This is a genomic window from Bacillus sp. FSL K6-0073 (assembly GCF_038006085.1).
Taxonomy (GTDB): Bacteria; Bacillota; Bacilli; order Bacillales; family Bacillaceae_G; genus Bacillus_A; species Bacillus_A cereus.
Genome location: NZ_JBBOUN010000001.1, coordinates 5,328,117 through 5,385,787, shown reverse-complemented (window position 1 = coordinate 5,385,787; position 57,671 = coordinate 5,328,117). Strand labels below are relative to the sequence as shown.

Here is a 57,671-nt window from a genome sequence, read left to right as displayed (position 1 = left end):
ACACCATCAAGTCCTTTTAATCCCGGTACAACATTTTTTTCTACATTTTCAGTTAAAGTAGCTAAAGATTCATTCTTGCTTGCTACGCTTAACGAAATAACGGGAAAAGCATTGAAGTTTACTCGTGAAACTTTAGGATCTTTAACACCTTCTGGGAGTTTTACATTTGTGAGAGCTTCTTTAATTTCTGTTTCTGCTTTTTCCATATTTTTGTCAAAATCGTATTCTACTTGAATAGAAGATGCGTTTTGAAAAGATGATGAACTCACAACGTTAACACCGCTTAAATTTTGTAGTTGTTCTTCCATCGGCTTTGAAACTTTATCAGCTACTTCTTCTGGTGTAGCACCAGGATAGACCGTAGTTACTGTCACAATCGGTGTTGTAATATCAGGAATTGTTTCCAGCTTCATATTGAGTCCAGAGTAGATCCCCGCAATAGTAACAATAATGGTTAGTAGCCAAACTGCGAACTTATTTTTTAACGAGAAATTGATGGTTTTGTTCATGTTTGCGCTCCCTTTGTATTATATTGACCAACTGGTCAGTCTAATACATAATATAACTGACCGTTCGGTCAATCGTCAATAAAAAGGGATGGTATAATACATTTATAATAAGATGCGAGATTAAATTTAGGAGAGAAGATATGAAAGAAAAAGAGCGTTTAATTATAGAATCGGCTATGAAGTTATTTGCTACTAAGGGTGTAAATGCGACATCAGTGCAGGAAATTGTGACAGCTAGTGGTATATCTAAAGGAGCTTTTTACTTATATTTTAAATCGAAAGATGAGCTTTTATTAGCGACACTTCGATATTATTATGACAAAATCCAAAAGAAAATGCTGGATATTGAACAAGAGTCTTTATTACCACGTGAAAAATTTGCAAAACAATTACATTGTCAGTTTAATGATATACAAAAACATAAAGAATTTATTATTATGCATGCGAGAGAAAATGCAATTCCGTTTAATAAAGAAGTAGAAGAATTTATGATGCGGATGAAGTTAGAGTCTCATGCATTTTATCGGAATAGTTTATTGTCCATTTATGGTGAAAAGGTTATGCCATATTTATTGGATTTAGTAATTATAGTAGAAGGCATATGCCGTGGTTATTTAGAGTTAATTATTTTACAAGCACCAGAAATTGATTTATCGTATGTCGCTGCTTTTATTTTAAAAAGAGTAGATCATTTAGTAGATGGCTTAGTAGAATCTTCGGAAGAACCTATTTTACATGAAGAAAAGCTTGGAGAATTCCTTTGTAAATCAGAGCTTATTAAGGAACAAGTTAAAGAGCATTTTTTAAAAGAAATTATTGTATTTAAGCGTAGTTTAGCTGATCAATTAGAGGATGATGAGTTGTTAGTAACGTTAGATGTTTTAGAGGCGGAAATACGATTGCTTAATCCAAGAATTCCAGTAATTAGAGGTATGTTAGCAAATTTAGAGGCGTATCCGGAATTAAAAGAATTTCGATTACGACTTATAGGATACTACAATATAAAAAATTCTTAATAAAAATAAGTAAAAAACTCCTTGTCTACACAAGGAGTTTTTTCTTAAAGACTATTTACTATTTTGAGACCATTCTTCAACATCCCAAACTTTTGTAATCCAATCTTCATAGAAGTCCGGTTCGTGACATACAAGGAGGATTGTTCCTTTATATGCTTTCATAGCCTTCTTAAGTTCCGCTTTTGCTGTAACATCAAGATGGTTTGTCGGCTCATCAAATAGTAGCCAGTTACTTTCCTCACCCATTAGCTTACATAAACGAACTTTTGCTTGTTCTCCACCACTTAATTGACTTAATGGGCGAGAAATATGTTCATTTTTTAATCCGCATTTTGCTAACATCGCACGAATTTGATGCTGGTCTAAACCAGGGAATGTATTCCATACATCATCAATTGGTGTTATATTGTCAGCTTTAACTTCTTGCTCAAAGTATGCAGGCTCTAAGAAGTCACCAAGGCTTGTTTTACCGCTTAAAGGCTTAATTTTACCTAAGATTGTTTTTAGTAACGTTGATTTACCAACACCGTTACATCCAACAATAGCAATTTTTTCACCACGTTCGATCGTCATTGATAGCTTTGGTAGTAGCGGATGTGTATATCCGATTTCTACATTTTCACCTTCAAAGACGAAGCGACTACTTGCGCGACTTTCTTTAAATGAGAATTCAGGTTTAATTGCTGTTTCTGGGCGATCAATAAGTTCCATGCGATCAAGTTGCTTTTGACGACTCTTTGCACGACCTGTCGTTGAATAACGAGCCTTGTTTTTTGCAATGAAGTCTTCTTGCTTTTTGATAAACTCGCGCTGCTTTTCATAAGCGTTTATATGTTGGTTTTTATTGATTTCTGCTAGTTCTAGGAATTTTTCATATGTCGCTGTATAGCGTGTCATTTTTGTGAATTCTAGATGGAAAATAACATCAACACATTTGTTCATAAATTCTGTATCATGAGAAATTAATAAGAATGCATGTGGATATTCTTTCAAATAATTTGTTAACCAATGAATATGTTCAACGTCTAAATAGTTAGTAGGTTCATCAAGCAATAACACTTCTGGCTGTTCAAGTAATAGCTTTGCAAGCAATACCTTTGTACGTTGTCCACCACTTAGTGCTGAAACATCACGATCTAAACCAATAGCATCAATTCCAAGACCACGTGCAGCCTCTTCAATTTTCATATCTAGTAAATAGAAACCACCTGCTTCAAGTGCATCTTGTATTTCTGCCATTTGTTCAAGAAGTTCTTCTAGTTCTTCTGGTGTAGCAGTTCCCATTTTTTCTGTAACTTCATTTAAAGCTTTTTCCTTTTCGAATAACGGTAAAAATGCATCCGCTAGTACGTCACGGATTGTACGTCCAGGCGTTAAAACAGTATGCTGATCTAAGTAGCCGTAATGTGTGCCCGGTGTCCATTCTACACGACCTTGGTCATGAATAAGCTGACCAGTAATGATATTCATGAATGTTGATTTACCAACACCGTTTGCACCAACTAATCCAACGTGCTCACCTGCTAATAATCGCATAGATACATCTTTAAATAATGTACGATCACCAAATGTATGTCCTAATTTTTCAACTGTTAATAAGCTCATAGTATCCTCCGTCCAACTTGAAATAGTACCTTGAATCATGATACTAAATTCTTTCATATAATGCCATCATTTCAAAATGTATATTTTTTCAAAAGAAGTGTTTGTAAATGTTAGTATATAAAAAAGTTACTTCTACCTACAGAAGTAACTTTTTGGTTATGCCTTTTGTTTAACTTCACTAACTTTCTTTTCAGCTACAATAAAATGCGGTCTACGTTTTGTTTCATAATAAATACGACCGATATATTCACCAATAACACCTAGGAATATGAGTTGAATACCGCCAATAAATAGTATAGCGGAAATGAGAGTAAAGTAACCAGGAACTTCCACACCACCAAGGATGATTTGAACGAACGTAGTGATTACGTATAAAAGTCCTAAAATGGTTGTTAGTAATCCGAGATATATAGATAGACGTAACGGTTTATTATTAAATGAAATTACACCATCAATTCCGTAATTTAATAATTTCGAGAAGGTCCATTTACTTTCTCCATCAGAACGTAATACATTTTCATATTCAATGATTAATTCGTTATAACCGATCCAAGAAAATAAGCCTTTTGAAAATCGGTTGTATTCACTTAAAGATAATAAAGAATCTACTGCTCTTCGACTTAAAAGTCTAAAGTCACCAATACCGTCTACTAATTCAATATCTACAAATTTATTCATCACTTTATAGTAAAGACGAGAGACGAAAGAGCGAACGGGTGAATCACCAGTTCTTGTTCTTTTTGCAATGACTTGGTCGTAGCCGTCGTTATATCCTTCTAACAGTTCTTTTATTAACGTAGGAGGGTGTTGTAAGTCAGCATCCATAATAACAATTGCATCGCCTGTAGCATATTTTAAACCAGCTAACATTGCAGCTTCTTTTCCGAAGTTTCGACTAAATGATATGTAGTGTACTGACGAATCTGAACTAGCTAAATCACGTAAAATATTTAAAGTATCATCTTTACTACCATCATTAACAAAAACAAATTCATAATCGGTAGTTAATTTATGAATTTCAAGAGAAGTCTCTGAATAAAAGGCACGAAGCACCTTTTCTTCATTGTAGCATGGTACTACTATTGAAAGGGTCATTTTTGACACTCCTTGTTTGTAGTGGATTAAAATACTATTTATGTATTATTATAGGAAGCTATCTAAATAGATAGCTTCATGTTTCATTGAGTGCTCATTATTGATTTTTAAAAGAGAGTTTTCGTCGTGCATTTGGATTTGTGAAAATTAGTAAAGCTATACAAATAATTAGTGAGATGATTGATATAGTCATACCTAATTTGAAATAAGGTGTAACGTAAGTCATTTCGATTACATGTGAACCTTTTGTAATGGGAACACCGATAAAGGCAGAATTCGCTTTCGTAAATTCTGTTTCTTTTCCATCAATTTTTATAGTCCAGCCTTTACTATATGGGACAGATAAATATAAAAGCCCGTCTTTATTTGATTTGATATCCCCCTTTAAATAATTGTTCTTATAATAAATATTTTCAAGCCTATTTTCAGTTAGTTTTTTTGTTTCTTTTTGTACACTTTCATAGTTTACAATATTTGCTTGCAAGTCACCTAATTCATACTCACCTGCCATATCAATAGAGATAGTTAGATTTTCTGGACGCTCATTGCCCAAATTGTAAACAAACCTTTCTAACGGATAAGAGTATGCACCAGCATCGTCACCTTTTCCTATCGTTTTTCCATTAACAGTTGCATTGAATGTGCCTGCATTTTTTAATTTTAATTCTATCAGTAGATCACCAGGTGTATCAGGATAATTGATAGGTACAATCATATTTCCAAAGCCATGAACAATTAGTTTATTTTCTTGTTTTTCCATGTTTTCGAATTTTGCTTTTTCCGTTTTAATAGATACTGCCTTTGATTTAAGGTCTTGTTTATTAAAATGGTTTAATGAAAATTCTTTTGTATTATTAACGACAACAGCATGTAATAATAATTGATCACGCTGAGCGAAGTTTAATTTAGAAAATTCTTCCTCACTTATAGCCGAATCATATACATATCCTAACGGTAAAGCATAGTCATTTTTGTAAATATTATACGGTCCTACTTGCTGTAATAGTTTATATCCATAAGGCACATTCTTTGAATCTGTATCAGCACTTAATACGCGATATTTTACACCTAGCATATTTTCAAGTAGTAGTCGACTATCAGCTTGATAAAACATTGAAGGTGTATCGTACATTTGGAATACACCATATTTATTTTTCATAAAGTCATGGACATAATAATTAACTAAGCTTTGATACGTACTTAAGCCATGATAACCTTGTAGCATTGGTGTGTTATATTCGCTATATGGATTAAGAATACGATAAAAGTCTTTATCGTTTTCTTGTATGTAGCGAATTGCAGCAATTTCTTCTTTATTATCATAGCCTGGTTCGTGTAACTTTTCAGTTGAAATCTGGCTCTGTCCGTAAACGGTGCTAAGTATATTATTCGCATACATATAATTCATAGAAACGGTGCTAACAAGGACGTTCAATACAACTAAAAATTGTATGAATGATTTAGAAATATAGCGCCATAAACATACTGTAATAACAGAAAGAACGACAGTTCCGAGTAAAATGTTATCAACGTCTTGTAAAGGTTTATCAGTTACATTTATATTTGCCTTTCTATAAAATGCATAAATGAATAATCCAATAGACACTAATAAACTTATTAAATAAGGTAATTTGTAGTCTTTCTTATGAATAATCATCCAATCTAGAATGTATGCAATTGTTTGGGCAATTACAAATACAAATAAATAAAACCATCTAGATTGCATTGCTGAAAAACCATTAAACACAGAATATGTATATGGAAGCATAAACAGAATGAACATGAATAACGTAAAGAATACTTTACTTTTAACGAGTTTATCACGTATAAACATTCCAAATACGATTAAGAATAAAATTAAAGCTGGTAAAGCTAATTGATGATTTTCAGCATTATACATGAAGAAAATATTTTCCATTAAATCTTTATAAAATTTATCTTCAAATAATAATGGTATCTCAAACTTTTTTGATAGTCGATCAGCGCTAAATACGGCATTAACTGATGGGAGGAAGCAAACGGCAGCTAAACCGAGTGATAATCCGTACAATAAACCGATTCTAATATAATAATTTAGAAAAGAGACAATCGTTTTATTTTGTTGTGTCGCAAAGTATTGGAATAATGCATAAATAAATATGAAAATACTTGTGATAAAAGCAAAATAAAAGTTTGATGCTAACATTAAAGTAGCGGTGATTAGGAAAAGTCCGCGCTTCTTTTCAATAATATATTTATCAAGTCCCCATATTACTAATGGTAAAAATACAATGGCATCAGCCATGAAATCCCATAGTAAAGAGTGGCGGATGAAAGTAATACAGCCACCATATATAATAGCAGCAACAAAAGATGAAAATGCTGTTTTATTATGGTAACGTAAAGAACCATACATGAATAACATAGCTAAAAAGTTTTTTAAAATACTCATATATAATTTCACGTCATATACTTGCTCAAGACTTAGTTTAGGTAGTAACAGTGTAATCCAGAAAAACGGTGATGTGCTGTAATAATAACTAAACTCTCCAAATAAATCTCCACCTAATCCATAATCAAAAGACCAAAAAAGGTTGCCATCTTTAAAGGCATGTTGTAGAAGAAACGTAAAAAAGCCAAATTGACGTAACGCATCCCCTGTACCAGAAAAGGCTTGATTAGATGTTAAAAAGAAATAATGAAAAGCAAAAGCGCACAATAATAATATTGGCATAATTATTATTGTTTTCTTGGAAAAGAATTTATTATTCGGCTTTATGCTCATAAAAATTGATAATCCTCCTTTGAAAGTCGTTACATGTAGCAACTAGTTTTTAGGTAGCATATAAAAACACACCAATTTTTAAAGGTGTGTTCTTTAGTTTTAACATGAGAAAATATATATTTTTTTTGAAGCATATATATTTTTACAAGCGTTGAAGTTCATAGTTTACATATAATTTAGTATAAGGCATTTTCAGAAAGTAAGTCAATTTGAGCTGGAATATATAGCATTTTTTTACTGAAGAAAAATGCTATATATAAAAAAGCAAAAAGCTTTTCCATTTTTAAATAGGAAAAGCTTTTTGCTTTTAAGCATGTTTGCGAATGAGCTTTTGTTTTATAAACGCTAAAACGAATCCACGTATTTGAGGATCAATTACAATTCCAATCATACCGTATAGTATACCAGTAAGAGTTAAAGCAATTAGTGGCGGTAAGTTGATTAATGCAACTCGGTATATACCGTAACTAATAATAAAGGCCAAGGAATTAAATATAATTCCTTTAACTAATAATTGCATGCCTTTACGAATAAAGAGGGTAAATCCAATTAATAGTGTAATTTCGGTAAGTATGGCTGCGGCAGCTGCCCCCATCATTCCATATTTACTACCTAATACAATATAACCTATGATGGCAACAACTAATCCAATAGTCATTGTTGTTGCACGTTTCCATTGCTGGCCAATCGTTGTTAAATTATCGGCTAGTGGATAGTTAATTGATTGTAAAATAACCATAAACGCTAGAATAGCAAGAGCGTCACCAGCGGGAGCGTATTTTTCTCCTAATAAACTAACAATCCAGAAACTTGGATCAGCAATAAAGGGGATAGAAATTCCCATTCCTAAAAAAGACATAAGTTTTAATTCAAAACTTGATAATTTTCTATGTTCTTCAATGTTTTGCTCATTACCAAAAGCAAAAAGCCTTGGATAAAATGCAGCTGCAATTACTCCAGGTATTTGATATAGTACGGCAGGTATTTTATATGCAGCACCAAAGAATCCAACTTGCTTATATGTTGAAACTTTTTCTAATATAATAGGCCCTAATTGTGGTAAGAGCATAATGATGATTCCATTGATTGTGAAAATAAGTAGTTGATCTAAAATACCTTTATCCCAACCCTTATGTACTTTCGTGTAACGTATTGTCATTATAAAGGCGATAACACCTGTTACAAGACTAGATACCCCGTACATGGCAGCAACCATCATAAGTGACCATTGGAAAGACATCCCTAGTAATAGGGCAGCAGCAGCTGTTACACCTTGTAGTACAGAAATAATAGCTGTAAATTGCATGCGTTCTGTTACTTGGAAGTAAGCCATACCAACACCTTGTAAGGTTGCTCCGAACATTGTTGGTAGGACAACCCAATATACCATCGCACGTAAGTAAGCGTCGGGATAGAAGAACTGGGCAAAAATAGCGAAAAGTACAGAAATTACGATAGCTAATATTAAACGAATACGTAAATAACTACTTATTAGTACGCTAATATTAGCATCGCTTCTTGTTCCTTCACGCATAAATGTATGTGTTAAACCTGCATCTGTAAAGTAACAAATAACAGCTGAAACAGCTAATGCAGTTGTAAACATACCGTAATCCTCTGGAGAAACATATCGTGCAAAGAGAATTGTTGCAATAGCCAGTACAAAACGGACAGTAATGTTTCCTACAAAGAGGTAGGATGCGTTTTTTAGAATTTTATTTGTTTTCATGAGAAAAGACCTTTCTATTCTTTAGGACCTGGTTAGCTTGTCCTATTTGTAAATTTGATTTGTTCACAGAAAGAGAGAGTATCGTTATATTTTCAGTTTAAGAAAACAGAAATTTAATTCGTACAAACCAAAGCATTGCATATAGTTTTTTACTACGCTTTCCATTCTTTGAATAGATTTTACGGCAATATTTCTTAATATCTTTTTTGATTAATTGAACTTGTGATTTATCTAATTGAGAGTTTTCCTTAATATATATACAAGCGTTATTGATGACTGTATAAGGGAATAAATAAGTCTCAAGAATCTCAATAAGTGACTGAGGGTCTTTCGTAATGAAATCTTGAGATTTGTTATGTACCCAATCTTTCATACGATTGAATACTTCTAGCTCTTTTGTCGTTTTTAATTCATAATCTTTATACTTAGAAGAAAGATTTCCTTCTGATAAGATTCTATAATAAGTTAAGTATTCATCGACATAACATACATTTGTCACACTCATAAGTTTAAATAAAAACTCTAAATCTTCGCCCCAACTACATCCTGGTGTAAAACGAATGTTATGATCCATTACGATGGATCGTTTGAAAATCCAAGTACTTGTTTGAGCAACAACTTGATGTGTTAGGAATGCTTTTGCCATATCACCTTTAATAAAGTTTGTTGTATGTTCAACCTTCTCGCCTGTTTCTTCGTAGAAATTCATATAACCACAATAGCACGCGTCCATTTCGTTTTTATGCATACTTTCGACTTGCTTCTCAATTTTAGTTGGATGCCATAAGTCATCACTATCAAGAAAAGCGATATATTCTCCGCTAGCATTTTCGATACCTGTATTACGGGCTACCGAAACACCTTGGTTTTTTTGATGAACGTATTTTACTTGCCCTGGGTATTTTTCAGCAAGGTTTTTCACAATAGAAGGTGATTGATCTTTACTTCCATCATCTACAATTACAATTTCAATGTTTTTATATGTTTGATCTAGTATTGACTGCATCGTTTCTTCAATATATTTTTCCGTGTTATACAGAGGTATGACAACAGAAACAAGTTGCTTTTGTTCCATCATAGAATTTTTATCTCCTCAAGTTTTTTATGTCTTGCATCATATATACAAGCCTTTTGAAAGGAAGAAGATTACAAGAACATCTGTATAAGTTTAACGCATATAAACTTTGTAAATCAACTTTCTATTAAAAAGGTGTCGGGAAGTTAGATTCTTATGATTAATTGTCGTATTTCAAACAGCTTTATCATGTCTATTGTATATAACTTCTTATTCATGCCATTTTAACTTATTAGTAAGTAGGATGTATTTATCGTAACGATTATGAAGGCGAATAAATTAATATTGAGAATAAAAAAACCTCTTAATTTATCCGAAAATTAAGAGGTTTTTTATATTAGCTTTGAAATATTAGGTTAGTCTTTGTCTGGCTCAGTTGCATTTAATTTTTGCTTTAGTAACGCATAATCTTGCGTTAATGTTACAAGTTGATGATGTTGTTTAGAAATTTTTCTTGTTAGGTCAAAAATTAAGATGAAACAGAATAATAGTCCAAATAAGAATAAAATGGAAGGGGGATATTCTACTTTTAATAGTTTTCCAATCCAGTTTATAATTTTATCGGTAGAACTTAAAATAGCCATTGCAATACAAACGAAAATCCATAAAACAGCATATTTCGTTTCTAAAGTTCCACGGCGAATGGAATTAATAATTAATAATAATAATAATAAAATAAAGATGAATGAAAAGGTAATTATAGGCATTTATTATCAACCTTTCACGATTTTTTGCATCAATATAGCAAGACTTACTTTAATCATGTAATATGCAGATTTAAAAGGTGTGATAGAAGATTGTCCACCTTGTCGCTCTTGCATATTTACAGATATTTCATTAATGCGAAGTTTTTTCTTTTTTAAATGAATAAGAACTTCTGGTTCTGGATAGTCTTTTGGATAGTTGTGTGCAAAAATTTTAATTACTTCTCGATTGATAGCACGATATCCAGAAGTTGGATCCATAAATGTTTGTTTTGTTAGTACTTTCAATAGGGCAGTAAAATAAAAAATACCAATCCTTCTGGAAATACTACCTTTATATGCTGTTTTTTCTGTAAAACGTGACCCTAGCACCATATCGCATTCATCTTCAGCGATTGGCTTTATTATTTTATATAAATCATCTGGATTATGTTGTCCATCAGCATCGAACTGAATCGCAATATCATATCCGTTCTCATATGCGTATTTATATCCAGTTTGTACAGCTGAGCCAATACCTAGGTTATATGGTAAATTCACAAGGTGAACAGGAAAATCTTGTACGATTTGAGCTGTTTTATCGTGTGATCCATCATTAATAACACAAATGCTTAATCCTGTAAAATGCTGTTTTAGTTTTAATAATCTTGTTAATGTATCTGCAATTGCTTCTTCCTCGTTATACGCTGGAATAATAATTAACGTTTTTGGTATTGAAATTGGTACTTCAATAGTCATTACCGCACCATCCCTTATATACTTAATCATATTATGGTTATTTTTAAACGAACTTTATTTAATATACCATTAACAGTATAACAAAATAAAGGAAAAGCTGGTGCATGATTTAGGAGAACAGATTGAGAATAAAATGGTAAGAGGTGATATTTTGTATAAAAAAATACATGCAAGGAAGAAAAAATCTGTGCATGTATATGGAAGAGTATTGTATTAAATATTCCAAGGTTTATTTAAAGTTAAAACCTCAGCCATTTCTTTGCTTTTTAAACGTCCTTTTTTTCTATTTTCCGCACGTTCTGAACCGGTTGTGTATAACCAATGTTCTTCCTCAGTTTCAGGAAGTACTTGTGGTACGGACGAAGGTTTTCCATCTTTTATTGCCACAAATGTAATGAAGCAAGTAGCGGCAATTCTACGCTCGCCTGCTAATAAATTTTCTGCGATTACTTTTACGAAAACTTCCATTGAAGATTTCCCTGTATAACATACAAATGCTTCATAACAAACAGAATCAGCTTGGTGAATTGGAGTTAAAAAATCGACTGAATCAATAGATGCTGTTACGCAATGTTTACGACTATGTCTTGCAGCCGCAATTGAAGCAATACTATCAATTTCTGCTAATAATTTCCCTCCAAAAAGTGTTTGGTGATTATTTAAATCGTTAGGAAAAACACGTGTTGTCTTAATTGCTTTAGATTCTCGCATGAATTTCTTTTCCATATATTCAGCCCCTATAGTCTGTTTTCAATCAGAATAATATGTGTAAGCGGATTACTCATATTAGATATTTAATGAAGTAAAGTGTATTCCAAAAGAGGATTATTTAAACTTCTGTATTTGTATTCATGTAACTGAAAGAAAATTTATTTTATCTAAAATGTAGTGTAAAAGAGGATTCGCTTACATTGCAAGTAAAAAGTAATGACTATGTATTTGTCATAGAAATTCCCTATCAGCCGTGTACCCATTCATGGTAGAATCGTTTTGTTATGAATGGAAATAGAGGTGCAATGGACATATGAATCATATACAAACAAATTTTTCATCTTTCTTCAATAAAATTACAATCGGTGCGATGCTCGCATTTTTTGTTTATAGTTGTTGGGCAGCATTTGAGACAAGTAAGCAATTTTTTGGAGGAAGTACAACAAGTGTAACAATCATATTGGCGATTTTTGTCATACTCATTTTGTTAGTGGCATCAATTCTACAATATCGTTTTACAGATAAACAATTTCTTATTTTTCTTATAAGTATATCTATAGTTGTGAGGCTTAGTATGCTGTTATTTGTAGATGCTACAATAATTGGTGATATGAAAGTGATGTATGAGTCTGCAAAGCAGATTGCAATTGGTAATAATATAGGGACTGTAACTCATTTACCTTTTATTATATATGAATCGGTAATTATTCGTATATTTGGTGATTCATTATTCGCTTTACAACTATTTAATGTGCTATTTTGCACAGGAACAGCATTATTTATTTATCGTATTGCGGGAATGGTTTTTGGAGAAGAATGCGGTCGTATTGCTTCTATCTTTTATGCTCTGTATATTCCAAATATATTCATGAGTTCCCTATTAACTCCTGAGTCACTTGCAATATTTTTATTTTATTTTGCTTGTTACATACTTTTATATAAAGGATTAGATCATGCTTATATGTGGGTGTTTTCAGCGATTTTATTTGCATTTAGTAATATGATTTTCCCAATGGGATTATTTCTTCCTATTTTTATCACGGTATATGTATTATTAATCGAAGTATTTCAATCAGCAACGAAACAAAAGGTGTTACTAAAAATGATAGGGATACTTATTCTATTTTATAGTGCCCATTTTGGTGTGAATTATGGAATTAAGGCAATAGGATTGTCACAATATACAATTTCAAATGAGACGTATGTTCAATCTGTTTTAATTGGAAAAACGCAACATGAGGAAAAAATATCGAAAAATCAAAGTGTAACAGAGCATATTGATCAAAAGTTAAAAGAAATTGAGGGAGAAAGATTTAAACTTTTAGAGCCGATGATAAATCAGTTTTCAGATGAAGGAATAAATTCTATTCTTTTCAAATGTGAAAAACTGATATATATAGCCGTAACATTGTTTATGACTATAGCTCTATTACACTTTCTTATTAAGAAACAACAAAATGAGGGATATATGTTGTTTTTATTTTTAATTAGTGGCTACGTATTGTTAAAGCTCTTTCAAGTAGATATGGCATATTACAATGTAATTATGCCGGCATTGTTCATTTTGCAGAGCTTTGGTGTTTATATGAGTTATGTGTATTGTCAAAAAATATTTTTCAGAAAATAAAAAGAATCCATTCTGGATTCTTTTTTTGATGGAAGATGAAATTTAGTAGTCAGTGTAGATGAAAAATATGCCTGACTTGAATTTTATCCCGCTATTTTTCAGACAGCAAGACACCCACCTCAAAATCAGGGAAAGCAAAGAAGTTAGGTGAGGGCTGATAATCAACGGGGGATAAACAAAACCCCCGTTGATTAAAGTTTCACTTTATCTTATCGATTTAGTTCTAGTTGTAAATTATCGGCTGTTAGAGCCATTTGTGAGGAATCATCTTGAATTCCTTTCATTACTTGTGAAATAGCTTGTAGCTCGTGTTCAATTTTCTTATTCTGTTCTTTTGAGTTAGACATATCTTTTACAATTTCTTGGAAGTATCGATCTGTTGCTGACATACTATCCGTTCCTTCCGATACGAGAGAGCTAATTTGTTTCACGGAAGACGAGACACGGGTAATTTGTTCATTTGTTTTTTCAACGAGCTTTGTAACGTTAAATATAGATTCTTTCGTTTGCTCTGATAATTTTCGAATTTCACCAGCAACAACAGAAAACCCCTTCCCAAATTCTCCAGCACGTGCAGACTCGATAGCTGCATTTAGTGCGAGTAAATTGGTTTGCTCCGCAATCGATTTAACAATATCTATGATTTCATTAATTTTGTTAGAAATATTAAGGAGTTCATGAGTATCTGTAATAATCGTTTCCATATTCATTTGAATAGATCCCATTCGTTTGTTTTGCTGGTTTAATTGTTCTTTCCCTTTATTGGCTTTTTCTTCAGATGTTGTAGCTAATGATGTACCTGTTTTAGCAATCTCTACAATAGTTTCAGATTTGGCGGTTAGTTTTTGAATAGAAGAGCTTGTTTTTTCAGATACAGCAGCTAGTTCTGTTGCGATATGCGTAATTGTCATAGCAGTTAGTTCTTTTTCTTTCTCATGCTCTTTTTGTATTCTTTCATATTCAGATTCATAAGCTGCAAGAACAAGTTCTTGTTCAAGAGTAAATAATTTATTTATAACATTTATAGAATAGGAAAAATCATCGATTGTTGTTATTTTTGTTTGCAAAATCTTCATGATAGAGCGGAACAATTCTTGATAAGCAGCAGTATACCATTTTCGATGTAAACCAATTTGTACATGCCTTTTGGCAATCCTAACACGCTGTTCAATAAAATCTTCATGCATATTGCCGCTGAATAATTCTTTAATATGTGTTTTTAAAGTTTGTTTTAGTTTTGGAATAGAGCTGTAACGTTCAATAATAGTAATTAAATTAGGTTGTTTTGTAATGTTGGCATAGAATTTTTCAGTAATCCAATCAATTTCTGCATAAATAAAAGGCTGTAGTACTTTTACAACTTGTAAATCTTCTTTTGAAATATGTAGCATATCCATTTGAATTTTTAATTCAGAATTAGTAGGGACATTAAAAGTTATTTGTTGGTCCTTACTTAATTCGATTATACTGGCATTTGTTTTATTAATATTTTTTTTGAAAACCCCAAGCATCATTCTTCCCCCTGTATATAAAACGTTTTCAATTTTAAAACTAATATAGAGTAATTATATATGCTTATATATAATTACTCTATATTAGTTCGTTGAATAGTATATAAATTAAGAGAATTCTATCTAGAATTCTCTTAATGGCCTTTATTAATTTTAGCATGTGTTTTAAAGAAAACAGGGAAATGAACATTATATATTACAGTGACGACACGAATAATGAATGTTACTAATAAACAAACATAGAAAGCTAACACGTGCGCCCCCATAGCGTGTGTGATTAGGAAGCTAATTGCTCCTAAGATAGAAGCGATTGCGTAAATCTCTTTTCGGAATACGTAAGGGATATCTTGAGCACAAATGTCACGCAAAATACCGCCTCCAATACCTGTAATGACTCCCATTGAAACAACTAGAAATGAGGCGTCAACATGATGTGACATTGCCGCATTTGCACCAATAGCTGTAAAAACACCTAAGCCAACAGCATCAGAAAGCATAATAACGACTTGAAGTTTATTGATGCGCTCAAAAAACATACAAGTAAATAATGCTGATAATACACTTACGAAAAAGTAAATGGGTTTTACAAATGCGACAGGGGGCAGGTTACCAATCATGATATCACGAATAATACCGCCGCCGAGCGCAGTAGCTACAGCTAAACAAAGGACACCAAATAAATCTAAATCTTTTTTTAAACCAACTAATGTACCAGAAATGGCAGCGGCGATAATGCCAAGAAACGTAAATATATCGATTAATAACATGGCCTTAATCCCTTCCTCTTAAAGATGTTCCAGAGAAAAAATATACACTAAAGTATTGGAAATAACAATTACTTTTCGCTACATGTAGAAAAACGGATAAAATTCATAAAGAAAGCGTTTGAAAATGTTTGGAAAATAGCCATAAAGTAATTTGAAAAAGATATGAAAAGATTAATTTTACATTTTTTGATGTTGTTTATTTGGTAAAACATTACAATTATAGGTAGGTTATTTATATTTGTATAAAATGATAAAAAAATATTTATATACTGACAAAAATAAGGGGATGGTTGTTAGATAGATTTTATAAAAATAGGGGAGTATAGCTAAAGGACGATAATTTCTATTACTGATTAATACTTGTCCTGGCTAGTTTTAGCTGGAAAAATAGTTCTCGATTTGAATATGAGTTATGTTATAATTGCTAGGTGTGTTTGAATGATAAAAAATTATGATTAAAAGATAATGTTAAGATTTTGTATGGAGGTCTTGGAATGTTAGCAAATCAAGCTAGGGTTAGATTTGAGCATTTTTTGCTCTTTTTTATTATTTTACAGCCTGTTTTAGATTTATTAACGTCTCTTAGCATCACTTTATTAAAGTCAAATGCTACCGTTGGAATTTTAGTAAGATTCCTTATTATGGCTGTTGGTGGTATTTACATTTTAATTCAGGCAAAAGAGAAGGAAAATAGAAAGTTTTTAATTTATCTTATATTGTTAGCCGGAGTTTTAGGGATAGGATTTATTAATAACAAACTAGTTAAGGATCCTATTGTACTTAGTGAAGAGGTTAAATTCGTTGCGAAAGCATTATATATATATATCATGCTGGGATCATACATTTTAGCTTTAAAATCATTGAAAAAGACAGTTAATATTAGTGATAAGGTTCGAAATAGTATTGTATATTCTACATTAATCATTAACGCAATTATGGTTATTTCTATTTCAACATCTACTGACTTTGGTAGTTATGAATGGATGAAGGTTGGTTCTCGAGGTTGGTTCTATGCAGGGAATGAACTAGGTTCAATCTTAGCTATTATTTTCCCTATTGTGGTACTATATTCTATTCAAAAAACAAAGAGCTGGAAACACATTTTATATTGGATTCCATCACTTTTAATGATTTATTCGCTAATTCAAGTTGGTACAAAAGTAGGAATGGGCTCAATTGGTGCTACGTTAGCGGCAGCAATCGGAATCATTGTACTACAATTATTATTTAATAGAAAAAATCCGAACAAAAAATCCCTTGCGCTTAATGCAGTAATTGCTATTGTCCTATTAGCTGGTGTAGTTGGAACGTTTAAACAAACGCCATTAGCACAAAATATGGGTATTCACAATAATTACTTATCAGAGCAAAATGTGGCGCAGCAAGGTCAAAAAGAAAAAGAAATTAAAGAGAAGCTGAAAAAAGAGCAAGAACTTAAAGAAAAAGAAGAAAATCACCATAAAGTTGAAAAGCCAGAAGAAAAGGCGAAGATAGAAGAGGAAGTTAAGAAAGAGCTTGAGAAAGAGCAAAAGAAAGAAAATCAAGAAAATCTTATTTTCAGTGGACGTCAAGTATATGAAGAAAGACATAAGCAGTTCTTTAAAGAAGCGCCAATGTCACAAAAGTTATTAGGAATGGGTTATGCAGGTAACTTTAAATACAATGAACAAAAGCAGCCAGATCCAAAACTAATTGAAATGGACTTCCATGATTGGTTTTATGATTTCGGGATTATTGGCTTTGTATTACTAATGATTCCATTTATTTATTACGGGCTAAGAATTCTACTAGCATTTGCTACGAGATTTAAGGACATATTTAATATAAAATATGGAATGATTTCAGCAAGCTTATTGTTAGCGTTAGGTATTGCTTATATTGCAGGACATATTTTAACAGCACCAGGAGTTGGGATTTACTTTGTAGTGGTGTTAGCTTATCTAATAGTAGACCTAGAAATTGAATGATAAAAATAAAAGCTAACTTTTGTTAGCTTTTATTTTTTAGTACAGTAAAATAAAAATAGATGGAAACGTAGCGAGGATTTAAAGGAGGAAAAAATATGAGAATATTGCATATGAATGCAGGAGCAGAAGATGGGGGAGGGAAAACACATATTATTTCACTTCTCGATCAGTTTCCAACTGGTGAAGTAGAATTAGCAGTATTTGAAGATGGAATTGTTGCGAAGGAAGCAAGGGAGTTAGGGATAAAAGTCCATGTGTTTTCACAAAAATCGCGCTATGATTTATCCATTTTAAAGAATATAAGTGAATTTATTAATAAAGAAAAATTTGATGTAGTTCATACACATGGCCCTAGGGCTAATTTCTATGTTTCTTTAATGAAAAAGAGAATAAAGGCAAAATGGGTAACGACTATTCATAGTGATCCATTTCAAGACTTTACTAAACAGGGCTTAAAAGGTTGGATTTTTACGAAATTAAATTTGAAAGCCTTAAAAAATATAGACTTATTTTTCGTTGTAACAAATAGATTGAAAAAAAGCCTGGCAGCATTAGGTATTTCAAATGAAAAGATGCATGTTATTTATAATGGAATTGAATACGATAAGGAAAAAGCAGAAGGCTATAATAAAAAAGAAATGTTCAATATTGATGAAGATGTATTTACGGCAATCCAAGTAGCACGATTACATCCTGTCAAAGGACATGAAGTTTTATTCGATGCGTTACAACAAACAAAATTAGAGAAAATTAAAGTATTATTAGTTGGCGATGGCCCATTAGAAGAAAATCTAAAGTCATTAGCTACTGAAAAAGGGATTAACGATAAAGTAGAGTTTTTAGGACATCGTCAAGATGTAAAACAATTATTTGCGTCGTCACATGTAAATTTATTAACTTCCCATAGTGAAGGGTTCCCACTAGTTTTATTAGAAGCGGCAAATCAACGCGTACCATCAATTGTGACTAGGGCTGGAGAAATTGAACCATTAATCGTAGATGAAACTTACGGATGGATTGTGCCAACAGGTGATGGAAAGGCATTAGCATTAGCTTTAGAAGAAGCGTATGATAAGTGGAAAACTGGAGAGTTAGCAGCAATGGGTAAACATATTTATGAGCATGCTACTATGAACTTCTCACTTCAAAAACTATATGAAGATACAAAGGAAACATATAAGCAATTAATAGCGAAAAACTTGTAATGATAGAGAGGATAGTTAACTATGGCAGTACAAACAGTTGATATTCTAGGCGTTCCTTTTTCTACAATGACAATGGATGAAACGGTCCAATATTTAAAAGAACAACTAGAAGCGGAGCGAACTCATACGTTTCAGGTAGTAACAGCAAACCCTGAAATTGTTATGTGCGCAAAAAAGGATGAAAAGTTCTATCAAACATTATTGAATACAGATTTAATTACACCTGATGGTATTGGGGTTGTAAAGGCAAGCGGGATGCTTGGTACACCTTTAAAAGAACGTGTAGCAGGTTTTGATTTAATGTGTAATTTACTTGCGAAGTTATCAGAAGATAGTAAGCCGGTATCTGTTTTCTTATTAGGTGCAAAGCCGCATGTTGTACAAGCTGCAGCAGATCATTTAACAAAGACATATTCAGCTGTATCCATCGCCGGTATACAAGATGGTTATTTTAAACAAGAAGACGAAGAGAATATTATTTCTCGCATTCAAGAAGCAAAACCAGATTTATTACTTGTTGCACTTGGTTTCCCGAGACAAGAGAACTTTATCCAAAACAATAAGCATCGTTTAGAAACGAAAATGGCTGTTGGAGTAGGTGGAAGTTTAGACGTATGGGCTGGAGAGGTAAAACGTGCACCAAAATGGATTCAAGCGATTCATTTAGAGTGGTTTTATAGATTATGCAGTAATCCAACACGCTGGCGTCGTCAGTTAGTATTAGCGGAATTTTTAAAAGAAGTAATGCGTTCGAAAAAGTAGCGAAATATCGCTGCTTTTTTTATTTGTTCATTTTTAATAAATTGAAACTTTAATCAGTGAGGCATCCCCACTGATTATTAGCTCTCACCAATCGGGATAGACGTTTTACTTTTTGGGAATGATGAAGGAGAATTTTTTACACAAAAGTATTTTACTTATACAATTCACACATGTAAAATGATGTGTAAAGACACCTGTGTGAGGAGGACTTCTAGTGGGCAAGGTAAAAGAAATTTCGAAGCGCAAACTACTTGGTATAGCTGGGCTTGGATGGCTATTTGATGCAATGGATGTTGGAATGCTTTCATTTGTAATGGTAGCCTTGCAAAAGGATTGGGGATTAAGTACGCAAGAAATGGGCTGGATAGGCAGTATTAACTCAATCGGTATGGCAGTAGGAGCGCTTATTTTTGGGATACTATCAGATAAAATAGGGCGAAAATCAGTCTTTATTATTACATTATTATTATTTTCTATCGGTAGTGGTTTAACTGCATTAACAACAACACTTGCGATGTTTCTCGTTTTACGCTTTTTAATTGGTATGGGGCTTGGCGGAGAGCTTCCGGTTGCCTCTACACTAGTATCAGAGAGTGTTGAAGCGCATGAGCGTGGGAAAATTGTTGTGTTATTAGAAAGTTTTTGGGCAGGTGGATGGCTAATTGCGGCTCTTATTTCGTATTTTATTATTCCGAAATATGGTTGGGAAGTTGCGATGGTATTGAGTGCAGTGCCAGCATTATATGCTTTATATTTAAGATGGAATTTACCGGATTCCCCAAGGTTTCAAAAAGTTGAAAAAAGGCCATCTGTTATTGAAAATATAAAATCAGTTTGGTCTGGGGAATATCGTAAAGCAACAATTATGCTATGGATTCTATGGTTTTGTGTTGTTTTTTCCTATTATGGAATGTTCCTTTGGTTACCGAGTGTAATGGTGCTAAAAGGATTTAGTTTAATAAAAAGTTTCCAATACGTACTTATTATGACATTAGCTCAACTTCCAGGATATTTCACAGCTGCTTGGTTTATTGAACGTCTCGGTCGTAAATTTGTTTTGGTTACGTATTTAATCGGGACAGCTTGCAGTGCTTATTTGTTTGGGGTTGCGGATTCATTAACAGTATTAATCGTGGCAGGTATGTTACTATCCTTCTTTAACTTAGGTGCTTGGGGAGCATTATACGCCTATACACCTGAGCAGTATCCAACGGTTATTCGTGGTACAGGTGCAGGAATGGCAGCAGCATTTGGTCGTATTGGTGGTATTCTTGGGCCACTATTAGTGGGATATTTAGTTGCTTCAGAAGCTTCACTATCATTAATATTTACGATTTTCTGTGGATCAATTTTAATTGGTGTATTCGCTGTAATAATACTTGGACAGGAAACGAAGCAACGAGAATTAGTATAAAGTGAAAATTTAAACGTATCCCTGACCGTTTATTATCCTACACTACTCGGATCTTTATAGGCAGTTAGTGCGGGATAAAAGGGGAGAGGAAACCGAAGTGGTTTCCTTTTTTCTGTTTTTTTAGATAAATAATGGTATAGTAAGAAAAAGGGATTATTTCTTATAAAAGCGAATGTATACAACAGGACATATGGACAAAGAATTAGGTGGTTGAAGAAATGAAAATTTTACTGATCATGGAAGAGGCAGAAGAGAGAAGAGAGTTAGCTGAAAATTTCACTGAAAATATGAGAAATGTAGAATGTTTTGAAGCAAAGACAGGAACAGAATCTTTATTTATGATGAAAAAACATATACCAGACTTTGTTTTTTTAAGTTCCAAATTACTAGATGGTACTGGTTTTGAATATGCAAGTTTATTACGAGAAATAAATTGCTATACAAAATTTATTTTTGTAGGTGAAAACATAGAAGAATCTATTACAGCTTTTCGTTTCCAAGCATTTTATTATTTATTGCGACCATTTCGTGAAGAAGATTTACAATTTCTTTTATATAAAATAGGTAAAGAACAAGGTGAGAAAGCAAAGAGTTATTTGCGGAAACTACCGATAGAAAGTCAAGAGGGTATACGATATATTCTCCCAGAAGATATTGTATATGTAAGTAAAAATAAAGAAAATAAAACTGTTTCAATTTACACAACGAATAATCAGTATATTTCAACATATACACTTCAGGAATTAGAAAATAAGCTAAATGCATATGATTTTTTACGTGTACATAAAAGCTATTTAATTAATATGTCATATGTAAAAGAACTGAAACCTTATTATAATGGCACGTATAATTTGTATTTAGATAGGTATGATGAGCAACCGATTCCAGTCAGTCGTAATTATGTAAAACGCCTTCGAAATAACATTGAATTATAGTAGGTAATGAGAGTATTTTAACATGATAAACTGAAAATCCTTCATGATAGGGAGGATTCAAGTTAAATATTCAGAAAATTTAGTACAATCTCCACTAAGAAATAGTATTGGGGGAATTGTATGTGAAGACATTGAAATCGATCTTACTTTGGGGCATTATTACAGCAGTAGGAGCAGGTGCTTTTGGGGTAGTAGCTTTATCACAAGGTGAAACCATTAATGCTGTATGGCTCTTAGTAGCTGCCGTATGTGTATATGCAGTTGCTTATCGCTTTTATAGTAGATTTATAGCGAGAAAGGTTTTTAATTTAGATGATAATCGGCAAACACCAGCCCATACATTAAACGATGGGAAAGACTATGTTCCAACAAATAAGTGGGTATTGTTTGGACATCACTTTGCAGCGATTGCTGGGGCGGGACCTTTAGTAGGACCGATTTTAGCAGCACAAATGGGATATTTACCAGGAACCATTTGGATTATTGTTGGGGTAGTTGTTGCGGGGGCTGTCCAAGATTTTGTCATTTTATTTGCTTCGATGAGACGTAATGGTAAATCGTTAGGAGAAATGATTAAGGATGAGATTGGACCTGTTACAGGACTAATTGCAATGATAGGTATTTTAGGAATTATGATTATTTTATTAGCAGTATTAGCGTTAGTCGTAGTAAAGGCACTAATCGGAAGTCCTTGGGGAATGTTTACGATAGCAGCAACGATTCCTATCGCTATTTTAATGGGAGTTTATATGCGCTATATTAGGCCTGGTCGTGTTGGAGAAGGATCAGTAATTGGTATTATCCTACTTATTTTATCTCTTGTTGGAGGACAGTATGTAGCAGAAAATCCAACACTTGCAAGTATGTTCACATTTAGTGGTGAAACAATTGCTATTATGCTTATTGTATATGGATTTATCGCATCGGCATTACCAGTTTGGATGCTTTTAGCACCACGTGATTATTTAAGTACATTTTTAAAAGTCGGAACAATTGTAGGGTTAGCAATCGGTATCTTAATTGTAGCACCAGATTTACAAATGCCAGCAGTTTCGAAATTTATTGATGGAACTGGTCCTGTGTTTTCTGGAAACTTATTCCCGTTCTTATTTATTACTATTGCTTGTGGTGCAGTGTCTGGATTCCATGCTCTCGTTTCATCAGGTACGACGCCGAAGATGATCGAGCAAGAGGGACACGCACAGCCAATCGGTTATGGAGCAATGTTAATGGAGTCGTTTGTAGCAGCGATGGCGATGATTGCGGCTTGTGTATTAACACCGGGAACGTATTTTGCAATTAATAGTCCCGCAGCACTTATCGGTACAGATGTTTCGCAGGCAGCTCAAGTTATTTCCTCATGGGGATTTGCTATTACACCAAATGAACTAAAAGATCTCGCTGTAAATGTTGGAGAGCAAACAATTTTATCACGTACAGGTGGTGCGCCAACATTAGCGATAGGTATGGCATATATTTTCTCACAAGTAATAGGTGGAACGGCCATGATGGCATTTTGGTATCATTTTGCGATTCTCTTTGAAGCTCTATTCATTTTAACAACAATTGATGCCGGAACGCGTGTCGGCCGATTTATGATTCAAGATATTTTAGGGCATGTATATAAGCCATTTGGGAAAACGGATTCTACATTAGCAAATGTAATCGCTACAACATTATGTGTATTAGGGTGGGGATATTTCTTATACCAAGGGGTAATAGATCCGCTCGGTGGAATTAATACATTATGGCCACTTTTCGGTATTGCAAATCAAATGCTAGCAGGTATTGCATTATTACTTGGAACGACAATTTTGTTCAAAATGGGAAAAAAGGCGTACGTTTGGGTAACACTTATTCCAACTGTCGGGTTGCTGATTGTAACGATGACGGCGGGATATCAAAAGCTATTTCATGAAAATCCTAAAATTGGATTTCTATCGCATGCAAAGGTATTTCAGGGAGCATTAGATGAGGGAAAAGTGTTAGCGCCAGCAAAAAATGTTGCTCAAATGAAGCAAATTATTTTCAATGATTATATCGATGCAGCGCTTTGCGGAATTTTTATGATAGTTGTAATCGCTGTGTTAATTTCAGCACTTCGAATTTGGATCCAAGTATTAAGAAATAAGCCAATGCCGTTAAAAGAGGCACCATATATTCCGAGAGATGAAAGTGAGTCGAGGAACTATGCTTAAAAAGTTGTGGCAAGTATGGGGTGAAAGAAAACGCTTTATTAGTTTGCTCGTTGGGGTACCAAGTTATGAAGTATATGTGGAGCATATGAAAAAGCATCATCCTGAAGAAGAGGTTGTATGTCAAAAGCAATTTTTTGCTGAGGCACAAGAAGCAAGATTTAATGCAAAGGGTGGAAAAATATCACGCTGTTGTTAATGAAAAAGGGCGAGTTTTCGCCCTTTTTATTTTTTTGCTGTTTCACGTGGAACAGCAAAAATAAACAAAACCTTTGGGAATTAAAGGTATTTCGTATACAATAAAGTGAGGAAGGGGATAGATGGAAAAGTAGGGAGATTATTTTATGTTAAGGGACTTATTTGTAAATACAACAATTATTCTTTCCTTTATTTTTATTGGAGGCCAGCTTTTAAGGGATAAGCCGTTAAAAGAAGGATTCTCTTTTGGGCAGAAATGTGTAGTAGGCATTTTTACTGGGATACTAGGTATAGTATTAATGTATTTCAGTGTTCGTGTTGGTACCATTCTATTGGATTTACGCTATTTAGCTGTTATTCTAGCTGTTATTATTGGAGGACCGATAGCGAGTACCATAACAATTGGTATGATTTTAGTAACTAGGCTGTTGTTTATGGATTATTCATTAGCTTCTCAAGTGGCTTTTTATACAATCATTGCGATAGGAATAGGGAGTATCTTTATTTCGCGCATGAAGCTTTCTTTAGGGGGAAAGTGGGTATGGTTACACACATATATTTTATCTATTCTAATCCCAGCGTTATATATATGGTTAATTAAAGAGATCCACATAGTGGGATTATATTTAATTTCTAGTATTATTACAGGTTACATAACATTCATAAGTGCAAATTATGTTTTACAATCCAATGAGTTATTTCAAAAGATGAAACAATACGCAACGATAGATGCATTGACAGGTTTAGGAAACGTAAGACAGTTTGATTTAGAGATGAATCGTCATATTAGTAATAAGAACATGAAAAATGATTCGTTTTGTTTACTACTTATAGATATTGACCACTTTAAGTATGTAAATGATACGTACGGGCATCCTGCAGGGGACGAAGTGCTAAAACAAGTAGGATGTATTTTACGAGAAACTTCACAATTTCCAGATTTGGCTTTTCGAAAGGGTGGAGAGGAGTTTGCGCTTTTGATACCGAATAAGGGATTAGCTTACGGAATTCGTATGGGCGAGCAAATTCGTACAGCTGTTGAAAGTCACTCATTTCAATTGTTAGATGGAACGAAAATAAAAATTACAGTTTCGGTGGGGGTTTCAGAATATGAAGAATCACCGGAGCAATTTATTCAAGCGGCGGATGATGCGTTATACTACTCGAAACGAAATGGTAGAAATAAGGTCAGCTCTGTATCTTAAAGATAAGATGACCAGAAGACATAAAGCTTATAAAAAACACTCACAGAGGCAATGTATGAACTTTGTGAGTGTTTTTTATTTATATATTAGACAAGTTCTTTTGATACAACAAATTTACGATATGCACCATGGTGAGTTGGACCTACGTATTCGTTAATTTTGAATGAGTAACGAATAGCAGCTGTGATGAATTCTTTAGCAGTTTTTACTGCTTCTTTCACAGGTTTTCCTTTTGCAAGTTCTGCTGTAATTGCAGCAGAATATGTGCAACCTGCGCCGTGTGTATTTGTCGTATCAATTTTTTCTGATTCTAGAAGGTCGAATGTCTCTCCATCATATAGGACGTCGATTGCAGTTTCCGTACCAAGTTTGCTACCGCCTTTAATTAGGACGTATTTCGCACCTAAAGCATGGATCTTTTTCGCTGCTTCTTTCATGTCTTCAAGAGAATTAATTTTTACGCCACTTAATTGGTAAGCTTCAAATAAGTTTGGTGTTACAACTAATGCCTTTGGAACAAGAACGTCACGTAAGCAATCATTCGTTTCAGGATGTAATGCTTCATCAGCACCTTTACATACCATAACAGGGTCAACTACTACATTTTTGAAATTGTGCTTTTCGATTGTTTCTGCAACCATTTCAATAATTTCTACTGATCCAAGCATACCTGTTTTTAAAGCGTCTACGCCAACACCTTCAATTGTTGTTTCTAATTGTGGTTTTAATGTAGAAGCTGGGATTGGAAATACGTTATGTGCCCAACCGTTATGTGGATCCATCGTTACGATTGTTGTAAGAGATGTCATTCCGTATACGCCCAGTTCTTGGAATGTTTTTAAATCTGCTTGTATACCAGCACCGCCACTTGTGTCAGAACCAGCGATAGTAAGTGCTTTATTTAATGTCATTATGAAAGCCCCCTCGAGTGATATAATGAAAACTATGTTTTCACCATTATATCAATGTTACGAATAAGTACAAAGTGAAAAGTAGATGATTTATTTTAAGAGCTATTTAAAATCTTGTATGCAGGAGACTGAGTATGTTTCGAGATAATCGTACAAATGAATTAGTTATATTAAAGGAAATTGCAGAAACATTAAATACATCAAATGATACATATCATGTATTGCAAGCTGTCCTAGAGAAATTACTAAGTGTAACAGGTTTAACGACAGGATGGATTTTTCTTGCGGATGAAAATGGGAAGTATACGAAGTTAATTGATTATCAATTACCAGAGGCACTTACATATGAAAATAAACGCCCGATGTGCGAAGGTGAATGTTGGTGTTTACGAGGTTTTGTAGATGGAAAATTAGAGAGAGCCGTTAATATTATTGAATGTAAAAGAATTAATAATGCAATTGAATATAATTGGGGAGATACGGAGGGCATTCTTCATCATGCTACGGTTCCTTTAAAAGCTGGGGGAGAAAAATTTGGGTTGTTAAATGTTGCAAGTCCGGGTAAAACACATTTTTCAGAAGAAGAATTAGTATTACTCCAATCGGTTGCCTTCCAAATTGGTACGGCTTTAAAGCGAACAAAATTATATGAAAATGAAAAGAGAAGAGCACATTATTATGTGAAATTAGAGCGTTTCATTCAAGATTTAAAAACGATTCATAAGTTTAATGTACTACCTGAAAAAGTGGTAAATCACGTAGGTGAAGTATTTCAATGGAATCAAGTAGCGCTTTTTATTAGGGAGGAAAAAGAATTATCTCTGCGAGCGTCTTACGTTCAGGAAGAGTTACAAGAGGATGTAAAAGAGGCGGCCAAGAGGGCGTTAGAACAAGATGAACCAGTTCTAATAAAACATCAAATAGGACATAATGTACATCTAAATCGAGCTGTTATTGCTACACCAATACATATTCAAAACCATATATTTGGTGTTTTATGTGTTAGCTTGAATAATGGAGAGTTTGATGCTAATACAATAGATGTAATTCAAGCATTATCGAACCATGTTTCGTTAATAATAGAGAATTTGAGGTTAAACGAGCAGCGCCGTGAACTTGTACGAATGGAAGAAAGAAATCGGTTAGCAAGAGATTTACATGATTCTGTTTCGCAAAAATTATTTTCATTAACCTTCATGACAAAAGGCGCCGAGGCAGTTTTAAAAGGTAAAAATGAAAAGGTAGATCAATCTTTGCATGAGATGCGTGAACTTGCGCAAGGAGCTTTGAAAGAAATGAGGACATTAATTTGGCAGCTTCGTCCGGCGGGATTAGAAAAAGGATTATTGCCAGCTCTAAAGCAGTACGGTGAAAATTTGGGACTGAAAATTAGGGAGCAAGTTACGGGTGTTCGTGATTTACCTCGTGTAGTAGAAGAAGCTTTGTGGCGCATAGGCCAAGAAGCACTGAACAATGTAAGTAAGCATGCAGGTGTAAAAGAAGCGACGATTTATTTTACAGTGAATGAGAAAAATGTATCATTAGAAATAGTTGATCAAGGAAAGGGCTTTGTGGAAAAGAATATAAAAGAAAAGAAATCACTAGGTATGACTACGATGCGTGAAAGAGTAGAATTAGTTGGTGGAACAATTAAAATTGTAAGTAGTAATAAACGAACGAGCGTAAAAGTAAATGTACCATTATGATGTGAAAATGAGGGAAGTTTGTGAAAATAAAAGTATTGTTAGTTGATGATCATACAGTCGTTTTAAAAGGATTAGCATTTTTCTTAAGTACACAGGAAGATTTAGAGTTAGTTGGAGAAGCGAATAATGGGAAAGAAGCGTTAGTGAAAGTAGGAGAAACAAATCCCGATGTTATATTAATGGATTTATATATGCCTGAAATGGATGGTGTTGAGGCGACGGCATATATTAAAAAAGAGTATCCAAATGTGAAAGTAATTGTATTAACTAGCTTTTCTGATCAGGCGCATGTGTTACCTGCATTAAGGGCTGGAGCAAGTGGTTATATTTTAAAAGATGTAGAACCAGATCAGCTTGTTGAGGCTATTCGAAGCGCATATAAAGGTAATATTCAATTACATCCGGATATAGCAAATGCTCTTCTCTCTCAAACATTACCTGTAGAAGAAAAGGAAGAAGAACCTTCTATTCAAGTGGATGTGCTAACAGCGAGAGAAAATGAAGTATTGCAGCTATTAGCAAAAGGGATGAGCAATAAGGAAATTGCATCTGTTTTAGTTATTACAGAAAAGACAGTTAAGGCGCATGTAAGTAGTATTTTGAGTAAGTTGAATTTATCTGATCGTACGCAAGCGGCATTATATGCAGTGAAAAATGGAATTGTATAAGACGAAAGTCGTAAGACCAAGTTCGCCTTTAGAAGGTGGACTTTTTTTATGGAAAAATACGTCTATGTGAGGACGAAATTGTCATTATATAAAGATAAAATATGTTTGTAAGCAACAAAACAACAATTACAAGGGATACCTTTTTTGAAAGCATATAACAACATAAGAGTGAGTACTAGGAGGAATAAATAATGGCAACAGTTTTATTCGTTAAAGCAAATAACCGCCCAGCGGAACAAGCAGTTAGTGTAAAATTATATGAGGCATTTTTAGCAAACTATAAAGAAGCACACCCAAATGATACAGTAGTAGAACTTGATTTATATAAAGAAGAATTACCATATGTAGGCGTAGATATGATTAATGGTACATTCAAGGTAGGTAAAGGATTTGATTTAACAGAAGAAGAGGCAAAAGCAGTAGCAGTTGCTGATAAGTATTTAAATCAATTCCTAGAAGCTGATAAAGTTGTTTTCGGCTTCCCATTATGGAACTTAACGATTCCAGCAGTATTGCACACATATATTGATTATTTAAACCGTGCTGGTAAAACGTTCAAATATACGCCAGAGGGTCCAGTTGGTCTAATCGGAGATAAGAAGATTGCATTATTAAATGCAAGAGGCGGCGTATATTCAGAAGGTCCAGCAGCTGAGGTAGAAATGGCTGTTAAATATGTAGCAAGTATGATGGGCTTCTTCGGCGCAACAAACATGGAAACAGTAGTTATTGAAGGACATAACCAATTTCCAGATAAAGCAGAAGAAATCATCGCTGTAGGTCTTGAAGAAGCAGCTAAAGTAGCAAGTGAATTTTAATTAAAATTATAATCGTCACTCGAAAAAACAGCATTAACGTTTACATGTTAATGCTGTTTTTTTATATTTTTAGTTCATCAGCAAGTTTTTCTAATGTATTTCGATCTTGTATATAATATGTTCGGCCTTCTTTTCTTAAATAATTTTGTTGGCAAAACTGATTTAATACATATAAAAGATGACGGTAGCTGACATTTAAATATTCCGAGGCCTCGGTATGCTTTTCTATATAACAATTATTTTGCTCTGTTAATAAAATAAAAGCAGCTAATCGATTTTCAAAAGGATAACTATAGTTTTTTGCGTAATTTTCAGTGCGAGTAATTGTCTTTTCTCCAATAAATTTACATAAGTGCTGTAAAAACGTTGCATCTTGTAATAAAAGTTGCTGACAATCTTTAAGAGGAAGTGCCAAACACACACAATCTTCTAGTACTTCAACGGACTTAGTAATATTTTCTACTCCTATTAATCCTAATTCCCCGATAAAAGATGGTGCTTGAATAAAATTAATTAATGAAACCTTCCCGTTTTTATGACTCATATATATTTTTGCCTTCCCAGAAATTAAGTAATAGAGATAAGGGAGAGCATTTCCTTCGCTACATATCATCTCTTTCGTTTGAAAAGAATGCAGCTCTACATATGGCAAGACATGAAATGAAAATAGGGTATGGAATTGATGGATTCGCATGTATTGATAAATTTCTTCCTCATTTTTGCTGATTTTCATATTTTCACCCCCATGTATAGTATGAGATATCTCCTATTATCTTTACAAGAAGGAATGATACGATTTATGTAAATTTGTTTTTGTAGAAAAGAGAGTGTGATGAGTTTATGAAAAAATATAAAACATTGTTATTTGATGTAGATGATACATTACTAGATTTCCAAAAGGCTGAAAAAGTGGCTTTACGGGTGCTTTTTGAAGAGAAGGGAATCCCTTTAACAGACGAGATAGAGGCTCGTTATAAAAAAATAAATAAAGGTCTTTGGGATGCTTTTGAAAAAGGTCAACTATCACGCAATGAAGTTGTAAATACAAGATTCTCTCTGTTGTTTAAAGAGTATGGAGAAGAAGTAGACGGAATATTATTGGAAAATAATTACCGTAACTACTTAGAAGAAGGAAATCAACTCATGCAAGGTGCGTTTGAATTTATAAATCAAATTCAAGGGGAGTATGAGTTGTATATAGTGACAAATGGTGTTTCTAAGACGCAAGATAAACGTTTGCGTAATGCAGGGTTACATTCATTGTTTAAAGATGTTTTTGTTTCGGAGGATACAGGTTTTCAAAAGCCGATGAAAGAGTATTTTGATTATGTTTTTGAACGGATTCCTAACTTTGCACCTGAAGCAGGGCTGATTATTGGGGATTCATTAAGCGCTGATATTAAAGGTGGATATGTAGTGGGAATTGATACTTGTTGGTTTAATCCAGAAAGGAAATTAAATGATAGTGGGATTATACCGACATATGAAGTGCATAATTTTGAGGAGTTAGAAGCGTTATTAAAGCAGCATGTGTAATAAAAAAATAGGCAGTGGAGCTTTCATCCCCACTGCCTATTTTTATTAATTTTTATTTTCGTTATGTTTTGGGAGCGGAAAGGCATTCCCGATAGCAGCTGCACCAAGCATGGGAAATAGTAAATTAAGCGGGAAAAACATAAGTAATAGTAATGTTATAGCTATTGGCTTTCGTAACGCATAGCTTGAAATTGCTGTCGTTACGATGGCAACAGATGCTACTGGATCTATAGGAAGAATAGATGCTACAGCGTATCCGATACTTGACCCGGAAAATATAATTGGGAAGATATGTCCACCTCGCCACCCTGTGTTCAAACAAACGGCAGTAATGCACAACTTTAAAATCCCTGAAAGAAGTAGTATCCAAAAAGATAAATGGCTCCATTCAACAACTAATTCTTTTAATTGATGTTCCCCTGAAAATAATGTGTACGGAAGAAAAGTTCCCGCAATTCCTAATAAAATACCACCGATAATTCCGAGTGTCAGTTTGTATTCCCTAAAAGGGTGAATTAACTTCTCTAATGTGAATTCTAACTTGAAATAAAAGAAACCAACTATAGCACCGATACTAGCAAGTGGAAGAAATGCAATCCAGTCATTGAAAGAAAGTGCACCTTCCCCGAAATCAACAATAAAGGATCCACGATTATCGAGTTTACTCAGTAGTAAATAAACAGAAAAACCTGCGAAAGTAGTAGCTAAGTATACAATCGCCTTTTTTCCTTTAGAAAAAGCAGCAATTTGTTCCCCTTCATTTTCATTTGGTGCTAAATAACCGAATAATGGTGCGTTAAAAATTACACTTAAAGTAGCGCCAATTCCAATCTCGGTTAGCTCATTCATACCCTTTAAGGCAAATTTAAAGCGATCCCCTACCCATGTGCACAGTCCGCCTATAATTCCAACTAGTGCGGCTTCTGGACCAAGACTAGCTCCGAAAATTAAAACAATAATCGCTGTTAAAGTAGCCTGATGGACAAAGCGATATTCGATTCGACCAGTTTTTTTATATTCAGCCATCACTTCAGGCATAAGGCGTGGGTATGTACCGAAATGTTTTTGTGATAGACCAACAAGGATCCCGCCAATTATTGTTACGCAAAGGGTGTAATAAGAGGGAAAAGAGAGAACTTCAGGCAAGTATCCCCAAATAAAGTGGATTCCAATATTTATTGTGACTAAAAATAACCAGACTGTAGCTCCTACTATAGATCCTAGAAGAATGCCATATAGAGCAAGTATGTACTGCATATCTTTTTTATTTGTCATGTTATACCTCCGTTATGTAAATCTTAGTAGGTAAAAAAGTGAAATATACTAGTGAAAAATGGATTGAATATATATAGTATCTTTTTGAGAAGATGGCCTATTCAACATATAGGCTAACTTTAGGGGAATTTGAATTTATAGGTTAAATTACTTATTTAATTTTATAGACTGATTTGCGGTTTTTAAAGGTCTTTTTTGAAATAGACTAGAATATATTTCTTTTGTTGCTTTATATGAAACTGTTAACATTTATTTTAGAACATTCAGAAAAACTGTTTGACATTAGGAAATTATTGCTATAAAATCAACGGTAATTGCATAGTCTTATCAAGAAAAGGTGGAGGGACAGGCCCGATGAAACCTTGGCAACAGCCGTATAACGGAATTGTGCCAAATCCTGCAGGTAGTAATCCTGAGAGATAAGAAAGAGCCTTTAGAGCGTGTTTTCAAACTGCTCCTTTCTTGTTTTCAGGAAAGGGGCAGTTTTTTATTTTGTATAAAAGAAAGGAGAATGAGAGATGGGAGAATCATGGGGAAAAGGAACAATTTGTGTGCAAGGTGGCTATACGCCAAAAAATGGTGAACCACGTGTTTTACCACTTTATCAAAGTACAACATATAAATACGATACTTCAGATGATTTAGCAGCCCTATTTAACTTAGAGGCAGAAGGATATATTTATACACGTATTGGAAACCCTACTCTAGCTGCATTTGAGCAGAAGTTATCAGATTTAGAAGGCGGTGTAGGAGCTGTTGCAACGGCTTCTGGGCAAGCAGCTATTATGCTCGCAGTTTTAAATATTTGTAGTAGTGGGGATCATTTACTTTGTTCTTCAACGGTTTACGGGGGAACGTTTAATTTATTTGGAGTGAGTTTGCGTAAACTGGGCATTGATGTTACGTTCTTTAATCCAAATTTAACGGCAGATGAAATTACGGCGCTTGCTAATGACAAGACGAAACTTATCTATGCAGAATCGTTAGGAAATCCAGCGATGAATGTTTTAAATTTTAAAGAATTTTCAGCTGCTGCTAAAGAATTAGAGGTACCTTTTATCGTTGATAATACATTAGCAACTCCTTATTTATGCCAGGCGTTTGAACATGGGGCAAATATTATTGTTCATTCTACGACGAAGTATATCGATGGGCATGCGAGCTCCTTAGGCGGTATTGTAATTGACGGTGGAAACTTTGATTGGACAAATGGAAAGTATCCTGAACTTGTTGAACCAGATCCAAGTTATCACGGTGTAAGTTACGTTCAAAACTTTGGTGCAGCAGCGTATATTGTGAAAGCACGTGTTCAGCTATTAAGAGATTATGGAAATTGTATGAGCCCATTCAATGCATATATTAGCAATATTGGCTTAGAAACATTGCATTTACGAGTGGAACGTCATAGTGAAAATGCTCTCGCGGTTGCTAAGTGGCTTGCTAATCATGAACGTATTGAATGGGTGAATTATCCGGGCTTAGATAGTAATGAAAATTACTCATTGGCACAACAGTACTTGAAAAAAGGTGCTAGTGGTGTTTTAACTTTCGGTATTAAAGGCGGATTAGAAGCAGCAAAAGAATTTATCGCAAATGTAAAACTAGCAACTCTCGTAACACACGTAGCTGATGCACGAACTTGCGTTATACATCCTGCTAGTACGACGCATAGACAATTAAATGCTGAAGATCAGCGTTTAGCTGGTGTTACATCTGATTTAATTCGTTTATCAGTTGGTATAGAAGATGTTTCTGATATTATTGCAGATTTGGAAGCAGCTCTAGTTGGGGGCAAAACACATGCCGATCATAATTGATAAAGATTTACCGGCTCGCAAAGTGTTACAAAAAGAAAATATTTTTGTAATGACGAAGGAGCGAGCGGAAACACAAGATATACGCGCTTTGAAAATTGCTATATTAAATTTAATGCCAACGAAGCAAGACACAGAGGCGCAATTACTTCGCTTAATTGGAAACACACCGTTACAATTAGATGTTCATTTGCTTCATATGGAATCACATCTATCTCGTAATGTAACGCAAGAACATTTAACAAGCTTTTATAAAACGTTTCGTGATATTGAAAATGAAAAGTTTGATGGGCTCATTATTACAGGAGCGCCAGTGGAGACCCTCGCTTTTGAAGAGGTAGATTATTGGGAAGAGCTTAAACATATTATGGAGTATTCAAAAACGAATGTAACATCTACGCTCCATATTTGCTGGGGAGCACAGGCTGGCTTGTACTATCATTATGGTGTTCCAAAGTATCCCCTTAAGGAAAAAATGTTCGGTGTATTTGAACATGAAGTTTGCGAGCAACATGTGAAATTGTTACAAGGATTTGATGAATTGTTTTTTGCTCCGCATTCTCGTCATACAGAAGTACGAGAGAATGATATTAGAGGAGTGAAAGACTTAACATTGTTAGCAAACTCTGAAGAAGCAGGTGTTCACCTTGTTATTGGGCCAGAAGGAAGGCAAGTGTTTGCCCTTGGACATAGCGAATATAGTTGTGAGACGTTAAAACAAGAATACGAACGAGATCGTGACAAGGGATTAAATATTGATGTGCCAAAAAACTATTTTAAACATAATAATCCAGATGAAAAGCCGCTTGTTAGGTGGAGAAGTCATGGTAATTTATTGTTTTCTAATTGGTTGAATTATTACGTGTATCAAGAAACCCCTTATATATTGTAAAGAAAGATTGTGTAACACGTGGCAACGTTTTCCTTGTAAAGATCAACCTTTATTTTTCCGAATGTTCAAAATACATTGTTTTTCGGATTTTTTACTCATATAATTTCATCTAAACACAATTTTTGAGGGGTGGACAGTACTATGAAAGAAATTCAAGTTGGGTTATTAGGTCTTGGGACAGTTGGCAGTGGTGTGGTTCGTATTATTACGGATCATCAAGAACGACTCATACACCAAGTAGGTTGTCCAGTGAAGGTAACGAAAGTATTAGTGCAAAACATTGAGAAAGAGAGAGAGGTAGAGGTACCTTCTACTCTATTAACACAAGATGCAATTGAAATTTTAGATAATCCAAATATTGATGTTGTCATTGAAGTGATGGGTGGCATTGATGATGCAAAATCATATATTTTACAAGCTTTAAAAAGCGGAAAGCATGTTGTAACTGCAAATAAAGACTTAATGGCATTACATGGAGCTGAATTATTAGCGACAGCAAAAGATAATAAGGCTGATTTATTCTATGAGGCGAGTGTGGCAGGGGGAATTCCAATTTTACGCAGTATCGTAGAAGGACTTTCTTCAGATCTTATTACGAAAGTAATGGGAATTGTAAATGGAACGACAAATTTTATTTTGACGAAAATGTCAGACGAAGGGAGAGCATATAACGACGTGTTAAAAGAAGCCCAACAACTTGGATTTGCAGAAGCAGATCCAACATCAGATGTAGAAGGTTTAGATGCAGCAAGAAAAATGACAATTTTAGCTACTCTCGGTTTCTCTACAAATGTAGAGCTTGGAGACGTGAAAGTAAAAGGGATTACCTCTATTACAGAGGAAGATATTGAATACAGTAAGAGCTTAGGTTATACAATTAAATTAATCGGTCTTGCAAAACGAGATGGTGAAAAATTGGAGGTTACAGTTGAACCAACTTTACTTCCAAATACACATCCTCTTGCGGCAGTACAAAATGAATATAACGCTGTGTATGTGTACGGTGAAGCAGTTGGGGAAACGATGTTTTATGGACCAGGCGCAGGAAGTTTACCGACAGCTACAGCTGTTGTTTCGGATTTAGTTGCTGTAATGCAAAATATTAGATTAGGGGTAACAGGAAATAGTGCTGTAGTCCCACAATATCAAAAAGTATTAAAAGAGCCAGACGAAATTGTCGTGAAAAAGTTTTTAAGACTGCATGTAAAAGACGAAATTGGTGTATTTGCAAAAATTACTTCATTGTTCTCTGAGCGCGGAGTTAGCTTTGAGAAAATTATTCAAATGCCGCTTGAAGAGAAAGGAAAGGCTGAAATTGTAATTGTAACGCATCGTGCGTCTCTTGCTGATTATGATTATATTCTACATACGTTGCAAGGGTATGAAGAAATAGATTGTTTGAAAGCGAACTATCGAATTGAAGGGGATGCTAAGTAGTATCTCTTACCATAAAACAGAAAGAGCCTATTAAGCAGCTTGCTTAATAGGCTCTTTTCTATTTAAAATCTGCGTACCAAATTGAATAAATGCTTGGATAATCCAGCCTGTTGTAAAGGATAAGATGATTGTTCCAAAATAGATAGGTCCATCTAATAAAAAGCTTAACGTTAAAAATAAAAAGGCTAATGAAATCTCTGTTCTTCTAAACGTCCATTTTTTCTTCTCAGCAACCGTTAAAACGAAAGCTTCTTGAGGCGCTGCACAAAAGTTTGTAGAGACGTAAAGACCAATTCCAGCTCCAACGAATAGATTTCCGCAAATAAGTGTTATATATTTTGGAAGAGAGCGGATAGCGTCCATAATAGTTGTAATGGAACCAATCCAATCAACAAAAAGAGAAATAAGAACCATCGTTACAATTGTACCGATTGTAATTTGTTTTTTATTCCAAAAGAGTACGATAAGTGTAAAGGCAAAGTTAATCATAAAAATCCAAAAACCAATACTTATGCCAAAATTTTGATATAGTGCAATAAAGAAGGAATCATAAGGGCTAAGTCCAAAGGAAGTAATTGTCGTCATCATATTAATACCGATGGCAAGAATGAGTAAACCGCCAATGAAAAATATATATTCTAATTTGAATCGAAGCATAGTTGTATATCCTTTCTAAATGTATTTGCTAGGAAAGGATATATTGTGGAAAGCTTACCAGGTCAAGGGAGAATTTTTGTGAGAAGGGGAAAATGAGATGACAAATATAAGAAAGATTGCTGAACTTGCTGGAGTATCTGTTTCAACTGTTTCACGTGTACTAAATAATCATCCGTACGTAAATGAACAGAAACGAAAAGAAATTCTAGCGATTATAGAAGAATTAAATTACACGCAAAACGTGAATGCAATTCATTTAGTGAAAGGAAAAACGAATGTAATTGGCGTTTTATTGCCACACGTAAATGATCAATATTATAGCGCTATTATCGAGGGGATATCAAAAGAGACAGCCAAGAATAATTATAATATGATGCTTTGCCAGACGAATTATAGCGAAGAAAGAGAACTAGAAATTTTAAATATGTTAAAAATGAAAAAGCTTGATGGGGTTATTATTTGTTCTCGGGCAAATAGTAAGGAGAAGCTTGAAGAATATACGAAATTCGGCCCGATTGTTATGTGTGAAGAAATAGATTCAAAATGCATTTCAAGTGTCCATATCGATTACTACAAAGTATTTTCACTTGGGATGAAAAGCTTAATAGATGCCGGTCATACACATATTGGATATTGTATTGGAAGAAGTAATAGTGTTAATAGCCAAAGACGAAAGAAGGCATATGAAGATTCGCTTCAACAGAGTATCGTAACACCGTTAGAGACCTGGAAATTTGAGGGTTGTTTTACAGTGGAAGATGGACGCAATGTAATTAGAGAATGGGCTCATATGTCAGTAAAACCGACGGCGTTCCTTGTATCTTGTAACCATATTGCAGCAGGGATGGTTACAGAAGCAAAAAAACAAGGAATTCGTATTCCAGAGGATATTACGATTATCGGGTGTGATGATCAAGAGGTGGCAGATATATTGGGTATAACGACGATTTCGCATTCTAGTAAAAACGTTGGAGTAAAAGCGTTTGAATTATTATATGAAAAGATTAATGAAGAGAAATTAGATGTGAAGCATATAGAGTTATTACCAGAGTTAGTAGATAGAGAAACGACATAATTGAGAAGGTGTGAAAATCGCTTTTCAAAATTTCGTTTGGTATAATTATGGACAATCTATGAGGGCTAAAAGGGGTTTTGATATGAGATCAAAAGTAGTAAAAGTAATTCTACTCATTACAATTGCATCTTTCTGTTTATTTGCATATGGCTTTGTTTCAGGTGTAAATGATGTATTAAATCCGAAAGCTTCAAATTTAATTAAAAAGACCGATGTAGTGGCAAAAGAGAAAAAGAAAACGGGAACGTTACAAATCGTTAGTTTAGGTGATTCATTAACGCGTGGCGTTGGTGATAAAGAAGGAATTGGCTATGTTGGGCGAATGAAAGAGGATTTACAAAAAGATTATAAGCAAAAAATTGCATTAACAAATTTAGCAGTTAGTGGTGCAAAAATGCCCGATTTATTAAAACAAATTGAAAGTAATGGCGCTCAATATTCAATTAAGCAAGCAGATGTAATCGTGTTAACGATTGGTGGGAATGATTTGTTCCCAGGCTGGGAATCGCTTGGGAAAATAGATTTAGAGACGTATCGTCCTGACACAGAAACGTTTCAAAATGAAGCAAAGAAAATTATAGAAGAAATTCGTAAATTAAATACAGATAGTCCGATTTTTTGGCTTGGTTTATACAATCCTTTTGAAGATGTAGAAGATTTAAAAGGGTCTTCAAACATTGTTGTGGACTGGAATGCATCTTTAGAGAAGTTAGCGCTAAACGATAAAAATGTGTATATTACACCGACATTTGATTTATTCCAAAACCGCGGGAAAGATTTATTATACTCTGATCATTTTCATCCGAACGAAGTAGGTTATACGTATATGGCAGAACGTTTAGTTCAAAATGTTGTAAGTAAATTAAAACTAGAACAAGGAGGGGTAAAATGACGACGATACTTTCCGTACGAGATTTGAAGAAGGTAATTGGAAAGAAGACTCTTGTAGAGAATATTTCCTTTGATGTAAAGCAAGGAGAAGTGTTCGGGTTCTTAGGACCAAATGGTGCTGGAAAGACGACTACCATTCGAATGTTAGTCGGATTGATTAAGGCGACAGAAGGTACGATTTTTATCGGTGGTTATTCGATTAAGGAAAATTTCAGAGAAGCGATGCGTCAAATTGGGAGTATCGTTGAAAACCCAGAGTTGTATACATATTTAACGGGATGGGAAAATTTAAAGCAATTTGCTCGTATGTTAGGTGATATATCAGATGAACGTATTATTGAAATTGCTGAAATGGTTCATTTAGATGAAAGAATTCATGATAAGGTAAAAACGTACTCACTTGGTATGAAACAACGCCTTGGAATTGCGCAGGCGCTCCTTGGGAATCCAAAATTGCTCATATTAGATGAGCCAACGAATGGTTTAGATCCAGCAGGGATTAGAGAACTTAGGGAATTTATACATAAGCTTGTAAAAGAAGAAAATATGAGCGTGTTTATTTCAAGCCACTTGCTAAGTGAAGTGCAAATGATATGCGATCGCGTTGCTATTATTCATAAAGGAAAGATGATAACAGTTGCCAAGGTTGAAGAATTAATTAAAACAGCAAGTGATCGTGTAGAATGGATTGTTACACCAATTTCTAAGGCGAAAGATATGCTAGAAGCAGCCGAAGAAGTAAGGGAAGTAAGTGTAGAAGGCGAGCGATTACTATGCCGCATGGATATTGCATCTATAAGTAGTTGGAATAAACACTTTGTAGAAAATGAGATAGATGTACATAGCGTTAAGGAGCTTGTATTTACGCTAGAAGATTTATTTATTGAACTCACAAGGGGTGAGCAGCATGCGTGAATTTGCGAATCTAGTTTTAAATGAATCAGAAAAAATTTACCGTAAGAAACGTATTTTTGTTGTCATGCTTATTTTAGCAATCTTGATCCCGCTTTTTGTGTATGCGCAGTATCGTGAAATAGAAACGACACAAAAAAGGCTCGGTACAACCGATTGGAAGGTTTCATTGCAACAGCAAATTGTTGATTCTCAGAACCGGTTGAACAATTCTAGGTTGCCAGAAGAATGGCGTGATTGGTTAAAGGTAAGAGTTGAGCAACAACAATATTATTTAGATCATGATATTAATCCGATGGCACCGGGTGCACCAACTTTTGTCAGAGCATTTATTGAACAAGGAATTACATTATTTATTCCGCTTCTCGTAATGATTGTAGCCATTGATATCGTTTCAGGAGAACGAAGTGATGGGACGATGAAGATGTTACTTACGCGGCCAATTCGGCGCTGGAAAATACTCCTTAGTAAATACGTGACGATGTTATTTTTCATTTCGCTCATACTGTTTCTTGTAGGCTTGTTTGCTTACATATTATCAGGGCTTGTATTTGGGTACTCGGGATGGAATTTACCTGTTTTAACAGGATTTGTTATTGATAAGGAAACGTTAAATACGAACTTTGTGCATCTTATTCCGCAGTGGCAATACATCTTAATGGCGTATGGACTAGCCTGGTTTGTTGCTATCGTTGTCGGAACTATATCATTTATGGTCTCTGTTTTAATTCGTAATACACCAGCTGGTATGGGCGTTATGCTAGCTGCATTAATTGCAGGCGGTATTTTAAGCTCGTTCGCAACATCTTGGGAAGGCGCCAAATATATTTTTAGTGTGAATCTATCATTAACGGATTATTTATCAGGAAAATTACCTGCATTACAAGGTTTATCGATGGGATTTTCTTTGATGAATTTAACTGTTTGGGCAGTTGTTTCTCTTGTTATTTCGTTCGTAGTATTTACAAGACAGGATATGGTGAATTAATTAGACAGGAAGTGACAGTATGGAAAATATTTTAAAGAATGATTGGGAGCCACTATTGGCACCTGAATTCGAGAAAGAGTATTATCTTACTCTATCCAGTTTTTTGACAGAAGAATACAGCACGTATGTTGTTTATCCGAAAGTAGAAGATATTTTTAACGCTCTTCAGTATACAAGTTATGAAAATACAAAGGTTGTTATTTTAGGACAAGATCCATATCATGGACCGAATCAAGCGCATGGTTTAAGCTTTTCTGTACAACCTGGTGTTAAAACACCACCGTCATTGTTAAATATGTATAAAGAACTTCGAGATGAATATGGTTATGAAATCCCGAATAACGGTTATTTAGTAAAATGGGCGGAACAAGGAGTATTATTACTAAATACCGTATTAACAGTTCGTCAAGGCGAAGCAAATTCTCATAAGGGAAAAGGATGGGAGCACTTCACAGATCGTGTAATTGAACTGTTGAATGAACGTGAAAAGCCAGTTATTTTCATATTGTGGGGGCGCCATGCGCAGGCGAAGAAGAAGTTAATTACGAATCCGAATCATCATATTATCGAATCTGTACATCCAAGCCCATTATCGGCAAGACGTGGTTTCTTTGGTAGTAAGCCATATTCTAAAGTAAATACGATTTTAGCTAATATGGGCGAAAGAGAAATTGATTGGGAAATTCCAAATTTATAAATAGAAAAGGTAGTTAACAGTCGTTAACTACCTTTTTATTATTATTGTTGCTCGTTCTTTAATTTTGCATCTAGTACAAAAGTGCCAAATGGGATAACTGATGAAACAAATGCTCCAAGTGCCCATAAAATTGATTTACGGTGTACGATTGTTACTTGAATTACTGCAAAGATGAATAGAATAAATAGAACACCATGAGCCATGCCTGTAATTTTAACAGCTGTTGCAAATCCTGCGAAATATTTCAATGGCATTGCTACAAATAATAGTAATAGGAAAGAAATACCCTCAACTAGTCCAATTGCTCTTAATCGTCCGATTGGTGTAGATAACATAAAGTAGCCTCCTTTAACGTATGCTTGTATATAGTAAATTTGTATTCTTTTTCAAAATAAAATAGTCTATTTTGTTTCATTATATACAAAAAGAAAGTTTACACTACGAGAATAGTGCAAAGTTCAAAATATAGTCACAAAAGCATGAGAATTTAAATAAAAACCTATTTGAAGCATTTGACTTCAAATAGGTTTTGTGAATGAAAATATTAAACAAGTACATCCGTTTTTAAAACGAATTTCTCTACAACTTTTGCAACACCATCGTTCATATTTGTATCTGTTACGTAGTTTGCAATTTCTTTAATATCATCAGGTGCATTGCCCATTGCAACGCCAAGACCAGCAAATTCAATCATCGCTTGGTCGTTATAGCTATCGCCCATTGCGATAACTTCTTCACGCTTAATGCCAAGCTTTTGAATCAGTTTGTTTAAGCTCGTTCCTTTTGTAACACCAGCTTCAGTAAATTCTAAGAAGAATGGTTTCGAACGCATCACGCTTAATTGGCCTTCTAGTTGTTTTTGTAGTTTCTTTTCAACTTCAACAAGGCGTTCAGCCTCTTTATTCATTAATACTTTTACTACTGGCTCTTTAACAGCAGCCTTAAAGTCATCTACTACAACAATTGGCATACCAGTAATATCGCCCTCAATTTCAGTATAAGGATTATTTTCTTCTGTTACGATATCATCGCCCATATAAGTATGAATCCATACATCTTCAGTTTTACTAATTTCAAATAGGTTGTGAACGATTTCAGGAGATAGCGTACTACTAAAGATTTCTTCGTTTGTTTTACAGTTAATAATTTTTGCGCCATTAAAAGATAGAATGAAACTGCCATATTCTTCTAAACGAAGTTCTTTCGCTACATTGCGCATACCGAATGTTGGACGTCCAGAAGCAAGTACAACTTTTACACCTTGCTCTTGTGCAGTCATTAATGCTTCTTTCGTACGAGGTGAAATAGTATGGTCATCACGTAATAAAGTATCATCTAAATCTAAAACAATCATTTTATAAGTCATATAGAAAATTCCTTTCTTTAATTGAAATCAAAATACATGTTCATGAAGAGATTGAGGAATAATAGTAAGACATCAAACCTCTTTGAAAAGAAGTAGATAAATTATTATGAGTGTGTTGCTCATAATATTGGTTAATAATCATTGGGGATGAATAAAACCCCAATGATTAAAGTTTGATTTTATCGTAACAACTCTAAAGGTAGAGTGCAATAATGGAAGTTTTCCAATTTAAGATATTTGTTTTGCTGTGGAACGAGAAAATAGTATTTCTAGCAAGATTGCCATTACAGATCCAAGAACGAGACCATTACTTAAAAACGATGCTAGAAATGGTGGAAGTGTGGAATATGCTCCTGCTGGAACAAACATAACTCCGACTCCTGTAAAGATTGAAAGACCGGCTACTTTAAATAATCGTTCTTTATCCTGGACAGTTTCGTATTCTCGAAAGGCGAGGCCAATCATGCTTGCGAATACAGGATAAATAGCGGCATAACCAACTGCAACAGGGATTGCTGCAAAGAATGAAGTAATCTTTGGAAATATACTAACGACAATAATAAAGCTTGACCCTAATATAAACGGGAGACGTTTATAAATATTAGTCGTTGCAATAAAACCTGCTGATCCAGAAATAGCGACAGGCCCAATAGCTGAAAATAGGCCGCCTAGCAATTGGTTGATTCCTGTTATAATGCCAGCTTGTTTAAAACGATCTGATGCAGCGTTTTCTTCATATTTAGAGACAACCTTTTGTACAACACGAATACTTGCTAACATATTTGTTAGAAGTAAGAGTGTAACGAAAATGACCGTAATTACCATGTTCCATTCAACACGAGGCATTCCGAAAACAAATAAGGATGGAAAACGGATTATGTCTGTCACTGGTGTTATTGGATTAGATAATCCGAAGCATGCGAATAATATCCAGCCGCATACGATACTGAAAAGAACGGAATATTGTCCAATAATAGGTAGCTTCATGATGAAAAAGGATAGTAAAATAACAATGAGTGAAAGAATAAATACGTTAGATTGTACTTCTGTATGTTTTCCATCAAGGCCAAACATTCCCTTTAAGAAGGAGCCACTAAGCTGCGCGACAAGAAGAAATAAATACGTTCCAATGACTGTCGGTGTAAAATAGCGAACGAGTTTATCAATAAGTCCAAAAACGCTAAGAATAATACAAATAATACCGCTTAATAAGAAAGCATATTGAAGAACTTTAAGTGTCTCATTATTTGATCCAAATAGTACGACGCCTAAACTTGCGTAAAGGGAGAAAATTCCCCACCAAAGGCCAGCAGGACCTTCTTGAATAGGAAGTTTATGCCCAAATATAGCTTGCAAGAGACCAGCAAAACCTAGAACAAATAATGTTCTTTGTACGAATGCGATGGCTTCAGCGCCATTAAGACCATAACTAGTTGCGACACTAATTGGTACAATAAGGCTTCCAGCTAAAATAAATAGTGCCCATTGTAAGGCGGAAAGAAATGTCTTCATTATATCAACCTCTTTCATAGATTCCGTATCTAGTATATACGTATTTTATTTCCACTGGCAAAGATTGTAGATAGAGAAAAGAGTTGAAACACGGTATGAATGCACGTAAGCAATTATGGATAGCAGTTATATGTATGACTTTTGTTGTAATTCTAGGAACGATAGGATTTATGACGATTGAAGAGATTAGTTTGTTTCAAGCATTTTGGATGACAATGATTACTGTATTGACTGTTGGATACGGAGATGCCGTTCCTGTAACGCAAGCGGGGAAAGTATTTGCGCTTCTTATTATTCCTGTTGGCGTAGGTATTGTTACGTATGCAATTGGGGTAGTGGCAGCTATGATTATTGAAGGGAATTTATTTCATGCAGTACGGAGGAAGAAGATGGATAAACAAATAGCGCAGTTGAAAAATCATATTATAGTATGTGGTTGCGGTAGAGTGGGGCTTCAAGTTGTACATGAATTGCAAGAAAAGAATATTCCATTTGTCGTTGTTGATAAAGATGAAAGTATATTGGAGCAGGAAAAGCTTTTATTTGTACATGGAGATGCAACGGAAGATCAAGTATTACATAATGCCGGAATTTTAAAAGCAGCTGGTTTAGTTGCTATTGTTGCAAATGATGCCGAAAATGTATTTATTACATTAACAGCAAGAGGGTTAAACGATACGATTAAAATTGTGGCGAGATCTGAAAAGCCAGAAACTGAAGAGAAATTAAGGCGTGCTGGTGCAAATAAGGTTATTAACCCATCTAGTATGGCGGGTATTCATATCGCAAAAGGTATTGCAAATCCATTAACCGTTCATTATATTGATACAGTGTTGTATGGAGTAGAACAGTCATTTGTCATTGAAGAAATTCTAGTTGGAAAAGATTCAATATTAGTTGGTAAATCGTTACTAGAGAGTAATGTAAGGAATCAGTTTGATGTAACAATATTAGCGATTTCAAGAAATGGGAATATTATACATAATCCAACAGGGCAGGAAAAATTGAAAGAACGTGATATGATAATAGTATTTGGTTCAGTAGAAAAATTGGGACAATTCGAGAAAGAATTACAAAGTACGAGGTGATAAGGAATGCAAATATCTAGCGACAAGATTTTAAATAAAATGGCGAATGAAATTGTGAAGGCAAAAAGTAGTGAAGGACAAAAGTCAAAAGAACATTTATTAGTTGTGCGTGCTTTATGTGACTTATTATTAGATGAACAAGTTGAAACATCTACATATAGAGAACCGAAAATTCAATCGCAAGTAATTGGATCACAACCAGTAACAACTATGCAACCAATTGCACCTGTTTCTGGGGAGCCAGTATATATAAAAGAAAGTGATGCAAACGGTAATTCTTTATTTGATTTTTAGAAGATAAATCGTTTGGCTTATATGCAAAAATTGCTTATGATAAAGGTAAAAAAGGGGAATTAAGATGAAAATTTTCTTTTTACTAGGTTGTATTGCAGCGGGGCTATCTGTTGCGTTAGGGGCCTTTGGAGCACACGGTTTAGAAAATAAAATTTCTGCAAAAATGTTAGAAGTTTGGAAAACAGGCGTTACATATCAAATGTTTCATGCAGGTGGACTATTCGTAGTTGCTTTATTGATGGATAAGGTTCAATCATCACTTTTAACTACTGCTGGTTGGCTAATGGTAGCTGGAATTATTATGTTCTCAGGTAGTTTGTATGCATTAAGTACGACAGGCATTAAGTTCTTTGGTCCAATTACACCTCTTGGTGGTGTAGCGTTTATTGTGGCGTGGATTCTAGTAGGGACTGCAGTTGTAAAAGGATTATAAAAAAACAAAAGCTGGCATTTGCCAGCTTTTTTTATGGTCTTGGAGTATAAGTTGCTTGTTGACTAGGTAAATACGTAATTTCTTCTGGAAACTCTACGTAATCTAAGTAGATCATTAGTAGTAAATAGCGTTTTCCTGATTGCGGTTCACTAATAACAATATGGTCACGGCCAGCTGCTTCAATAATACCTGTATAAGATTGTGTACCAAGGGAACTGCCACGTTCATAAGTCATTACAACCGTAGCTTGCTTACCTTTGTTTAAACGAAGGATATTTTCAATATAGGATTGCTCTAGAGGTAACATGCCTTGAGAAATTGCATATTGAGCTTGCGCAGCTTGAGCTGTTTGTTGTTGCATCGCTTGCTGCTGTTGTTGAGTCATTTGTTGCGGTTGTACATAAGTTCCAGATGGTTGATAAAAACCTGTTCCATAGTACGGATTTTGTTGCTGTGCCATTCAAAAATCCCTCCTCATTTTTATTCCTTAATATACGCTAGGGCAGTCTCCAGCAGATGGCTGGAAGAAGCAGTGCTTTTTAAAGCGACCAGAGTTTTGTTGGTTATACCAAGTCGGTGGACATGCCCCTTCAGGTCTAAAGAACCATAAGGCAAAGTTGGCAGGCCAAAAACGTTGCCCTTGAATGGTCCGTCTCGCTAGGGCAATATCTTGTTCACGTGCCCGTTGATAAAAGTATCCTTTTTGCGTTGCTTCAAAACCGCCGGGGTTTTGATAAACCATTTGACGTAAATTACGAATGCTTTTAAAGTCTAAACAATTTCCGCGGACACGATTTACCCCAACGTTTCCGACCATTAACATTCCTTGTTGTCCTTCTCCTTCGGCTTCAGCACGCATCAGTCTAGCTAACAACTTTACATCTTCTTCGTTATAAGCAATAACTCCCATTATGTGTCACCTCTCTTTTTGGAATACCTTTTGGAAAGAGGTTTATCTCTAGATGAAGTGTGTAACAATTACTAGTTCATACGTATGAGGAAAAGGGCTCAGATATGACAACCAAACGAAGTTTTACATTGAGAGCGGAAAATAAAAAAAGCTAGCGTGAGCCAGCTTTTTTATTAAAAAACTTTAGACCATAAGTTTGAGAAGAAATCACCAATAGAGCGCATTGTTAACACAAACCAATTTGCTTTTTCAACTTCCTCTGTCGTTTTTGCAGTAACTTTCATACTTTTACTACCGTCTAAGAAACCATATTTATCAGTTGATTCTAAAGTAATTGAGCCTACTTTGGCATCTTTCTTAATAGGAGCAACTAAATGTCCATCTTCAGCAAGAGATTTATCTAATTCAGTCCCAATTTTATAAGGTTCTTTGCTACCTTTTTTCGCAATTACTGTTATTTCTTTTTCGGGTGCAACAGTTACTTGGTCTTCTTTCCCTTTTACTACAGAGATTGTATTGTTCTTATTAACTTTTAGTTTTTGTTTTTCAAAGTTATTAAATCCATATTCGATTAATTCACGAGATTCTGTGAAACGTTCATCCATTGATTTTGTTTTAATAATAACCGAGATAAGACGTACATCACCACGTTTAGCAGTAATAGTAAATCCGTATCCAGCTGTATCAGAACTTCCAGTTTTTAAACCATCAGTACCTTCATAAGCGAAAGCAGCTCCTGGTAACATCCAATTCCAGTTTTCCATACGAATTGGTTTTGGGTGATTGTCTGGGAAGTTTCTAAATCTTTGTTTTGTATCCTCTAGCATTTCTGGATACTTTGTAATCATTGCTTTTGAAAGCATACCCATATCACGAGCTGACATAGAGTTTTCTGCATTTGGATCAGTACCCTCAGGATGTTTTCCTTTTAAGTCAGCGTTATTTAAGCCCGTAGCGTTTACAAATTTATATTTCTTTAATCCTAGCTTTTTAGCATGTTCATTTGCAAGATTTAAGAAGTTTTTCTCACTTCCTGCAAGAAGTTCTGCTAAAGCGATACTAGATCCATTTGCAGAGAATATAACAATAGAATGATATAATTCTTTTACAGTATATTGACGTCCTTTTTCGAACGGTACATTAGAGAATTCATTATTACGAGAGACTTCATAAGCGTAATCAGAAATATTTACTTTCGTATCCCATGTGATTTTTCCTTCTTTAATTGCTTCTAAAACAGCGTAAACAACAATTAATTTCGACATACTAGCAATAGCTAGCAATTCATCTGGATTTTGCTCGTGAAGTATTTTTCCTGTATCTGCATCAAATAAAAGTGCAGCGGCTGCCTCAATATGTATTTTTTCTTCCGCATGGGATGTTGTTACTCCTAAGGAAGAAATTGACAATACAAACAATAGTAAAATAGACAAAATTTTTTTCATATAGATTATCACCTTCGCATCGTTATTTAGCATATAGCTCGTATCATTTTAGCATATCTTTACATATAAAAAGGTTACAATTTTACAATAAATTTGAAAAAATGTCGGTTTTTCTTCAAAAGTGCAGAAAAAAGGGGATTTTTGAGGATAAATATAGAGAAGAATAAAAAAAGGAACGAATTTCGTTCCTTTTCACCATTTATATGTGTAAAAATTTCTCTACTTTTTCGTCTGGTAAACTGTTTCCAACGAAGAATGTTCCAAATTCACCATAACGAGCACTTACTTCATCGAAGCGCATTTCATATATAAGTTTTTTAAATTGAAGAACATCGTCAGCGAATAATGTTACGCCCCATTCGAAATCGTCGAATCCAACAGATCCTGAAATCACTTGGCGTACTTTACCTGCGTATTGACGTCCAATTTTACTATGACTGTACATCATTTTTTTACGCTCTTCCATAGGAAGCATGTACCAGTTGTCATCACCTTGGCGACGCTTATCCATTGGATAGAAGCAAATATGATTTGCTTTCGGCAATTCAGGATATAAGCGAGCTAAAATTTGCGGGTTTTGGTATGGATCCTCATCAGCTGGAAGATAGTTGCTTAATTCAACAACAGATACGTAAGAATATGCAGGAACCATATATTCAGCTAAAGTTGTTTTATTCAATTCTGTCTCAATTTCATTTAACTCTTCCATTGTTGGACGTAAAATCATAAGCATAATATCAGCTTTTTGGCCAACAACTGTATACATTGCGTGACTACCTTTTTTCGCAGTAGCTACTTCGTTCCATTTTTCAACGACATTTAAAAATTCAGACACTGCTTGTCCGCGTTCGTCGCTAGATAATGTTTTCCATGCAGCCCAATCAATAGAACGTAAATCATGTAAACAATACCAGCCATCTAACGTTGTTGTTGCTTCACTCATTCTATTCACCTCAGTTAATGATAGTTTTACACGTTAACTATAGCATATATAGTTTTAAAATCATCTATATAAAACCTTGGCGCATAAAATTGTCACATTTAAGTGTTTAAGCAAGGTGAATTTAACGGCTGAATTTTATGAAAATATAATCATTTTTATTTTATCTATTTTTTGGGAGCTATAAGTTTAAAATATAGAAGAAAAGCAGTATTCTTAAAGATAGAGTTTTTTTAACATATGTAGGAGGGTTTATTCGTGAGCAACTTATTTACAACAGTAAAAGAAAAAGTTCAAGGAAAAGGCATTTCTATCGTACTTCCTGAAGGAACTGATGAAAGAATTTTAGGCGCTGCAGAGCGTTTAGCAAAAGAAGAGTTAGTAAAACCAATCTTAGTTGGTAATAGAGAAGAAATTAGCGCAAAAGCTGCTAGCATGAATTTAACATTAGCAGGCGTTGATATTTACGACCCAGCTACATACGAAGAAATGGATGCAATGGTAGCATCTTTCGTTGAACGCCGTAAAGGTAAAGCAACTGAAGAAGACGCTCGCAAAATCCTTAAAGACGAAAACTACTTCGGTACAATGCTTGTATACATGGGCAAAGCACACGGTCTAGTAAGTGGTGCAGCTCACTCTACAGCTGATACAGTTCGTCCAGCACTTCAAATTATTAAAACAAAACCAGGCGTTACAAAAACTTCTGGCGTATTCATCATGGTACGTGAAGAAGAGAAATATGTATTCGCTGATTGCGCAATTAACATTGCACCAAACAGTCAAGATTTAGCTGAAATCGGTATCGAAAGTGCGAAAACTGCTGAGTTATTCGGCATTGATCCACGCGTTGCTATGTTAAGCTTCTCTACAAAAGGTTCTGCGAAATCTCCAGAAACAGAAAAAGTTGTAGAAGCAACTCGCATTGCAAAAGAAATGGCTCCTGAGTTAACTTTAGATGGAGAATTCCAATTCGATGCTGCATTCGTACCATCTGTAGCTGAGAAAAAAGCTCCAGGTTCTACAATTAAAGGTGATGCTAACGTATTCGTATTCCCAAGCTTAGAAGCTGGTAATATCGGCTACAAAATCGCTCAACGTTTAGGTAACTTCGAAGCAGTAGGGCCAATCTTACAAGGCTTAAACATGCCTGTAAATGACCTATCTCGTGGATGTAACGAAGAAGAAGTGTACAAGTTAGCTTTAATTACAGCAGCTCAAGCACTTTAATTCTATAATGAATTGAAATAAAGACCGTCGCTATTATAGCGACGGTCTTTATTTTTCTAAACCAAGTGCTTTATTATTACGATCAATAATACGTTGTAAATTCGTCTCATATAAAGGAATCTCATCTATTGTTAATTGAGATGGTGTTAACTTTGGAGCGAATTGCTGCAATGTTTTTAAAAGACGCATCATTAAATCTTGTACTGTAATGGTTTCGCCAAGTAATTCTGAGAGTGAGGCCATCGTACTTGGTACAATTTCAGGGTACGTAAAGCGTGTTTCTTCCCCTTGAATTGCTAGGCTGTAAAAATCACGAACGAGTGCGGCACGCTCAGAGCCACTTCCGGTAGCGCAGAGATAGATTTGGACAGCGACACCGCCGCGAATACGACGTTGTGAAATACCAGCGAATTTTTGATCGCGAATACTTAAGTCATAACTACCAGGACAGTAAGAGCCGACAATTTCTTTTGCCTCGATAGTAACGTCGTAATCCTTTAACATCTCCTTAATCAAATGCCACATTGTATCGTATCCAAGATCAATATCGATACCTTTTTCTGTTTCTTGGAATAAAAGTGATACGTTTAAAACACCTTCATCAAGCACGACCGCAAGCCCGCCAGAATTACGGACAATAACATTGAAGTTGTTTTGTTTTAAAAAAGAAATACCTTCTTCTAAATGCGGAAGGCGTGAATCTTGAATGCCAAGGACAATTGTATTGTGATGAACCCAAGAACGCATTGTTGCGGCTGACTTGCCATTTCCAATGCTTGTGCATAATGTGTCATCCATTGCGAATGACTGAAGTGCATGGAATGTTGGTCCCAAACTAGATTGATCTACAATGCGCCACTCTGGCTGAGATAAAATGGAACGGGAATTGCTCATATAACTAACCCCTTATCTTTAAAATGACAATCTCTATTATAGCAAAAAATGAAGAATGGAGTTTTCTCACATATAAAGGGGGAGCTTATAGGTGAAATAATAAAAAGGATGCATTACATGCATCCTTTTTATTCTGCAATTTTTTCTAAATTACCGTTTCGGTCCATTCGGAAAGATGTTTGAGAACGTTCTTCGTCATCCATGACTGCCAATTTACGAGCTCGGTTCATAATGTTCATAAGTGTTTCGTAATCTTCTTGTACAGTATGAGATTGCTTTTCCAATTTTTCTAGTTTCTTTTCTAGTTCCTCATTCCGAAGGATTTGTGCTTTAATTTCTTGTTTCAATCTCGTATTCTCGTTTTCAAGAGCTGTCACTTTTATATTTGAAGATCCGACTGTTTGTAAAAAATAAATAACATCTTGCATTGTCATAGAGCTTCTTGCAGCAGGAGCAGTAGATTCTTGATATGGAATAGCTTCTTTATATTGTACGATTGATTCTTCTTGTACTAATTCTTCATAATCAGTTATCGAATCTGAAGCTGGTGGTGTATAAAGTAAACGTTTTTTTGCTTGTTCACCGCTTGCAGCACGCATTTTATCTTTACGATGTTTTTTTGCTAGTTGAAGAGCTTGTTCGTAGCTATAGCGAACAACAGCATTCCAGCGGAAACCACAAGCAGCAGATGTACGATTTAACTGATCCCCTACTTCCTCAAATGCATTTAATTGCGTACTTCCTTCTCTAACATGACGAAGTACCGTTTCAGCAAGTAATAAATCATCCTCATCTGTCCAAGCATCTTGTCTTACTTTCATAGATTCAACTCCCTTTCTTTTTATGAACTTCCTATTTTTATAATGGGCAAAAAAATAAACTTTTATACAAAGCTTTTAAAAATATGGTAGATTTCGATGAAAGGTAAAAATTTTCCCATGAATGGTGAGCGCTTCTGTAGAAGAGCATATAAATATGTAGCATTATGTAGAGAATAGGCTTTGTAGGGAAACTTGCAACGAGCTTCAAAGAGCGGTAAAATACCATTTAGTGTTTATTTTTAAATGTACTTGAGAAAAGTTTAAAATAGAGGAAGTGTTATATAATGGGAAACGAGTTTCGCGTGTGCGATGACTGTCAGGCAACGAACGTTAAAACGTTAGTTCCGAAGTTAAAAAAAGTAGATTCATGTGCAACGATTGAAGTTGGATGTCAGTCTTACTGTGGTCCTGGTCGTAAAAAATCATTCGCATTTGTAAATAACCGTCCAGTTGCGGCTCCAACAGAAGATGAGTTAATCGCAAAAATTGAAGCAAAGTTAAATAAGTAAGAAAAAGAAGAGTGAAAAGATTACTCTTCTTTTTTATGCCCATAAGAGGAATGATTTATTCTGCGAAAGTACTCTTGTGTGGACGAACGTTTTCTAAAGGATAGATATAACTTTTGTATTGAAATTCCAATTTATATAAATTTATATTTCAAAATAATGGTTGACAGTCTTTTAAAGCGATAGGTAGAATAGAAGTGTCTGATTCTGATAATCATTATCAGGAAAATAACAATTCACCTAATTTTTTTATTACTATTTGAGAATAAATTTCATTTCAATAAATATATGTTGTTAGTTAGGATGGTTGAGGGATGGAAGCGAGCGCAAGCAGTATAGAACAGCAAGAAGAGAATGTTAAAGAGATTAAGAGCAGACCGCTTATCGCTTCTATTATTTTAGTAGCGGGTACAGTTTTGTTAGCTTTAAGCATGGCAGTTTCTATTTCTTTTGGGGCTGCAGATATTAGTTTAAAGACTGTATGGCAAGCTGTATTTCAGTTTGATGGATCTATTACACATCATAATGTAATTCAAGAGCTTCGCATGCCTAGAGCAATAGGGGGCGTAGTTGCAGGTGCCTTTTTAGCGGTATCAGGAGCAATTATGCAAGGTATGACGCGAAATCCACTTGCTTCACCATCGTTAATGGGGATTACAGATGGGGCTGTATTTGGAATTGCAATTATGTATGCATTTTTTCCTAATTCACCTTATTTAATGTTTGTTATCGCATCTTTTATTGGAGCTGCGTTTGGTGCAAGCATTGTATATGGAATTGGGTCTTCTTCACCAGGTGGATTAACACCTGTGAAATTAGCTTTAGCAGGTGCAGCTATTAGTGCTTTATTAGGGGCAATTTCATCTGGAATCGCATTGTATTTCAATCTTGCCCAAGAGGTAAGCATGTGGAATGCAGGCGGAGTTGCTGGAGTGAAATGGCAAAGTATTAATATGTTAGTGCCAATTGGCCTTGTTTGTCTTTTTATCGCAATTATGATGTCGAGATATATTACAATTTTGAGCTTCGGTGAAGAAATTGCAATTGGACTTGGTCAAAATACGACATTGATTAAATTTATCGGAACAGTACTTGTTCTTGTTTTAACGGGTTCCGCAGTTTCCATGGCAGGATCAGTTGGATTTGTTGGTCTTGTAATTCCGCATATGACTCGTTTTCTTGTAGGCTCGGACTATAGATGGGTTATTCCATGTTCTGCGGTCTTAGGTGGGCTGTTAATTGAATGTGCAGATATGTTATCTCGCGTTATTAACCCGCCATTTGAAACGCCAATTGGAGCAATTACAGCGCTAATTGGGGTTCCATTCTTCCTCTACTTAGCACGTAATGAAGGGAGAGGAAAGATGTGAGGACGAGTGTCTTAACAAAAAAGAACATTTCTATATTAACGATTTTAGTAGGACTAATCGTTTCTATATTTCTTATTAGTTTAAATACAGGAACTTTTAAAATCCCGCCAATGGACGTATTAAAGTCATTGGTTGGACTAGGGGCTGAAGATCAGTCTGTTATTTTATTTGAATTCCGTATGCCGCGTATGGTAATTGCTATACTAGTCGGATCTGCTTTAGCTATGTCAGGTGCGATTTTGCAAGGTTTATCACGAAATCCGCTTGCTGATCCAGGTATTATAGGTATTAATGCTGGAGCGGGATTAACAGTTGTTATATTCGTCTACTTCTTCTTCGGGAAAGTAGGGACTGGTACATTTTTATCTGTATTCATTCTTCCATTCTTCGCACTAGTTGGAGCGATATTAGCAGCGGTAATTATTTATTTACTAGCATGGAAAGACGGCGTTTCATCGACTCGATTAATACTTGTCGGTATTGCCGTTGCAGCTGGATTTGGAGCTGTTAGTTTAATTTTCTCTATGAAGATGACATCTAACGATTTTCGTTTTGCTACGATTTGGCTGGCGGGAAGTCTATGGGGTACAGATTGGAAATTCGTATTAAGTGTACTTCCATGGATGGTTATTTTCTTACCGCTTGCTATAAGTAAAGCACACATATTAAATGTAATGAACCTAGGCGATTCTACAGCAGTTGGCCTTGGTGTAAACGTAGAAAAAGAAAGACGTAAATTATTATTTATTGCAGTTTGTTTAGCAGGTGCATCTGTTGCTGTTGCAGGCGGAATTGGCTTTATCGGTTTAATGGCCCCGCATTTAGCAAGGCGCCTTGTTGGTGGTAAACATCAAATTATGTTGCCCACAGCTGCGCTAATAGGAACGTTTTTACTTTTATTTGCAGACGTAATTTCAAGAAGTGTATTAACAACTTCAGAAATACCAGTCGGTCTTGTTATTTCTGTAATTGGTGCACCATATTTCATTTATTTACTTATGAGGACAAAATAAAGGGAGGCTTTTCGTATGGCAACTTTAGCGGTGGATGCGGTATCTGTTGGCTATAATGAAGGTTTAATTATTGACGGGTTAACAGTTGAAATTCCGGAAGGGAAAATTACAACAATTATTGGACCAAATGGTTGTGGGAAGTCCACATTATTAAAAACGGCGTCTCGTATTTTGAAGGCAAAGCAAGGTACTGTTTATCTTGACGGAAAAGCAATTGAGAAACAGCCAACGAAAGAAATTGCAAAGAAAATGGCGATTTTACCACAAACTGCAGAAGTGCCAACGGGTCTTACTGTATTTGAGCTTGTGTCATATGGAAGATTCCCTCATCAAAAAGGGTTTGGCACGTTGAAAGAAGAGGATTATCGCTACATTAACTGGGCACTTGAAGTGACAGGAATGAAAGAATTTGCGAATCGTCCAGCAGAAGCGCTATCAGGTGGCCAACGTCAACGTGTTTGGATCGCAATGGCTCTTGCACAAGGAACAGAATTACTTGTATTGGATGAACCAACAACGTACTTAGATATGGCTCATCAATTAGAAGTATTAAACTTATTGAAAAAGTTAAATGAAGAAGAAGGTAGAACGATTGTTATGGTTATCCATGACTTAAACCACGCTTCTCGTTTCTCTGATCATATGATTGCATTAAAAGCAGGTAAGTTAATGAAACAAGGAACACCAGATGAAGTTATGACAAGTGAAACACTTCGTAACGTATTTGAGATTGAAGCTCAAATCGTTCCATGTCCAGTAAACTGTAAGCCAATTTGTTTAACATATGATTTAGCGATGATTAGTAATCAATTGCGTAAAAAAGCATAAGTAGAACCCCCTCGTAAAGAGGGGGCTTCTAATGGACGTTGAGCTTCTTATATATGAATGGGAAGTTGAACGCCCGTTAGAATGGGTTATTAACAACAGTTAATAAATATATATTAATTAATTGTTATCTTTGTTTCTTATAGTTCATTGTAACTTATAAGATAAATACAGCTAGAAGGAGTGGGAACATGAAGAATTTTAAAATGGCACTATTAGCAATGGTACTAGTTGTGACTTCTGTACTATTTGCAGCTTGTTCTAACAAAGAAGAAGAAAAGAAAGCAGATGCAAAGACTGAAGAGCGCACTGTAAAACATGCAAAAGGGGAAATTAAAATTCCTGCAAACCCAAAGAAAATTGCTGACCTTAGTGGTTCAACAGAAGAATTACTAATTTTCGGTATGAAACCGGTTATTACTGCTAATACATCTCAAGAAAAAATTGATGCACATATTGAAAAGAAACTAAAAGACGTTAAACCCGTTGGTTCTGCTTGGGGCGATAAAATTAACATCGAAGCAGTAGCTGCTGCAAAACCAGATTTAATTCTTGTAAATAATCGTCAAGAAAAGATTTATGACCAATTATCTAAAATTGCACCAACAGTTATGTTAAACACTCCGTTAGATCAATGGCGTCCAAAATTCGAAGAAGTAGGTCAAATCCTCGGTAAAGAAAAAGAAACAAAAGAATGGTTCAAAAAGTATGATGAAAAAGCAAGCAAATTACATGACAAAATCGTCGCTAAAACTGGTGAAGCAACATTTATGAAAATGGCTGCATATCCAAATGCTTTCCGCGTATACGGTGACTACGGTTACGGTAGCGTAATCTTTAATGATTTAAAACTACCGGCAGTTAAAGGTACACCAACTGATAAACCGTTAGTACAAGTACAAAAAGAAGCTTTAATCGATTACAACCCAGATTACTTATTCGTATTTACAACTGGTGACGGTTCTCAGCGCTTAAAAGAATTCCAAGAAGAATCAATTTGGAAAAACATGAACGC

General features: G+C 34.7%; 55 protein-coding genes, 1 pseudogene and 1 riboswitch (2 of these 57 cut by a window edge). Of the genes and pseudogenes, 31 read left to right on the top strand and 25 right to left on the bottom strand.

What is annotated here, in order from left to right:
• On the bottom strand, positions 1–509 hold the start of the coding sequence (locus MHB52_RS27850) for an efflux RND transporter permease subunit (protein ID WP_061664263.1). The gene continues 2,608 nt to the left of window position 1, outside the view; the window shows 509 of its 3,117 coding nt (coding positions 1–509); the start codon lies at positions 507–509; its stop codon lies beyond the left edge, outside the window.
• 140 nt (positions 510–649) lie between these two features.
• On the opposite strand from MHB52_RS27850, the gene MHB52_RS27845 reads away from it, so the two are divergent.
• Positions 650–1,525: a TetR/AcrR family transcriptional regulator gene (locus MHB52_RS27845; RefSeq protein ID WP_000659645.1), complete on the top strand. Its 876-nt coding sequence runs from the start codon at positions 650–652 to the stop codon at positions 1,523–1,525.
• Between the two features lie 51 nt (positions 1,526–1,576).
• On the opposite strand, the gene MHB52_RS27840 is transcribed toward MHB52_RS27845, so the two are convergent.
• The 8 genes from MHB52_RS27840 to MHB52_RS27805 form a co-directional block, all read right to left on the bottom strand.
• Positions 1,577–3,130 carry an ABC-F family ATP-binding cassette domain-containing protein gene (locus tag MHB52_RS27840; protein WP_000055410.1) on the bottom strand — a complete coding sequence of 518 codons (1,554 nt, stop codon included), beginning with the start codon at positions 3,128–3,130 and terminating at the stop codon, positions 1,577–1,579.
• 156 nt (positions 3,131–3,286) lie between these two features.
• The gene (locus MHB52_RS27835; RefSeq protein ID WP_000175827.1) at positions 3,287–4,225 is read right to left on the bottom strand and encodes a glycosyltransferase family 2 protein; all 939 of its coding nucleotides are present in this window, start codon (positions 4,223–4,225) and stop codon (positions 3,287–3,289) included.
• A 97-nt stretch (positions 4,226–4,322) separates the two neighbouring features.
• Positions 4,323–6,989, bottom strand: a complete 2,667-nt coding sequence (locus MHB52_RS27830) for a YfhO family protein (protein ID WP_000023700.1) — start codon at positions 6,987–6,989, stop codon at positions 4,323–4,325.
• 307 nt (positions 6,990–7,296) lie between these two features.
• Complete coding sequence (locus tag MHB52_RS27825) at positions 7,297–8,718, bottom strand: oligosaccharide flippase family protein (RefSeq protein WP_000856143.1); 1,422 nt, start codon at positions 8,716–8,718, stop codon at positions 7,297–7,299.
• 97 nt (positions 8,719–8,815) lie between these two features.
• Complete coding sequence (locus tag MHB52_RS27820) at positions 8,816–9,796, bottom strand: glycosyltransferase family 2 protein (protein WP_061664264.1); 981 nt, start codon at positions 9,794–9,796, stop codon at positions 8,816–8,818.
• 353 nt (positions 9,797–10,149) lie between these two features.
• Positions 10,150–10,500 carry a DUF2304 domain-containing protein gene (locus MHB52_RS27815; RefSeq protein WP_001121774.1) on the bottom strand — a complete coding sequence of 117 codons (351 nt, stop codon included), beginning with the start codon at positions 10,498–10,500 and terminating at the stop codon, positions 10,150–10,152.
• A gap of 6 nt (positions 10,501–10,506) precedes the next feature.
• Positions 10,507–11,235, bottom strand: coding sequence for a glycosyltransferase family 2 protein (locus MHB52_RS27810; protein WP_000151539.1), 729 nt, complete (start codon positions 11,233–11,235; stop codon positions 10,507–10,509).
• A gap of 213 nt (positions 11,236–11,448) precedes the next feature.
• Positions 11,449–11,961, bottom strand: a complete 513-nt coding sequence (locus MHB52_RS27805) for an acyl-CoA thioesterase (protein WP_000412123.1) — start codon at positions 11,959–11,961, stop codon at positions 11,449–11,451.
• Between the two features lie 298 nt (positions 11,962–12,259).
• Here MHB52_RS27805 and MHB52_RS27800 point away from each other — a divergent pair, with 298 nt between their 5' ends.
• Positions 12,260–13,573: an ArnT family glycosyltransferase gene (locus MHB52_RS27800; RefSeq protein WP_061664265.1), complete on the top strand. Its 1,314-nt coding sequence runs from the start codon at positions 12,260–12,262 to the stop codon at positions 13,571–13,573.
• A gap of 209 nt (positions 13,574–13,782) precedes the next feature.
• Here MHB52_RS27800 and MHB52_RS36870 read toward each other — a convergent pair whose 3' ends face one another.
• The 3 genes and pseudogenes from MHB52_RS36870 to MHB52_RS27790 all read right to left on the bottom strand — a co-directional run bounded on the left by MHB52_RS36870 (position 13,783) and on the right by MHB52_RS27790 (position 15,851).
• Positions 13,783–14,484: a methyl-accepting chemotaxis protein gene (locus MHB52_RS36870; protein WP_370658441.1), complete on the bottom strand. Its 702-nt coding sequence runs from the start codon at positions 14,482–14,484 to the stop codon at positions 13,783–13,785.
• 54 nt (positions 14,485–14,538) lie between these two features.
• Positions 14,539–15,084 (bottom strand): annotated as a pseudogene (locus MHB52_RS36865) (protoglobin family protein); the annotation flags it as partial.
• A 134-nt stretch (positions 15,085–15,218) separates the two neighbouring features.
• Positions 15,219–15,851 (bottom strand): trimeric intracellular cation channel family protein, encoded by a 633-nt coding sequence (locus tag MHB52_RS27790; protein WP_000924369.1) that lies wholly within the window; start codon positions 15,849–15,851, stop codon positions 15,219–15,221.
• Positions 15,852–16,345: 494 nt separating this feature from the next.
• Here MHB52_RS27790 and MHB52_RS27785 point away from each other — a divergent pair, with 494 nt between their 5' ends.
• The 8 genes from MHB52_RS27785 (at position 16,346) to MHB52_RS27750 (ending at position 25,732) form a co-directional block, all read left to right on the top strand.
• Positions 16,346–17,818: an O-antigen ligase family protein gene (locus tag MHB52_RS27785; RefSeq protein ID WP_061664267.1), complete on the top strand. Its 1,473-nt coding sequence runs from the start codon at positions 16,346–16,348 to the stop codon at positions 17,816–17,818.
• Between the two features lie 95 nt (positions 17,819–17,913).
• Entirely contained in the window at positions 17,914–19,023 is a 1,110-nt protein-coding gene (locus tag MHB52_RS27780; protein WP_001221227.1) for a glycosyltransferase family 4 protein, read from the top strand.
• Between the two features lie 21 nt (positions 19,024–19,044).
• Positions 19,045–19,785 carry a WecB/TagA/CpsF family glycosyltransferase gene (locus MHB52_RS27775; RefSeq protein WP_000290748.1) on the top strand — a complete coding sequence of 247 codons (741 nt, stop codon included), beginning with the start codon at positions 19,045–19,047 and terminating at the stop codon, positions 19,783–19,785.
• Positions 19,786–19,999: 214 nt separating this feature from the next.
• Positions 20,000–21,199, top strand: a complete 1,200-nt coding sequence (locus MHB52_RS27770; RefSeq protein ID WP_061664268.1) for an MFS transporter — start codon at positions 20,000–20,002, stop codon at positions 21,197–21,199.
• A 218-nt stretch (positions 21,200–21,417) separates the two neighbouring features.
• Positions 21,418–22,134, top strand: a complete 717-nt coding sequence (locus tag MHB52_RS27765) for a LytR/AlgR family response regulator transcription factor (RefSeq protein ID WP_000698256.1) — start codon at positions 21,418–21,420, stop codon at positions 22,132–22,134.
• 122 nt (positions 22,135–22,256) lie between these two features.
• On the top strand, positions 22,257–24,332 hold the full coding sequence (cstA, locus tag MHB52_RS27760) for a carbon starvation protein CstA (protein WP_000854295.1): 2,076 nt from the start codon (positions 22,257–22,259) through the stop codon (positions 24,330–24,332).
• Positions 24,325–24,528 carry a YbdD/YjiX family protein gene (locus tag MHB52_RS27755; RefSeq protein WP_000914504.1) on the top strand — a complete coding sequence of 68 codons (204 nt, stop codon included), beginning with the start codon at positions 24,325–24,327 and terminating at the stop codon, positions 24,526–24,528. The genes cstA and MHB52_RS27755 overlap by 8 nt, the downstream gene beginning before the upstream one ends.
• 145 nt (positions 24,529–24,673) lie before the next feature.
• The gene (locus tag MHB52_RS27750) at positions 24,674–25,732 is read left to right on the top strand and encodes a GGDEF domain-containing protein (RefSeq protein WP_061664269.1); all 1,059 of its coding nucleotides are present in this window, start codon (positions 24,674–24,676) and stop codon (positions 25,730–25,732) included.
• Positions 25,733–25,818: 86 nt separating this feature from the next.
• Here MHB52_RS27750 and pdxK read toward each other — a convergent pair whose 3' ends face one another.
• Positions 25,819–26,643, bottom strand: a complete 825-nt coding sequence (gene pdxK, locus MHB52_RS27745) for a pyridoxine/pyridoxal/pyridoxamine kinase (RefSeq protein ID WP_000174252.1) — start codon at positions 26,641–26,643, stop codon at positions 25,819–25,821.
• Between the two features lie 134 nt (positions 26,644–26,777).
• Between pdxK and MHB52_RS27740 the strand changes: the two genes are divergently transcribed.
• From MHB52_RS27740 to MHB52_RS27730, 3 genes are all read left to right on the top strand, one after another.
• A complete protein-coding gene (locus MHB52_RS27740) occupies positions 26,778–28,349 on the top strand; it encodes a GAF domain-containing sensor histidine kinase (RefSeq protein WP_061664270.1) in 1,572 nt (523 codons plus the stop codon).
• Between the two features lie 20 nt (positions 28,350–28,369).
• Entirely contained in the window at positions 28,370–29,017 is a 648-nt protein-coding gene (locus MHB52_RS27735; RefSeq protein WP_000695799.1) for a response regulator, read from the top strand.
• A gap of 191 nt (positions 29,018–29,208) precedes the next feature.
• Entirely contained in the window at positions 29,209–29,835 is a 627-nt protein-coding gene (locus MHB52_RS27730; protein ID WP_044797723.1) for an FMN-dependent NADH-azoreductase, read from the top strand.
• 61 nt (positions 29,836–29,896) lie between these two features.
• Here the strand turns inward: MHB52_RS27730 and MHB52_RS27725 are convergent, their stop codons facing one another.
• Positions 29,897–30,568 carry a transcriptional regulator YeiL gene (locus MHB52_RS27725; protein ID WP_000703322.1) on the bottom strand — a complete coding sequence of 224 codons (672 nt, stop codon included), beginning with the start codon at positions 30,566–30,568 and terminating at the stop codon, positions 29,897–29,899.
• Positions 30,569–30,675: 107 nt separating this feature from the next.
• Between MHB52_RS27725 and MHB52_RS27720 the strand changes: the two genes are divergently transcribed.
• The gene (locus MHB52_RS27720) at positions 30,676–31,371 is read left to right on the top strand and encodes a YjjG family noncanonical pyrimidine nucleotidase (protein WP_061664271.1); all 696 of its coding nucleotides are present in this window, start codon (positions 30,676–30,678) and stop codon (positions 31,369–31,371) included.
• A 45-nt stretch (positions 31,372–31,416) separates the two neighbouring features.
• Here the strand turns inward: MHB52_RS27720 and MHB52_RS27715 are convergent, their stop codons facing one another.
• Positions 31,417–32,646, bottom strand: coding sequence for a chloride channel protein (locus tag MHB52_RS27715; protein WP_061664272.1), 1,230 nt, complete (start codon positions 32,644–32,646; stop codon positions 31,417–31,419).
• A 321-nt stretch (positions 32,647–32,967) separates the two neighbouring features.
• Positions 32,968–33,072: riboswitch (SAM riboswitch) on the top strand.
• Positions 33,073–33,164: 92 nt separating this feature from the next.
• Between MHB52_RS27715 and MHB52_RS27710 the strand changes: the two genes are divergently transcribed.
• From MHB52_RS27710 to MHB52_RS27700, 3 genes are all read left to right on the top strand, one after another.
• Positions 33,165–34,463, top strand: a complete 1,299-nt coding sequence (locus tag MHB52_RS27710; protein ID WP_061664273.1) for a bifunctional O-acetylhomoserine aminocarboxypropyltransferase/cysteine synthase — start codon at positions 33,165–33,167, stop codon at positions 34,461–34,463.
• Positions 34,447–35,352, top strand: a complete 906-nt coding sequence (gene metA / locus MHB52_RS27705; protein WP_001121538.1) for a homoserine O-acetyltransferase MetA — start codon at positions 34,447–34,449, stop codon at positions 35,350–35,352. The genes MHB52_RS27710 and metA overlap by 17 nt, the downstream gene beginning before the upstream one ends.
• A 141-nt stretch (positions 35,353–35,493) precedes the next feature.
• On the top strand, positions 35,494–36,789 hold the full coding sequence (locus MHB52_RS27700; RefSeq protein WP_061664274.1) for a homoserine dehydrogenase: 1,296 nt from the start codon (positions 35,494–35,496) through the stop codon (positions 36,787–36,789).
• Positions 36,790–36,819: 30 nt separating this feature from the next.
• Here MHB52_RS27700 and MHB52_RS27695 read toward each other — a convergent pair whose 3' ends face one another.
• On the bottom strand, positions 36,820–37,446 hold the full coding sequence (locus MHB52_RS27695; RefSeq protein WP_016118964.1) for a YczE/YyaS/YitT family protein: 627 nt from the start codon (positions 37,444–37,446) through the stop codon (positions 36,820–36,822).
• A gap of 97 nt (positions 37,447–37,543) precedes the next feature.
• Between MHB52_RS27695 and MHB52_RS27690 the strand changes: the two genes are divergently transcribed.
• Genes MHB52_RS27690 through MHB52_RS27670 form a run of 5 tightly spaced genes read left to right on the top strand, consistent with a single transcriptional unit; the run spans position 37,544 to position 42,009 of the window.
• Positions 37,544–38,521 (top strand): LacI family DNA-binding transcriptional regulator, encoded by a 978-nt coding sequence (locus tag MHB52_RS27690; protein ID WP_016118963.1) that lies wholly within the window; start codon positions 37,544–37,546, stop codon positions 38,519–38,521.
• Between the two features lie 10 nt (positions 38,522–38,531).
• Positions 38,532–39,413, top strand: a complete 882-nt coding sequence (locus tag MHB52_RS27685) for an SGNH/GDSL hydrolase family protein (protein WP_002022849.1) — start codon at positions 38,532–38,534, stop codon at positions 39,411–39,413.
• The gene (locus MHB52_RS27680; protein WP_016118962.1) at positions 39,410–40,327 is read left to right on the top strand and encodes an ABC transporter ATP-binding protein; all 918 of its coding nucleotides are present in this window, start codon (positions 39,410–39,412) and stop codon (positions 40,325–40,327) included. The genes MHB52_RS27685 and MHB52_RS27680 overlap by 4 nt, the downstream gene beginning before the upstream one ends.
• Positions 40,320–41,312 carry an ABC transporter permease subunit gene (locus MHB52_RS27675; protein ID WP_001206477.1) on the top strand — a complete coding sequence of 331 codons (993 nt, stop codon included), beginning with the start codon at positions 40,320–40,322 and terminating at the stop codon, positions 41,310–41,312. The genes MHB52_RS27680 and MHB52_RS27675 overlap by 8 nt, the downstream gene beginning before the upstream one ends.
• 19 nt (positions 41,313–41,331) lie before the next feature.
• Positions 41,332–42,009, top strand: coding sequence for a uracil-DNA glycosylase (locus MHB52_RS27670; protein WP_061664275.1), 678 nt, complete (start codon positions 41,332–41,334; stop codon positions 42,007–42,009).
• A 41-nt stretch (positions 42,010–42,050) separates the two neighbouring features.
• Here the strand turns inward: MHB52_RS27670 and MHB52_RS27665 are convergent, their stop codons facing one another.
• From MHB52_RS27665 to MHB52_RS27655, 3 genes are all read right to left on the bottom strand, one after another.
• Positions 42,051–42,344, bottom strand: a complete 294-nt coding sequence (locus MHB52_RS27665) for a DUF3817 domain-containing protein (RefSeq protein WP_000953396.1) — start codon at positions 42,342–42,344, stop codon at positions 42,051–42,053.
• Positions 42,345–42,553: 209 nt separating this feature from the next.
• Complete coding sequence (locus MHB52_RS27660; RefSeq protein WP_000221382.1) at positions 42,554–43,375, bottom strand: Cof-type HAD-IIB family hydrolase; 822 nt, start codon at positions 43,373–43,375, stop codon at positions 42,554–42,556.
• 228 nt (positions 43,376–43,603) lie between these two features.
• Positions 43,604–44,887: a purine/pyrimidine permease gene (locus tag MHB52_RS27655; RefSeq protein WP_061664276.1), complete on the bottom strand. Its 1,284-nt coding sequence runs from the start codon at positions 44,885–44,887 to the stop codon at positions 43,604–43,606.
• A 95-nt stretch (positions 44,888–44,982) separates the two neighbouring features.
• Here MHB52_RS27655 and MHB52_RS27650 point away from each other — a divergent pair, with 95 nt between their 5' ends.
• The 3 genes from MHB52_RS27650 (at position 44,983) to MHB52_RS27640 (ending at position 46,702) form a co-directional block, all read left to right on the top strand.
• Complete coding sequence (locus tag MHB52_RS27650; RefSeq protein WP_000993984.1) at positions 44,983–45,975, top strand: potassium channel family protein; 993 nt, start codon at positions 44,983–44,985, stop codon at positions 45,973–45,975.
• Between the two features lie 6 nt (positions 45,976–45,981).
• Positions 45,982–46,269, top strand: coding sequence for a YwdI family protein (locus tag MHB52_RS27645; protein ID WP_001167359.1), 288 nt, complete (start codon positions 45,982–45,984; stop codon positions 46,267–46,269).
• A gap of 64 nt (positions 46,270–46,333) precedes the next feature.
• Complete coding sequence (locus tag MHB52_RS27640) at positions 46,334–46,702, top strand: DUF423 domain-containing protein (protein WP_000688315.1); 369 nt, start codon at positions 46,334–46,336, stop codon at positions 46,700–46,702.
• Between the two features lie 31 nt (positions 46,703–46,733).
• On the opposite strand, the gene gerQ is transcribed toward MHB52_RS27640, so the two are convergent.
• The 4 genes from gerQ to hemQ all read right to left on the bottom strand — a co-directional run bounded on the left by gerQ (position 46,734) and on the right by hemQ (position 50,000).
• Positions 46,734–47,162 carry a spore coat protein GerQ gene (gene gerQ, locus MHB52_RS27635; RefSeq protein WP_000068652.1) on the bottom strand — a complete coding sequence of 143 codons (429 nt, stop codon included), beginning with the start codon at positions 47,160–47,162 and terminating at the stop codon, positions 46,734–46,736.
• A gap of 27 nt (positions 47,163–47,189) precedes the next feature.
• Positions 47,190–47,612 (bottom strand): cell wall hydrolase CwlJ, encoded by a 423-nt coding sequence (cwlJ, locus tag MHB52_RS27630; protein ID WP_000538167.1) that lies wholly within the window; start codon positions 47,610–47,612, stop codon positions 47,190–47,192.
• A 173-nt stretch (positions 47,613–47,785) separates the two neighbouring features.
• Positions 47,786–49,057 carry a serine hydrolase gene (locus tag MHB52_RS27625; protein ID WP_061664277.1) on the bottom strand — a complete coding sequence of 424 codons (1,272 nt, stop codon included), beginning with the start codon at positions 49,055–49,057 and terminating at the stop codon, positions 47,786–47,788.
• Positions 49,058–49,256: 199 nt separating this feature from the next.
• Positions 49,257–50,000 carry a hydrogen peroxide-dependent heme synthase gene (hemQ, locus tag MHB52_RS27620; RefSeq protein WP_061664278.1) on the bottom strand — a complete coding sequence of 248 codons (744 nt, stop codon included), beginning with the start codon at positions 49,998–50,000 and terminating at the stop codon, positions 49,257–49,259.
• Between the two features lie 255 nt (positions 50,001–50,255).
• On the opposite strand from hemQ, the gene pta reads away from it, so the two are divergent.
• Positions 50,256–51,227, top strand: coding sequence for a phosphate acetyltransferase (pta, locus tag MHB52_RS27615; RefSeq protein WP_000067225.1), 972 nt, complete (start codon positions 50,256–50,258; stop codon positions 51,225–51,227).
• Positions 51,228–51,275: 48 nt separating this feature from the next.
• On the opposite strand, the gene MHB52_RS27610 is transcribed toward pta, so the two are convergent.
• Together MHB52_RS27610 and MHB52_RS27605 are read right to left on the bottom strand one after the other, a co-directional pair.
• Positions 51,276–52,121 carry a lipoate--protein ligase family protein gene (locus tag MHB52_RS27610; RefSeq protein ID WP_000071952.1) on the bottom strand — a complete coding sequence of 282 codons (846 nt, stop codon included), beginning with the start codon at positions 52,119–52,121 and terminating at the stop codon, positions 51,276–51,278.
• Between the two features lie 128 nt (positions 52,122–52,249).
• Entirely contained in the window at positions 52,250–52,942 is a 693-nt protein-coding gene (locus tag MHB52_RS27605) for an RsfA family transcriptional regulator (RefSeq protein ID WP_000868358.1), read from the bottom strand.
• Positions 52,943–53,226: 284 nt separating this feature from the next.
• Here MHB52_RS27605 and MHB52_RS27600 point away from each other — a divergent pair, with 284 nt between their 5' ends.
• From MHB52_RS27600 to MHB52_RS27580, 5 genes are all read left to right on the top strand, one after another.
• Positions 53,227–53,451 carry a DUF1450 domain-containing protein gene (locus tag MHB52_RS27600; RefSeq protein WP_000526078.1) on the top strand — a complete coding sequence of 75 codons (225 nt, stop codon included), beginning with the start codon at positions 53,227–53,229 and terminating at the stop codon, positions 53,449–53,451.
• A 311-nt stretch (positions 53,452–53,762) separates the two neighbouring features.
• Positions 53,763–54,818, top strand: a complete 1,056-nt coding sequence (locus tag MHB52_RS27595; protein WP_000388296.1) for a FecCD family ABC transporter permease — start codon at positions 53,763–53,765, stop codon at positions 54,816–54,818.
• Positions 54,815–55,831 carry a FecCD family ABC transporter permease gene (locus MHB52_RS27590; RefSeq protein ID WP_001260757.1) on the top strand — a complete coding sequence of 339 codons (1,017 nt, stop codon included), beginning with the start codon at positions 54,815–54,817 and terminating at the stop codon, positions 55,829–55,831. The genes MHB52_RS27595 and MHB52_RS27590 overlap by 4 nt, the downstream gene beginning before the upstream one ends.
• Before the next feature lie 15 nt (positions 55,832–55,846).
• Positions 55,847–56,659 (top strand): ABC transporter ATP-binding protein, encoded by an 813-nt coding sequence (locus tag MHB52_RS27585; protein ID WP_000212068.1) that lies wholly within the window; start codon positions 55,847–55,849, stop codon positions 56,657–56,659.
• Between the two features lie 188 nt (positions 56,660–56,847).
• Positions 56,848–57,671, top strand: partial view of an ABC transporter substrate-binding protein gene (locus MHB52_RS27580; protein ID WP_000787725.1) — the 5' portion only. 115 nt of this gene lie beyond the right edge of the window; only the first 824 of its 939 coding nucleotides appear in the window; its start codon is at positions 56,848–56,850; its stop codon lies beyond the right edge, outside the window.

Coding starts and splice junctions, on each gene's coding strand:
- MHB52_RS27690 (WP_016118963.1), top strand. CDS start 37,544: ATGACAAATATAAGAAAGATTGCTGAACTTGCTGGAGTATCTGTTTCA.
- MHB52_RS27720 (WP_061664271.1), top strand. CDS start 30,676: ATGAAAAAATATAAAACATTGTTATTTGATGTAGATGATACATTACTA.
- hemQ (WP_061664278.1), bottom strand. CDS start 50,000: ATGAGTGAAGCAACAACAACGTTAGATGGCTGGTATTGTTTACATGAT.
- MHB52_RS27805 (WP_000412123.1), bottom strand. CDS start 11,961: ATGGAAAAGAAATTCATGCGAGAATCTAAAGCAATTAAGACAACACGT.
- MHB52_RS27645 (WP_001167359.1), top strand. CDS start 45,982: ATGCAAATATCTAGCGACAAGATTTTAAATAAAATGGCGAATGAAATT.
- MHB52_RS27740 (WP_061664270.1), top strand. CDS start 26,778: ATGTTTCGAGATAATCGTACAAATGAATTAGTTATATTAAAGGAAATT.
- MHB52_RS27835 (WP_000175827.1), bottom strand. CDS start 4,225: ATGACCCTTTCAATAGTAGTACCATGCTACAATGAAGAAAAGGTGCTT.
- MHB52_RS27625 (WP_061664277.1), bottom strand. CDS start 49,057: ATGAAAAAAATTTTGTCTATTTTACTATTGTTTGTATTGTCAATTTCT.
- MHB52_RS27605 (WP_000868358.1), bottom strand. CDS start 52,942: ATGAAAGTAAGACAAGATGCTTGGACAGATGAGGATGATTTATTACTT.
- MHB52_RS27710 (WP_061664273.1), top strand. CDS start 33,165: ATGGGAGAATCATGGGGAAAAGGAACAATTTGTGTGCAAGGTGGCTAT.
- MHB52_RS27830 (WP_000023700.1), bottom strand. CDS start 6,989: ATGAGCATAAAGCCGAATAATAAATTCTTTTCCAAGAAAACAATAATA.
- MHB52_RS27750 (WP_061664269.1), top strand. CDS start 24,674: ATGTTAAGGGACTTATTTGTAAATACAACAATTATTCTTTCCTTTATT.
- MHB52_RS27785 (WP_061664267.1), top strand. CDS start 16,346: ATGTTAGCAAATCAAGCTAGGGTTAGATTTGAGCATTTTTTGCTCTTT.
- MHB52_RS27715 (WP_061664272.1), bottom strand. CDS start 32,646: ATGACAAATAAAAAAGATATGCAGTACATACTTGCTCTATATGGCATT.
- MHB52_RS27815 (WP_001121774.1), bottom strand. CDS start 10,500: ATGCCTATAATTACCTTTTCATTCATCTTTATTTTATTATTATTATTA.
- MHB52_RS27765 (WP_000698256.1), top strand. CDS start 21,418: ATGAAAATTTTACTGATCATGGAAGAGGCAGAAGAGAGAAGAGAGTTA.
- MHB52_RS27825 (WP_000856143.1), bottom strand. CDS start 8,718: ATGAAAACAAATAAAATTCTAAAAAACGCATCCTACCTCTTTGTAGGA.
- cwlJ (WP_000538167.1), bottom strand. CDS start 47,612: ATGGGAGTTATTGCTTATAACGAAGAAGATGTAAAGTTGTTAGCTAGA.
- MHB52_RS27755 (WP_000914504.1), top strand. CDS start 24,325: ATGCTTAAAAAGTTGTGGCAAGTATGGGGTGAAAGAAAACGCTTTATT.
- MHB52_RS36870 (WP_370658441.1), bottom strand. CDS start 14,484: ATGACAATTACGCATATCGCAACAGAACTAGCTGCTGTATCTGAAAAA.
- MHB52_RS27790 (WP_000924369.1), bottom strand. CDS start 15,851: ATGTTATTAATCGATATATTTACGTTTCTTGGCATTATCGCCGCTGCC.
- MHB52_RS27700 (WP_061664274.1), top strand. CDS start 35,494: ATGAAAGAAATTCAAGTTGGGTTATTAGGTCTTGGGACAGTTGGCAGT.
- MHB52_RS27775 (WP_000290748.1), top strand. CDS start 19,045: ATGGCAGTACAAACAGTTGATATTCTAGGCGTTCCTTTTTCTACAATG.
- MHB52_RS27675 (WP_001206477.1), top strand. CDS start 40,320: ATGCGTGAATTTGCGAATCTAGTTTTAAATGAATCAGAAAAAATTTAC.
- MHB52_RS27680 (WP_016118962.1), top strand. CDS start 39,410: ATGACGACGATACTTTCCGTACGAGATTTGAAGAAGGTAATTGGAAAG.
- MHB52_RS27660 (WP_000221382.1), bottom strand. CDS start 43,375: ATGACTTATAAAATGATTGTTTTAGATTTAGATGATACTTTATTACGT.
- MHB52_RS27845 (WP_000659645.1), top strand. CDS start 650: ATGAAAGAAAAAGAGCGTTTAATTATAGAATCGGCTATGAAGTTATTT.
- MHB52_RS27610 (WP_000071952.1), bottom strand. CDS start 52,121: ATGAGCAATTCCCGTTCCATTTTATCTCAGCCAGAGTGGCGCATTGTA.
- MHB52_RS27595 (WP_000388296.1), top strand. CDS start 53,763: ATGGAAGCGAGCGCAAGCAGTATAGAACAGCAAGAAGAGAATGTTAAA.
- MHB52_RS27600 (WP_000526078.1), top strand. CDS start 53,227: ATGGGAAACGAGTTTCGCGTGTGCGATGACTGTCAGGCAACGAACGTT.
- MHB52_RS27800 (WP_061664265.1), top strand. CDS start 12,260: ATGAATCATATACAAACAAATTTTTCATCTTTCTTCAATAAAATTACA.
- MHB52_RS27670 (WP_061664275.1), top strand. CDS start 41,332: ATGGAAAATATTTTAAAGAATGATTGGGAGCCACTATTGGCACCTGAA.
- metA (WP_001121538.1), top strand. CDS start 34,447: ATGCCGATCATAATTGATAAAGATTTACCGGCTCGCAAAGTGTTACAA.
- MHB52_RS27820 (WP_061664264.1), bottom strand. CDS start 9,796: ATGATGGAACAAAAGCAACTTGTTTCTGTTGTCATACCTCTGTATAAC.
- MHB52_RS27640 (WP_000688315.1), top strand. CDS start 46,334: ATGAAAATTTTCTTTTTACTAGGTTGTATTGCAGCGGGGCTATCTGTT.
- MHB52_RS27840 (WP_000055410.1), bottom strand. CDS start 3,130: ATGAGCTTATTAACAGTTGAAAAATTAGGACATACATTTGGTGATCGT.
- MHB52_RS27585 (WP_000212068.1), top strand. CDS start 55,847: ATGGCAACTTTAGCGGTGGATGCGGTATCTGTTGGCTATAATGAAGGT.
- MHB52_RS27810 (WP_000151539.1), bottom strand. CDS start 11,235: ATGACTATTGAAGTACCAATTTCAATACCAAAAACGTTAATTATTATT.
- MHB52_RS27725 (WP_000703322.1), bottom strand. CDS start 30,568: ATGAAAATCAGCAAAAATGAGGAAGAAATTTATCAATACATGCGAATC.
- MHB52_RS27730 (WP_044797723.1), top strand. CDS start 29,209: ATGGCAACAGTTTTATTCGTTAAAGCAAATAACCGCCCAGCGGAACAA.
- pdxK (WP_000174252.1), bottom strand. CDS start 26,643: ATGACATTAAATAAAGCACTTACTATCGCTGGTTCTGACACAAGTGGC.
- MHB52_RS27665 (WP_000953396.1), bottom strand. CDS start 42,344: ATGTTATCTACACCAATCGGACGATTAAGAGCAATTGGACTAGTTGAG.
- MHB52_RS27780 (WP_001221227.1), top strand. CDS start 17,914: ATGAGAATATTGCATATGAATGCAGGAGCAGAAGATGGGGGAGGGAAA.
- MHB52_RS27655 (WP_061664276.1), bottom strand. CDS start 44,887: ATGAAGACATTTCTTTCCGCCTTACAATGGGCACTATTTATTTTAGCT.
- MHB52_RS27695 (WP_016118964.1), bottom strand. CDS start 37,446: ATGCTTCGATTCAAATTAGAATATATATTTTTCATTGGCGGTTTACTC.
- gerQ (WP_000068652.1), bottom strand. CDS start 47,162: ATGGCACAGCAACAAAATCCGTACTATGGAACAGGTTTTTATCAACCA.
- MHB52_RS27650 (WP_000993984.1), top strand. CDS start 44,983: ATGAATGCACGTAAGCAATTATGGATAGCAGTTATATGTATGACTTTT.